A 55,037-nucleotide genomic window follows, 5' to 3' on the forward strand; every position below is an offset into this window, starting at 1 on the left:
TGAGGGCCTGGTACCGCAACTGCCCCCTCTGCTTAACCCACCCACACCGCTGGCGGGGGTGGAGCCGATAGTGAGTCTGGCGCCTGGGCTGATCGTGTTTTGCGCCAGGGTTGGCGACGCCCTACAGGAGGGGCAGCGGGTCGCCGAGATCATTGATCCGATCACCGACCGCTCGACACCGGTGGTCTGTGCTCATGGGGGGATGTTGTATGTGCGCTCGTTACGGCGGATGGCGACGGCGGGTATGACGATTGCCCATGTCGCGGGTGTCAGGGCCTATCGACAGGGCGACCTGTTATCGCCTTGACAGGTCAGGGCAGCGGCGAAAAGGGCGAACGCCCATCCGCACTCTGCAATTCCTGCAGGTAATTGCGGAAAATCTGCCCCAGCACCTGGGTCGCCACTTCCAGCTCGTCGCGCTGCATGTGCTCGGCCACTTCGTCAGCGGTGTCGAGCGCATCTTCGGCGCCGTTGACCGCCGCCATCTTCAGCACGATATACGCCTGCACGTTGTTGGCCGGCACGCCTTCGCCATGGAAGAACATGCTGCCCAGCTTGAACTGCGCCTGGGCATGGCCTTGCAGCGAGGCTTTTTCGAAGAAGCTCAAGGCTTTGTTCAGGTCGCGGGCAGGGTTTTTGTCGTCGTAGAAGAATTCGCCCAACTCGTATTGCGCCTGCGCATCCCCGCCATCGGCCAGGGTTTGGCAGGCGCTCAGCGCCTCGGCCTGGCTGTCGGACTGAGTATTGAGGGTGCAACGACCCATCGCTGGGATCAACAACGAGTTGCCGCCCGCTTGTGCATGTGCAAGCAGCGGTTGAAGGAGCAACAGGCAGCCCAGAACCAGGGTGCGGCCGGTGCGTTTCATGGGAATCGACTTACCTCTGACGGGGCGCGTGGAGCCACGTGGGGATCCAATAAGCGCGCATTATGAAATAAGCAGGCCTCTGCTTACAAAGTCTTTACTCGTTTTTCTGCTGCGTGGGCAAGTTATCTGCCGGATTGCAGGTATTTTCTCGAAAAAACGAGGAAATTTCTGTAAGCAAGGTAACAAATCTGACGCCGCCAGGGGCGACGTCAGGTTATGGCTGTCTTACTTCAGTGCGGCGAAGGCGCGCTCGGCAGCATCCAGGGTCAGTTTCAGCTCGGCGTCGCCATGGGCGATGGAGGTGAAGCCGGCTTCAAAGGCACTTGGTGCCAGGTACACGCCACCTTCGAGCATCAGGTGGAAGAAACGCTTGAATAGGTTGGCATCGCTGCCCATCACATCGTCAAAGGTCACGATGTCGTCGGCACCGCTGAAATACAGGCCGAACATGCCACCGGCCTGGGTCGTGACGAACGGGATACCCGCTGCATCGGCGCGTTGTTGCAGGCCGTCCAGCAAACGCGTGGTGTAGGCGCTCAGCTCGGCATGGAAGCCAGGGCGGCTGATCAGGCGCAGGGTGGTCAGGCCGGCGGCCATGGCCAGCGGGTTACCGGAGAGGGTGCCGGCCTGGTAGACCGGGCCCAGCGGCGCGATGTGCTGCATGATCTCGCGCTTGCCGCCGAAGCAGCCTACCGGCATGCCGCCGCCGATGATTTTGCCGAAGGTGCTCAGGTCCGGCGTTACGCCGTAGTGAGCCTGGGCGCCGCCGAGGGCAACGCGAAAGCCGGTCATCACTTCGTCGAAGATCAATACCACACCGTGTTTATCGCACTGCTCACGCAAGCCTTCGAGGAAACCCGGGGCCGGCGGTACACAGTTCATGTTGCCCGCCACCGGCTCGACGATGATGCACGCCACCTCCTGGCCGACTTCGCTGAGCATTTGCTCGACGGCGCCGATGTCGTTGAACGGCAAGGTCAGGGTGTGCTTGGCAAACGCAGCTGGCACGCCAGCCGAACTCGGAACGCCCTGGGTCAGCAGGCCGGAGCCGGCCTTGACCAGCAGGCTGTCGGAGTGGCCGTGGTAGCAGCCTTCGAACTTGATGATGCTGTCGCGGCCGGTGAACCCACGGGCCAGGCGAATCGCGCTCATGGTCGCTTCGGTGCCGGAGCTGACCATGCGCACCATCTCCATCGACGGTACGATCGAGCACACCAGGTCGGCCATTTCGGTTTCCATGGCGGTGGGCGCGCCGTAGGACAGGCCGTGTTCCAACTGCTTGCGTACTGCGTCCAGCACGTCGGGGTGGCTGTGGCCGAGGATCATCGGGCCCCACGAACCCACGTAGTCCACATAGCGCTTGTCATCTTCGTCGGTGACGTAGGCGCCTTCGGCGTGCTTGAAGAACAACGGCGTGCCGCCGACGCTCTTGAACGCACGCACGGGGGAGTTCACACCGCCGGGGATGTGTTTCTGGGCATTGGCAAACAACGTTTCGGAACGAGACATGGGCAGGCTCTCTGAATTCAGGATTTGAGGAGTTCGTTGAAGGCGCGGGCGCGGCGCGTCACGTCCTGGGGGCTGTCGGCACCGAACAGGCCGTGGACCACTGCCAGCAGGTCGGCACCGTGCTCCACCAGGGGCGCGGCGTTTTCCAGGGTGATGCCGCCGATCACGCAGATCGGCACCTGCAGGCGCGCGCGGGCCTGGGCCAGCATTTCAACGGTGGCTGCGGGTGCACCGGGTTTGGTCGTGGAGTTGAAGAAGCGGCCAAAGGCAACATAGCTGGCACCTTCGCGCGCAGCCTGTTCGGCCAGTTCGATCTGGCTGTGGCAGGTGGAGCCGATAATGGCATTGCGCCCGAGTAACGCCCGGGCCGGGGTCAGCGGGCCGTCGGTCTGTCCCAGGTGAACGCCGACGCCCAGGCGCGCGGCCAGTTCGGCATCGTCATTGATGATCAGGTGGGTCTTGTAGCGCGAGCACAGTTCACGCAGAGCCTCGGCTTCGCGCAGGCGACGGGCCTCGTCGCTGCTCTTGTCGCGGTATTGCAGCAAGGTCACGCCGCCTTCCAGCGCGGCCTCGACGTAGGACAGGAACTTACCGGCCAATAGTTGGCTGTCGGTAATGGCGTACAGGCCACGTAGTTTCATCGAGCAGGCCCCTTGATATTACGAACAGAAATCCAATGGCAGGCGACGCGGCACAAATTGCCCCTGGCCCAGTTGTTCGGCGTCCCGCAGGGTGCGCCAGGTGTAATTGAGTGCCGACTCCACGGCGCTGGCCAGGCTTTGACCCTGGGCCAGGCGGCCGGCCAGGGCGCTGGCCAGAGTGCAACCGGAGCCGTGATAGCTGCCGGGCAGGCGCTGGCAGGTAAACGTGTGGCGTGTGCCGTCGCGGCTGTAGAGGCGATTGTGCACCTCATGCTCGTCGCCATGGCCGCCGGTGATCAACAGGTGCTTGATAAACGGCAGCAGTTTCTCGGCGCATTCATCCGCCGTGCCGTTGGGCAGTTCGGCGAGGATGCGCGCCTCAGGCAGGTTGGGCGTGGCAATCAGCGACAAGGGCAACAGCCGCTCGCGCATCGCATAGCCGACCTCGTCCTTGCCCAGGCTACCGCCGCCGCCGGCGCGCAGCACCGGGTCGCAGACCACCGGCAGGTGCGGGTGCTGCTGGAGCAGTTCGACCACGGTATCGACCATCACCGTGGACCCGAGCATGCCCAGCTTGACCGCCGCGACTTCGGAGTCACCGAGCACGGCGTTGGCCTGGGCCAATACCCACTCGCGGTCGAGCACGCGGAAATCGCTGACATTCACGGTGTTCTGCACGGTCAGCGCGGTCACGGCCGGGGCCGCATGACAGCCTTGGGCGAGCAGGGCTTCGATATCTGCCTGCAAGCCGGCGCCACCACTGGGATCATGGCCGGAGAGACAGAGGACAACGGGGCGAGAGCTGTAGATATTCATGGTGCGCGAGCTTACCACCAAACGCTTTTTGCGTGGCTGTCGGGCAGTGCTGGTATTTGACGCCGAAACACACTGGTAAATGGCTATAAGCCATCATCCATTTCTAGCAATTAGTGCGCTGAAAGGCCCGGTCTAGAGCCTTTCAAAAAATTATTTCAATGGTGTCTTTTGGCCTTTACCGGCTATGCTAGAGTGGATCCAAACAACTTAAATGTATCGCCGGTGTACGTCATCTCAAAAGGAATGGGGGGCTTTTGACATAACCGGACAGGCCACGCTGGGGCTCTATGCGCTATTTGCTGATGTTTCTCTTGTGCGGGCTGCCCCTGTTGGCCGGCGCCGTCGAGTTCAATGAAACCACCCGAAGTCTTCCCCTGGGCCGGGTCATGCAAGTACTCGAAGATCCAAGCGGCAATCTCACCATCGCCGAGGCCCGTTCAGCGGCACTCGCCAGTCGCTACACCCCGCACGATAAAGACACCCTGAATGCCGGCTATTCGCGCTCGGCGTTCTGGCTCAAGGTCGATCTGCATTACCTGCCCAAGGATCCCGACGCCCTGCGCACCTGGCTGCTGGAGCTGGCCTATCCGCCCCTTGATCATCTTGAGTTGTACCTGCCCGAGGGTGACGGTGACTATCGCCTGGCCGGGCGCACCGGGGATGCATTGCCCTTTGCCAGCCGTGAGATTCGCCAGAACAATTACCTGTTCACCGTCGACTTCAGCGCGGGCGAGCAGAAAACCCTGTATCTGCGCCTGCAAAGCGAGGGTTCGATCCAGGCGCCGCTGACCCTGTGGTCGAGCACCGCCTACCTGGAAGATCAGCCGCTGCGCCTGTATGTGCTGGGCCTGATCTACGGTGTGCTGCTGGGCATGCTGGTGTACAACCTGTTTATCTACCTCAGCGTGCGCGATACCAGCTACCTCTATTACATCCTCTATATCGCCTCGTTCGGCATGTACCAGCTCTCGGTGAATGGCGCGGCCGTGGAGTATTTCTGGCCCGACAACCCCTGGTGGGCGAATGCGGCGACGCCGTTCCTGATCGGCGCCTCCGCGTTGTTCGGCAGCCTGTTTGCCCGCAGCTTCCTGCACACTGCCCTCTACAGCCGCTGGCTGGACCGGGTGCTGCTGGTGCTGGTGGGGACGGGGGCGGTGGTGATGGTGTTGTCGCTGATGACCAGCTACGCCCTGGCCCTGCGCCTGGCGACCGCGCTGGCCCTGGTTTTCACCGTGACCATCTTTGTCGCCGGGATCAAGGCCTGGTGCTGTGGCCAGCGTGTGGCGCGGTATTTCATCATCGCCTGGTCGGCGTTCCTGATCGGCGGGGTGATCAACACGCTGATGGTGCTGGGCTACCTGCCCAATGTGTTTCTCACCATGTACTCCAGTCAGATTGGCTCGGCCATTGAAGTCGCCTTGTTGTCCCTGGCCCTGGCCGACCGGATCAACGCGATGCGCGAACAGCAGGCGCAAATCCTGTTTGATGCCAGCCAGAAACTGGAAGTGCTCAACCAGCAACTGGCCCACAGCAACCAGTTGAAAGACGAATTCCTCGCGACCCTGACCCATGAACTGCGCACCCCGATGAACGGGGTGATTGGGTCGTTGGAACTGATGCAGACCGAGCCTCTGGCCGGCGACCTGGCGCAGTACCAGCAAACCGCCGCCGGCTCTGCGCGGGACATGATGCGCATGGTCAATGGCATCCTCACCCTCACCGAGCTGCAAGCCGGTCGCCTCAGTGTGCAACCGCAGGTGTTCAGCCTGCGCGGGGTACTTGATACCTTGCGTCAGCAGTTCCTGGGCAATGCCCAGAGCAAGGGGTTGGCGTTCTCCATCGACGTGGCGAGTGAGTTGCCGGATCGCCTGGACGGCGATGCAGGCAAACTGATGCAGTGCCTGGAATGCCTGCTGGATAACGCCTTCAAGTTCACCCACGACGGTGCGGTGCGCGTGCGCGTAGTGGGCCTGCCCCAGGCGGATGGCCATTTGCATCTGACGTTTATTGTTAGCGACTCCGGGATTGGCTTTGCGCAACTGGATGAGGCGACCCTGTATCAGCGCTTCTTCCAGGTGGACGGCTCGACCACCCGCGAATATGGCGGCCTGGGCATTGGCCTGGCGATCTGCCGGCAGTTGATCGAGTTGCTCGGCGGGCGCCTGACCCATCATTCCGAACCGCGCAAGGGCAGCCGATTCCAGCTGGAGGTGGCCGTTATCGCGGTGCCGCCGGAGCCGGCCCGGGCCGTGGACCTGCACCGCGCGCCACAAGACTGCACGGTATTGCTGGTGGAGGACAACTGCGTCACCCAGTTGGTCTTGCGTGGCATGTTGCTCAAGCTCGGTTACCGGGTGAAAGTCGCGGACAGTGGCCCCACGGCCCTGGCGATGCTGCAGGAGGGGGCGTTTGATGCGGTGTTGCTGGATGTGCCCGAAGATGGCTTCTCCCTGTGCTGCCAGATCCGGGCCTTGCCAGGGTGCGGCGAGCTGCCGGTGATCGCCCTGAGCGACGCCCTGCAAGGCAGCGCCCGCCAGCATTGTCACGGCGTCGGCCCGACCGAGCAGTTGCTCAAGCCGGTGCGTTTCGAGCTGTTGCAAGCCGTGTTGCAGCGCCGCCTGCTGTGCCCGCTAGAGGGTGAAAGCGCCGGCAGTTAGGCGCTTATGCCACTTTTTTAAGCGCAGTGACGATGCTTAACTGAATTCAAGGCCTCAATCAACGCGGCCTTTTATCAGGAGGCCCGTCATGAATCTGCACCAGTTCGCCGAAACCCACGACGTTACCAACCAGCCACCGTCACTCGATGGCGCCAATTTGTATCGCCTCGACCTGCCCTTGCAGGAGTGGTCGCGGCGCTTTGGGGCAGGCTGGGCAGAGGCTCGCATCGACGCCTACGGCGCCTTGGCGGGTGGACCGCTGATGGCGGCGGGGTTCCTGGCGAATCAGAACAAGCCGGTGTTCAACAGCCATGATCGCTATGGTCACCGCATTGATCTGGTGGAGTTTCATCCGGCCTATCACGAACTGATGCGCACCGCCGTCGAGCATGGCCTGCCTTCGCTGCCCTGGGCCCATCCCCAGGCGGGTGCCCATGTCGCCCGCGCGGCCATGACCTACCTGCATAGCCAGGCCGAAGCTGGCACGGGGTGCCCGCTGACCATGACCTTCGCCTGCGTGCCGGCCCTGCGCCTGCAGTCGGATCTGGCTGACACCTGGCTGCCGAAAATCCTCAACACTGAATACGACCCGCGCAATGTCGGCATCGCCCATAAAACCGGCGCAACCATCGGCATGGCCATGACCGAGAAACAGGGCGGCACCGATGTCCGGGCCAATACCACCCGCGCCTGCCCCTTGGGCGCCGGCGGCCCAGGCCAACCCTATGAGCTGGTGGGCCATAAGTGGTTCTGTTCGGCGCCGATGTGCGACGCCTTCCTGACCCTGGCCCAGACTGACAAGGGTTTGACCTGTTTCCTACTGCCCCGGCAGCGCCCGGACGATACGCGTAACCAGTTCTATATCCAGCGCCTGAAAAACAAGCTCGGCAACTGCTCCAACGCCTCCAGCGAAGTCGAATTCCGCGGCGCCCTGGCGTGGATGGTCGGCGAAGAAGGCCGTGGCGTACCGACCATTATCGAGATGGTGGCCATGACCCGTTTCGACTGCATGGTTGGCTCCAGTTCCTTGATGCGTCAGGCGCTGACCCAGGCCAGCCATCATTGCGCCCATCGTTTGGTTGGTGGCCGCGTGCTCAGTGAACAGCCGTTGATGCAGAACGTGCTGGCGGACCTGGCCCTGGAAAGCGAAGCGGCCCTGGCCTTGAGCCTGCGCATGGGCCGGGCGCTGGACCATCTGGCCGATGAGCAGGAAGCCAAGTTCGCGCGGCTGGTGACGGCGGTGGGCAAGTATTGGATCTGCAAGCGTGCGCCGGCGATGATCAACGAAGCCGCCGAATGCATGGGCGGCGCCGGCTATGTCGAGGACAGCATCCTGCCGCGCCTGTACCGTGAGGCGCCGGTCAATTCGACGTGGGAAGGTTCCGGCAACGTGCAATGCCTGGACGTGCTGCGGGCCTTGTCGAAAGAGCCCGGTGTGCTGGAGACATTGTTTGTCGAACTGGGCGATGGGCATGGCGATAAACGCCTGGCCCGACATATCGAGCAATTGAAGTCGGCGTTTACGGACACCCAGGATATCCAGTACCGGGCGCGGCAGTTGACCGAGGATATTGCTGTGGCCCTGCAGGCAAAATTGCTGCTGGAGGCGGGCAATGCCAGTGTCAGCGATGGGTTTATAGCCAGCCGCTTGGGCGAATCGTCGGGGCGGGTATATGGCACCTTGCCACGAGGTGTGGATGTGCAGGCCATCGTCGCCCGCTCAACTCCGTCTCTCTGAATAAACCCGGTAAAAAATGTGGGAGCTGGCTTGCCTGCGATAGCGGTGGGTCAGCTACCTCTATATTGGCTGATCCGCCGCCATCGCAGGCAAGCCAGCTCCCACAGCGGTTGCATTGATCTTCAGTGGGCATTCCAATTCAGAGTTTGCGTCTGGCAGCGATGCAGGCAAGATGACCTCCTGCATGTAAGAAAACAGGAAGCCTACCGTGACCGAAGCTTTTGTTGTCGTTCAAACCGCCGAAGAGGCCGTGGACCGGCTGGCGGCTCTGCATGAGCGTGCTACCGGCGCGCTCAACCAGGCCCTCAAGCAATACCTCAAGGATCGCGTCGAGCCCGACGCCGCACAGCGTGCTTTGTTTCGCTATCCGGAACTGCGCCTGACCTACCACTGCCACGGCGAAGTCCCACAGACCACCCGCGCGTATGCCAAGGTGCAGTTGCCGGGCACTTACAGCGTCACCGTCACCCATCCGTCAGCGTTTCGCAAATACCTGCTGGAACAACTGGTGCCGCTGATGCACGACTTCACCGTGACGGTGGAAGTGGGCGTCAGCCAGCAGAACATCCCTTATCCGTACGTGGTCGAGCAGGGTGATGAACTGGCCGGCTCCGGCGTAACGGCCGCGACCCTGGCACGGGTGTTCCCCAGCACCGACCTGTCTGCCGCCACCGATGGCATCGCCGATGGCCTTTATGACTGGGAAAACACCGACCCACTGCCCCTGGCACTGTTCGATGCGGCCCGCGTGGACTTTTCCCTGCGTCGCCTGGTGCACTACACCGGCAGCGACTGGCGCCATGTGCAGCCGTGGATTCTGCTGACCAACTACCACCGCTACGTCGACCAGTTCATCGTCCATGGCCTGGAACAGTTGCGCAGCGACCCACGCTTTATCCGCATGGTGTTGCCGGGCAATGTGATCATCGAAAAAGGCATGGACCATGGCGAAGCGTCTGCCATTGCCGCAGGCGTGGTCTGGCACCGTTATCAGATGCCGGCCTACCACTTGCAGGCCAGTGACGGCCACGGCGTGACCCTAGTCAACATCGGTGTCGGCCCGTCCAACGCCAAGAACATCACCGACCACCTGGCGGTGCTGCGTCCCCATTGCTGGCTGATGATTGGCCACTGTGGTGGCCTGCGCCAATCCCAGACCATCGGTGACTATGTGCTGGCCCACGCTTATATGCGGCGCGACGGCATTCTCGACCGCGTGGTGCCGCCGAACATTCCGATCCCAGCCCTGGCCGAAGTGCAGATGGCATTGCAACAAGCGGCGGCTAACGTCACGGGCGAGAAGGGCGAGCAACTGAAAAAGCGCCTGCGCACCGGTACCGTGTTGACCTACGACGATCGCAACTGGGAACTGCGCTGGGCCCAGGAGCGGCCGCTGATCAACCTATCCCGCGCCGTGGCCGTGGATATGGAGAGCGGCACCATCGCCGCGCAAGGCTACCGTTTGCGGGTGCCTTACGGCACATTGCTGTGCGTGTCGGATAAGCCGTTGCACAGTGAAATCAAGTTGCCAGGTTCGGCCAACGCGTTCTATGAACGGGCTGTGAGCCAGCACTTGAAGATCGGTATCGAGGCGGTGGACTTGTTGCGCACCGAGCTCAACTCGTTGCACTCGCGCAAACTGCGCAGCTTTGACGAGCCGCCGTTCCGCTAAATAGCGGGGTGGTTATTTAACGGTCAGGCCACTAGCATGGTCGGTCCTGACCGTTAGATGTTCCATTGCCATGTCCCGTCCTGCCCGCCCTGACTCGCGCCGCCCTGGCGTGAAACCTCCCCATGCCGCTGCTCGCCGTGTCGCCAAGGCACCGCCGGCCGAGCCGAAGCTGATCCTGTTCAATAAACCTTTTGATGTGCTGACCCAGTTCAGTGACGAAGGCGGTCGCGCCACGCTCAAGGATTTTATTGATATCCCGGGCATCTACCCGGCTGGGCGCCTGGACCGGGACAGTGAAGGCCTGCTGCTGCTGACTAACGATGGCCAGTTACAGGCGCGGATTGCCGACCCCAAGCACAAACTGGCGAAAACCTATTGGGTGCAGGTGGAGGGCGAGCCCACCGAGGAGCATCTGCAACGTCTGCGCGCCGGTGTGGAGTTGAACGATGGCATGACCTTGCCGGCTGAAGCCCGGCGACTGGACGAGCCGGTACTCTGGCCCCGCAACCCGCCGGTACGTTTTCGTAAAAACATCCCGACCTATTGGCTGGAGCTGGTGATTCGCGAGGGGCGCAACCGTCAGGTACGGCGCATGACCGCCGCCGTAGGCTTGCCGACCTTGCGTCTGGTGCGGGTGAAAATCGGCGACTGGTCGATTGAAGGCCTGGGCCAAGGCCAGTACCGCGAAGTGCCGGCGCGCTTATAAAGCCCCGGACTCAATCAGGCCGATCACCACGCTCTTGATGATAAACGCGGCCACGCCCAGGCCCAGCACGAAGAACAGAATCAGCGAGCCAAAGCGCCCGGCCTTGGATTTCTTCGCCAGGTCCCAGACGATAAAGCCCATGAAAATGATCAGGATGGTGACCAGGCCGGTCATCATCCATTCTTCAAACAGCACGGGGTCAATCGAATTCATTGGGCAGTTTCCGACAAAGGCAGGCGCGGAGTATAAGGCAAGGGGGCAGGTTCAAAGTTGACCTGCGTCGGTGCGTCGCACCCTGATGTCATTGCCTGAACATGGGCAAAAAGTGGCAGCTGGCTTGCCTGCGATAGCGGTGTGCCTGCAAGACCGCTATCGCGGGCAAGCCCGCTCCCACATGGGATGGGTGGGGCGTCTTAGGTACGCAGGTGAGTCAACGGCAACTCCGTGCTGTTGAGCACCTGGTTCAGCACAAAGCTGGAGCGCACGCTGGTCACGCCCTCAATCCGGGTCAGGTGCCCCAGCAGCAGTTTTTGGTAGTGGTCCATATCCGGCACCACCACCTTCAGCTGATAGTCGGCATCCATCCCGGTGACCAGGCTGCATTCCAGCACTTGCGGCAAGGTGCGGATCGCCGCTTCAAAGTTCTCGAAACGTTCGGGCGTGTGTCGGTCCATGCCGATCAACACGTAGGCCGTGAGGCTCAGGCCAAGCATCTTGCGGTCGAGCAGGGCGACCTGGCGTGAGATGTAGCCGTCGTCCTCCAATTGCTTGACCCGGCGTGAGCAGGGTGACGGTGACAGGCCGATCCGCTCGGCCAGCTCCTGGTTGGAGATCCTCGCGTCGCGCTGTAATTCCGCCAAAATACTCAGGTCGTATCGGTCAAGTTTGCTCATGGGGCTGGCCTTTGTCGTAACTATTGCTGCGAATTATCTATCCAGGGTTAAAAATTGCGCAAGCACTGTTTATTGACGCAATCTTCGCAATCATCTGTCGGGCCCTCACGCCTATGATTACCAACAGAATCACTGCCCGGACATAGAGTCCACAGCAGCCCGCCCAATCAGGCCGGCTGCGGCCCGCCAACCCCACCGGGTTGTGCCGGCCCCCGGGCTGCACACTGTCCACAAGACGGCGTGAGGTGAGCCAACGTCATAAGCGTTGAGCCAGGACGAAGTTCTCAAGGGGCGACCGACGGGTCGCCCCTTTTCTTTTGCCGGCGAAAATTGTGCTGGTGACTGATAACCTGTCGCAGAACCGGGCCCGGCTTTTCCAGTCTCATGCACAGGCCCTAATCCGCAGTGAGGAATAGCATGAAGCGCATCTGGCGTTTGGCAGGTGTAGGTGTGTTGATGGTCACCTTGGGCACGCAGGTGATGGCCGACGAACGAGACAACGCACCCCGCCAGGGGCAAGGCCCGCAGGGCGGTGGTGGACCGCGTGAGCGGGGGCCGGAACACAGCCAGCCGCGCCCGCAAAACCAACCGGTAGAGCGCGCCGGCCAGAACGGCCAGTGGCAGGCTCGCCCTCAAGGGAATGAAGCACCGCGCCCGGCACCGCAGGCGGGGAGCAATCTGCCGATCCAGGGCCGGCCCGATTCCGTGGGCCAGACCCAGGAGCCGCGCCAGGGCAACTACCGTGACATTCCCCGGCGCAATGATGGCAACCCGCATTGGCAAACCGGTGGCCCTGGCTCGCGGCCTGGCTACAACGGCCACCCCAATGATAACCGCTGGCCAGGCCGCCCCGACGGGCACGGCAATGGCTGGGGCCCGGGCCCGCAGTATCGGCCCGGCTACACGGTGGACCGCTTCCCCGACCGCAATTACCGTGTGCCCTATCGCGGCCAGGATTACTTTTTCTCGGGCGGCTATTGGTACCGGCCCCAGGGCCCGCGCTACGTTGTGGTCACGCCACCCTATGGGATCCGCGTGCATTACCTGCCGGACTATGCGCGGGAAGTGTGGGTCGGCAGTGCGCTGTTTTTCCTCGCCGCTGGCGCTTATTACAGCTACGAGACCAGCACCCAGCAGTACGTGGTGGTGCAACCGCCGGTGGCCATGCCCCCGCAGCCGACGCCCCAGGGCAACGGGTATGACGTAGTGGCCTATCCCGCCAATGGCCAATCTCCCGCCCAGGTGCAGCAGGACGGTTACGATTGCTATCGCTGGGCGGTGCAGCAAAGTGGCTTCGACCCCCAGACCGTCACCTACGCGCCTGCGCCGGCGGTGGTGCAAACCTACCGCCAGGCCCAGGGCAACTGCCTGAGCAGTCGCGGGTACCAGGTGACCTACTAGGCCTTGCTGCCCGTGACCACTTCCTGCGGGTCGGCGTGCACCAGCACCTCGGCCCGTGGGTAGGCCTGATGGATGGCATCGGCGGCCTGGTCGCTGATGCCATGGGCTACCGACAAGCTCAACTCCCCCGGCAACTCCAGATGCAACTGCACAAACCAGTGGTTGCCGGAAATCCGCGTGCGCAAATCATGGGCACCCAGTACGCCGGGCACGCTACAGGCCAGTTCCAGCATGTGCTGGCTGACGTCTGCCGGCAGTTCTTCGTCCATCAGCACGGCAAAGCTTTCCCGGGCGATCTGGATCGCGCTCCACAAAATGTACAGGGCGATCGCCAGGCCAAACCAGGCATCGACCTGATGCCAGCCGAAGGCCGCCAGCACCAGCGCCAATAGAATGCTGCCATTGAGCAGCAAGTCGGAACGGTAGTGCAGCGAGTCGGCGCGCACCGCGTTCGAGCCGGTTTCGCGGATCACCCGGTGTTGCACGGCCAGCAGCGCCACGGTCAGCACCAGCGACATCACAATCACTGCAATACTCAGCCAGGGCGCGCCCACGGGTTCCGGGTGCTGCAGGCGTTGGTACGCCTGGAAGGCGATCAATACCGCGCTGCCGGCGATAAACAGCGCCTGGGCCATGCCCGCCAGGGATTCCGCCTTGCCATGCCCGTAGCGGTGATCATCATCCGCCGGGCGCAGCGCGTAGTGCACCGCCAGCAGGTTGAGCAGTGACGTCACGCCGTCGAGCAGCGAATCGGTCAGCCCGGCCAACATGCTCACCGAACCACTGAACCACCAGGCGATGGCTTTGCCGATAATCAGAATACTGGCCACGCCGACCGAGGCGCGGGTGGCCAGGCGCAATAGCCGGGCGTGTTCGGTGCTGGTGTTCATGGGGCAATCAAGTCCTTACGCAGCAGGTTGCAGGCCCAGGGACGCGAGTTGTTGCACGCTGCCCTTGAACTGGATCAGGCGCGGGTCGTCCAGCGGCAGGTTGCGGCCGGTTTCGTGCTCGATGATGGTTTGCAGCTTGGTGTTATCCACCTTGCCGTCGGCGCCGATGGCTTCTTGCAGTTTTTCGGGGGCCACTTGTGCGGTTTTGCCGGGCTCGAAGTAAATCGCGCCGGTGGCGAAGTCCACGCCAAAGGCGATCAGGCCGGGGATCACATAAAACAGCAGGCCGACCGCGTCGAGCACGGCAATTGCCGGGTCGATCTTGCCGTCGATCTGGCCACGGCGATCAGGATAGAAAATCGAACCGCAGGCCGTCAGTTGGCTCAACAGGGTGACGGCCAGAACACCGCCGATGACACGGGAAGCAATACGCATGAGACTCTCCTGAACACTTGTAGGGTGTGACTATAAAGCAGATCTACCAGGTGCCCCCCTCTAATGTGGGAGCCTTTCCAAAGGGACATGGCGGCGCCTGAGAGAGCACCGATATCCAGCCGTTCGCCGTTATACTCGCCGCTCTGCTTTGGAGCCAGTATGAATTCGTTGCCAATCGATGATGTTTTACCCGCCTTGCGCGAAGCCTTGGCGACGCGCCATGAAGTCGTGCTCGAAGCACCGCCCGGCGCCGGTAAGACCACGCGGGTGCCGTTGGCGCTGTTGCACGAAACCTGGCTGGCCGGGCAAACCATCCTGATGCTTGAACCCCGCCGGCTCGCCGCCCGCGCCGCAGCCGAACGCCTGGCCAGTGAGCTGGGTGAAAAGGTCGGGGAAACCGTCGGCTACCGGATCCGCCTGGACAGCAAGGTCGGCCCCAACACCCGTATTGAAGTGGTCACCGAAGGCATCCTCACCCGGCGCCTGCAGGATGATCCGGCGCTGGATGGCGTGGGCCTGCTGATCTTCGACGAATTCCACGAGCGTAGCCTCGACGCCGACCTGGCGCTGGCCCTGAGCCTCAATGGCCGCGAGCTGTTTCGCGATGAACAACCGCTGAAAATCCTGCTGATGTCCGCCACCCTTGAAGGCGAACGCCTGTCGGGGCTGCTCGACGACGCGCCGATCCTGCGCAGTGAAGGGCGCATGTACCCGGTGCAGATGCGCTGGGGGCGGCCGTTCCAGCCTGGGGAATTTATCGAGCCGCGGTTGGTGCAGACCATTCTTGAAGCCCTGCACGACGAAACCGGCAGCGTGCTGGTGTTCCTGCCGGGGCAGGCGGAGATTCGCCGGGTCCATCAACAGTTGGCGGATGCTCTCGGTGAGCGCGGCGATGTGCTGCTGTGCCCGCTGCATGGCGAGCTTGACCTGGCAGCGCAGCGAGCGGCCATCGACCCGGCGCCGGCGGGCAAGCGCAAGGTGGTACTGGCCACTAACATCGCCGAGACCAGCCTGACCATCAATGGCGTGCGGGTGGTGATCGACGCCGGGCTGGCGCGGGTTCCGCGTTTCGACCCCGGCAGCGGCATGAGCCGTCTCGACACCCAGCGCATCTCCCGCGCCAGCGCCACCCAGCGTGCCGGCCGGGCCGGGCGGCTGGAGCCGGGCGTGTGCTATCGGTTGTGGTCCGAGGACCAGCATGAAGGGCTGGCGGCCTATGGCAGCGCGGAAATTCTCTCGGCAGACCTGGCCGGCCTGGCCCTGCAACTGGCGCGCTGGGGCGTGACGCCAACACAATTGGTGTGGCTCGATGTGCCATCCACTGCCGCTTATGCCCAGGCCCAGGACTTGCTCGAACGCCTGGGGGCGCTCAAGGACGCGACCTTGACCCCCCACGGACAGAAAATGGCCAGCCTGCCGGCGCACCCGCGTATCGCCCATTTGTTGTTGCGCGGCCAGGACCTGGGGCTGGCGAACATGGCGTGTGATGTCGCCGCGCTGCTGGGCGAGCGCGACATCTTGCGCGGTGCCGGTGCGGATGTGCACAGTCGCCTGGCCTTGTTGTCCGGCGAGGAACGCGCCCGTGGCACTCAAGGCGGCGTACAGCGGGCCCGGCAATTGGCCCGGCAATATCGCGGCTATCTAAGAGGCAAGGCCGAACAGCCGGTGGCTGATCCCGATCACCCGCGCTGGCTGGGGGCGCTGCTGGCGCTGGCCTACCCGGACCGGGTGGCCCAACAACGCCGTGCGGGCGGTGCCGAATATCGTCTGGCCAATGGGCGCGCCGCGCTGTTTGCCGAAGCCGACAGCCTGATGAAGCAGCCGTGGCTGGTCATCGCCGACCTGGGCAGCCGCCAGGGCCAGCGTGAAGAGCGGATTTACCTGGCTGCAGACTTCGACCCGACGCTGTTCGACTCGGTATTGGCCGAACAGGTGCGCTGTTTCGACCAGCTGGATTGGGACGAGCGCGAAGGCGTGTTGCGTGCCGAACGCCAGCGCAAGGTCGGTGAACTGGTACTCAGCCGCGAGCCGCTGACCGGCCTGGACGAGTCCGCCCGCAGCCAGGCGCTGGTCAACCTGGTGCGGCGCAAAGGCCTGGAACTGCTGCCCTGGACCCCGGAGCTGCGCCAGTGGCAGGCCCGTGTCATGCTGCTGCGCCAACTGGACTCCGGCAAGCCCGGCGAATGGCCCGACGTCAGCGACAGCGCGTTGCTCGCCAGCCTGGAACATTGGTTGATGCCGTACCTGGGCAAGGTCTCGCGCTTGAGCCATTTCGCCAACCTGGATCTTTTCAGCTTCCTGCATAACCTGCTGCCCTGGCCGCTGCCCCAGCGCCTGGATGAACTGGCGCCCCATCATTTGAAGGTGCCTTCGGGCTCATCGGTGCGCCTGGACTATAGCGAGCATCCGCCGATTCTCGCGGTGCGCCTGCAGGAACTGTTTGGCCTGGCCGATACCCCGCGCATCGCCGGTGGACGGCAGGTGGTGAAGTTGCACTTGTTATCGCCAGCGCGGCGTCCGGTGCAGGTGACCCAGGATCTGGCGAACTTCTGGCGCAGTACCTACGCCGAGGTGAAGAAGGATCTGAAGGGGCGGTATCCCAAGCATTACTGGCCCGATGACCCGTTGGTGGCAGAAGCGACCGCGCGGATCAAGCCGCGCAAGTAATCATGCTTAATATCTGAATGTAGGAGCTGGCCTGCGATAGCGATCTGTCCGCCAGAACCTGGCCAACTGACCCAGCGCTATCGCAGGCAAGCCAGCTCCTACACCAACCCTATTCCACATCGGGTTGTGTCCTGTGGGCTATTGCGCGGCGGGCAGCAGGAACCGTGCAATCACCGGCAAATGATTGGAAATACGCAATGTATCGTCCTGCCGCACCCGCGCTTCAACCTTCTTCAACCTCGGGCTATAGAACAGATAATCCACCGTACGGTCCGGCCCATCGAGGCCCGGGTCATTGGGGAAGTGGGTCAGCCACTGGGCGCGGTCGATCCCGCTGGATTGACTGTTGCTGGGGACCATCGGGTATTTATCCCACAACAGATGCAGCTCACTGTCCGGCGAATACTGCCCGCGTCTGTCGGCGTCCAGGCGCAGGAACTGCCCCAGGGGCAACAGATTGAAATCCCCGCCAATCAGCCACGGCGTGCCCCGGCTTTCGAACTTATCCAGCAGCTTGATGGTCGCCTCGACCTGCTCGCGCACCGCGCTGTGGCCGGGGGCGGCGTTGTCCAGGCGGGTGTTGAGCACCGCCAGTTGGCCCCCGTCGCTCAACGGCAGGTAACTGAGCAGCAGCGCGGGCTTGGGTTGAAACTGACGGCTGATCAGGTTGGCCGGGGCCACCGGCAGTTGCAGGCGTTCGGCATGTTCGATCTGGTAGCGGCTGAGGGTCACCAGCTTGCGGCCGACACTGCCGAAGATATGCCGGTCGGGCACAAAGTCGGCTTTCCAGTCGAAGGCCTCGACGCTGCACGGGTAGAGGTCCACCAGCCGCTCCTGAAGCAGCGCCAGTTGGTCCTGGTAGTGGGATGGCTTGGCGCCTTCGTCCAGTTCCTGCAGCAACAGTACGTCCGGTTGCTCGTCACGGATCACCCGCGCCACTTCGTCCAGGCTGGAGGCCATGTCTTCAGGGGTGGGGCGCTCGTCCGGGCCACTGCCGTCGGGGGTGTCGTACCAGAACACATAGTTCTTGCCCGCCAGGTATTGCACGTTCCAGGTCATCACCTTGAGTGCCTGGCCGGGCAGCAGCGTCGGCGCACGCGGGGCCACGCAGCTGACGGGTAGGGTCTGTTTGTCGGCGGGGCGCCAGGTCAGGCTGTAGATCAGGGCCGTCAGCAAGCCTGCGAGGATCAGCAGGCCTACCAGGGTTTTACGCAGTAAACGGGTCATCGGCTCGCCTTATGGCGCTGCGGGACAGGCCCCGAGCATACCCGACCGGTGGCCGGGAGCCCAGGGAGCACGTTAGCGAGCGTCGGCATCACCGGCGATCAGCATGAACAGGCGGAACAGCACTACGCTGGTAAACAGCTGCAAGAAGCTATGGGCACTGTCGATCAGCACCGCCAGCAGCGGGTTCTGCGGGTCGGGCCAGGCTGCGACGCTGGCACCCTTGAGCAGCCACAGTGGGGTCATCACGCACAACAGGCAGACCAGGATGCGCAGAAAATGCCCACGGGTCAGACGGAAACTTTCCTTCATCGCCGCCAGCGCGGGCATCCCGCGCAGCACCAGCAAGTACTCGGCGAAGGCCAGGGTGACCATCAGCCATAGCCCCGGCAGGAAATACAACGACAGCCCCAGCAGAATCAGCAGGGTGCTCATGGCCGTCAGCAACGCGTAGCGTGGCCACAAGGTCAGCGCCATGGCCAGCACGGCGGCGGTGCGCGGCGACTCGCCACGGCTGCGGGCGTCGAGAAACAGGATCAGGGCGGCGGTGTACAGCGGATACACCAGCAAACCCACGATCATGCTGTAGCCGGTAAACGCCTCCGGGCCCAGGGTGCGATCGAGCACTTGTTGCAGCACGGCCTCGAGGATCACCAAGGGCAGGCACAACTGCACGATGGCGCCCAGGTTGCGCTGGAAAAAGTAGAAAGAGTCGCGCAGAACGGTCAACGGATTCATCAAAGTCATCACAGGCGGAAAAAGCAGCGGACACTTTAACCGATCACCGACAAACGTAAACCTTGGGTAAAGATCATTGAAACGCCGCAGGCCAGCCCCATTACTGGTGGCGTACCTTGCCCATTGCGGGCGGGACGCAGATTTTTACCGGCAATCTAACGAGGTCGCCATGAACAGCGAAGAGCAAACCCTGATCGACGGACTGTTTTCACGGTTGCAGCAAGCCGAAACGGACTCAGCCCCCCGCGACGCCCAGGCAGAAGCGCGGATCAAGGAGCACATCACTCGCCAACCGGCCGCCGGGTATTTCATGACTCAGGCGATTCTGGTGCAGGAAGCCGCGATCAAAAGCCTGGATGCGCAGAACAAGCAGCAGGCGCAACAGATCCAGCAATTGCAGGATGAACTGCAACGGGCCAAGACAACGCAGCCGGCCACCAGCGGTGGTGGGTTCCTGTCGAGCATCTTTGGCGGCAGCTCCCGCGAGCCGCAGCCTGCGCCGAGCGCGCCGGCCTCTGGCGCGGGTGGTTGGCGCGAGCCGACTCGGCCCGGCTTCAACAGCGCGCCGACGCCGCAACAGAGCTTTGGCACCCCGCAACAGAACTATCAGCAACCCCAGCAGGCGGCGCCCGCAGGTGGTGGTTTTCTCGGTGGCGCCCTGAAAACCGCCGCCGGGGTGGCCGGGGGGGTGATGCTGGCCCAAGGCATCAGCAGCCTGTTCAGCCACAACCAGCAGCCGCAGGTGGTGGAAGAGATCGTTCGCGAAGAGCCGGCGCCTGCCAGTGACAACGGCGGCTGGGGCAATGACGAGCAGCGTTTCGCTGACAATGACAGCGCCGACAGCGGTTATGCCGACGATTCTTCCTTCTTTGGCGACGACGACTCCTTCGTCTGACACCCACTGAACCGGGGCGCGCTGTCGCCCCGGTCTGATTTTTCTCGGAAACTTCCTCTTGGCTGGCATACTGACGACCTTTGCGGGCCATCACGTCCGCCAGTGCGATGAGGATATACGGTGAAAAAAATTGCAGTGTTCGCCGATGTGCAGAACCTCTATTACACCGTGCGCCAGGCCTATGGTTGCCACTTCAACTACGCCGCCCTGTGGGCCGATATCAGCCAGCGCGGGCAGATCGTCGAGGCGTACGCCTATGCCATCGACCGTGGCGACAGCAAGCAGCAGCAATTCCAGCAGATCCTGCGCAACCTGGGCTTTACCGTGAAGCTCAAGCCGTACATCCAGCGCAGCGATGGCTCGGCCAAGGGCGACTGGGACGTGGGCATCACCATCGACATCATGGACGCCGCCGCCCATGTCGACGAAGTGGTGCTGGCCTCGGGTGATGGCGATTTCGATATGTTGCTCGACCGCATCATCCATAAACATGGCGTCGAAGCCGTGGCCTACGGCGTGCCGGGGCTGACGGCCAATTCGTTGATCCGCGCGGCCAGTCGCTACGTGCCTATCGAAGGCGCGTTGTTGCTCAAATAGATTTTCAGATGGGGTTGGAACAGGTTTGGAACGTATAGCGGTCATCGACTTTGAAACCACCGGCATCTCGCCGAGCAGCAGTTGCCGGGCCACGGAAATCGCCGTGGTCATCCTGGAGCAGGGCCAGATCGTGGACCGCTACCAGAGCCTGATGAACGCCGGTGTGCGCGTGCCGGGGTTTATCGAGCAGCTGACCGGCATCAGCAATGCCATGCTGCGCAGCGCGCCGCCGGCCGAGCGGGTGATGAACGAGGTCAATGAATTTGTTGGCACCACGCCGCTACTGGCGCACAACGCCGCGTTCGACCAGAAGTTCTGGGACTTCGAACTGGGCCTGATCCGCCGCACCCGCCTGCAAAAATTCGCCTGCTCGCTGCTCCTGGCCCGCCGGCTGATGCCCACGGCGCCCAACCACAAACTCGGCACCCTGACGTCCTATGCGCAATTGCCCCACACCGGCAAGGCTCACCGGGCGATGGCGGATGCGGAAATGGCGGCCAACCTCACCGCCCACCTGGCCCAGGAACTGCGCCGCACCCACGGCTTGCGCGAGTTGACCCATGATCTGCTGTGCAGCCTGCAAAAAGTGCCGGCAGCGAAGATCAATGACCATCTGAAGAAACATCGCGGGTTCTGATCCCGATTCTCAGAACGATAAAGAGCAAAATGTGGGCGTCGGGTGTGGGTAGGCCAGTTGGTGTATTCGTGGCTGATACACCGCTATCGCAGGCAAGCCAGCTCCCACATGGGATCGCATCCAGTCCGGGCAATCGGGTCAACTGTGGGAGCCGGGCTTGCCCGCGATAGCGCTCGCTCAGGCGCCGCCATTCTTTCCCTCCAAATACCCCAATGGCAACCGCCGCTCTACGGCGCTCGACAAGATGATCGAGGTTTTGCTGAACCCGAATTTCGCCACCCGGTTGATCAGGCTTTCCAGTTCCGGCATTGAACCCACCGCCGCCTGCATGATCACGCAGGGGTCGCCGGTGACTCGGTGGCATTCGGTCAGTTCGGGGATTTCTGCCAGCGCGTCGTAGACTTTCTGGCTGCCGTTTTTGGTCAAGCGCAGTTCAATCGTGCACTGGATCGGCAGGCCGATCTTGGACAGGTCGACCTTGGCCTGGTAACCGGTGATCACTCCGCAGGCCTCCAGCTTGGCCACGCGTTCAGCCACGGCGGGGGCGGAGAGGTTTACGGTGCGGGCCAGTTGCGCGTAAGTGGCGCGCCCATCCTTGAGCAGGGCGCTGAGAAGCATGCGATCGTATTTGTCCATGAATAAGGCTCTGGCAATGGCGGGCTTTCGAATACAAGGCTTATAGCTCTGATAACCATGATTTGAAAAGTGTATGGGCGCTTTAAACAGGTTTTGTAACTTATGTTTACTGGTGTGGATTTCTAAAATAGCGATCCCTTGTCCTGCTGCAGAGCTGCCCATGCCTGGCCCACGTCGTTTTCCCTTACCGTTGATCGCAGCTTTTTTTGCGCTGTATGTGATTTGGGGGTCTACCTACCTGGTGATCCGTATTGGCGTGGAGTACTGGCCGCCGCTGATGTTGGCGGGTATTCGCTTCTGTACTGCAGGGGCGCTGATGTATGGCTACCTGCGCTGGCGCGGGGTGCCGGCACCGACCTGGGCGCAGTGGAAAGCCGCGGGCATGATCGGCATCTTGCTGCTGACCTTCGGTAATGGCGCAGTGAGTGTGGCTGAACACAGCGGCGTGACTTCAGGTGTCGCTGCGCTGGCCGTGGCGACGGTGCCGTTGTTTACCTTGCTCTGTGGATATTTCTGGGGCGCGCGTAATACCCGTCTGGAGTGGGCCGGGGTGATTCTGGGGATGATCGGCATTGCCATGCTCAATATGGGCTCCAACCTGCAATCGAGCCCGTTGGGCGCTGGGCTGCTGTTGTTTGCCGCCGCTTCCTGGGCTTTTGGTTCGGTATGGAGCCGGCACTTGCCGTTGCCCCAGGGCGCCATGGCCAGCGCCGCCGAAATGCTGATCGCCGGGGTGGTGCTGTTGATCGGAAGTGCACTCAAGGGCGAGCACCTGCAAGCGATGCCCCCGGTGGAAGGCTGGCTGGCCCTGGCTTATCTGACCGTATTTGGCTCGATCATCGCCTTCAACGCTTATATGTACCTGCTCAAGCACGTGCGTCCGGCAGCGGCCACCAGCTATGCCTACGTCAACCCGGCGGTGGCGGTGTTGCTGGGCATCGTGTTTGTCGGCGAGACCATTGGCCTGGAAGAAGCCCTGGCGATGTTGGTGATTATCAGCGCCGTGTTGTTGATCAGCTTGCCCCAGTGGCGCAAGCCGAAGCCGGAAATAAGGTAAACTGCCGCGCATTACGCCCTTGCGCTGAATTTTTCCTACGGTAAACACATGACTTTCGCCACACTTGGCCTGATCGAACCCTTGCTGCGCGCCCTTGAGGCGCTTGGCTACCAGACCCCGACGCCGGTGCAGGCGCAAGCCATTCCTGCGGTGCTGGCCGGTCGCGACCTGATGGCTGCGGCCCAGACCGGCACCGGCAAGACTGCCGGCTTCGCCGTGCCGCTCCTGCAACTGTTGACCATGGAAGGGCCAAAAGTCACCGCCAACTCGGTGCGTGCGCTGATCCTGTGCCCGACCCGCGAGCTGGCCGAGCAGGTTCACGCCAGCGTCGCCCAGTACGCCGAGCACCTGCCGTTGACCACCTACGCGGTGTATGGCGGCGTCAGCATCAACCCGCAAATGATGAAGCTGCGCAAGGGGGTCGACGTGCTGGTGGCCACCCCTGGTCGCCTGATCGACCTGTTCCGCCAGAACGCGCTGAAACTCAATCAGCTGCAAACCCTGGTGCTGGATGAAGCCGACCGCATGCTCGACCTGGGTTTTTCCGAAGAGCTGGCGAACATTTACCGCATGCTGCCGAAAAAGCGTCAGACCCTGCTGTTTTCCGCGACCTTCTCCGATGACATCCGCCTGCTGGCCGGGCAGATGCTTATTGACCCGCTGAGCATCGAAGTCAGCCCGCGCAACGTCGCTGCCAACACCGTCAAGCAATGGGTGGTGCCGGTGGACAAGAAGCGCAAGGCGGAGCTGTTTGTGCATCTGATGCGCAAGGGTAAGTGGAAGCAGGTGCTGGTGTTCGCCAAGACCCGCAACGGTGTGGATGCATTGGTAGACAAGCTACAAGGCCTGGGGATCAATGCCGACGGCATCCACGGCGACAAGCCACAAGCCACGCGCCAGCGGGCACTGGACCGTTTCAAGGCCAGCGAGGTGCAGATCCTGGTGGCCACTGATGTGGCGGCCCGTGGCCTGGATATCGAAGATTTGCCGATGGTGGTCAACTTTGACCTGCCCATCGTTGCCGAGGACTACATCCACCGTATCGGCCGTACCGGCCGGGCCGGCAACACCGGCGAGGCGATTTCCCTGGTGTGTGCCGACGAAGTGAACATGCTCTCGGCCATCGAGATGCTGACCCGCCAGACCCTGACCCGCAAAATGGAACAGGATTTCGAACCGGAGCACCGCGTGCCCGACACTGATGCCAGCGGGCAGGTGGTGAAGAAGCCGAAAAAACCGAAGAAGCCTAAGACGTCTGGGGGTGGCGGTAAGCGCAACCTGGGCAAGTGGGTGGAAAGCGGGGAAGTGGCGGCGGAACCGTCGATCAAGCCGGTGCGCAAAGTGCCTGTGTTTAATACCGGGCCGCGTAAGAAGAAGTAACTTCTTTGGCGTCTGTCAGGGCCTCATCGTAGGCAAGCAGCTCCCACATTTGAATGTGTTCACAGACCAAAATGTGGGAGCTGGCTTGCCTGCGAAGGCGGACCTGAGCTGCCCGCAACTATCGGCGCTGGAGCCACTCCAGCATGCCACGCCCCGCCATCCGCCCACTGGCAAAACACCCCGTCAGTAAATACCCACCTGTCGGTGCCTCCCAGTCCAGCATCTCCCCGGCACAAAATACCCCCGGTAGCTGCGTGAGCATCAAGCGCTCATCCAGCGCTTCAAACGGTACGCCGCCGGCGGTGCTGATGGCTTCATCCATCGGCCGGGTTTTTACCAGCGTCAGTGGCAGTGCCTTGATATTCACAGCCAACTGCGCCGGATCATTGAAGTGACCTGTGGGCGCCAACTCGCGTAACAGCGCAGCCTTTACCCCATCCAGGCCCAACTGACTGTGCAAATGCTTGCTCATCGAGCGTGAGCCACGGGGCTTGGCCAATGCGGCCTGCACCTTGTCCAGCGGCTTGCCCGGCAGCAGGTCGATGTGCACGGTGGCTGAACCGTCGCGGTGGATCGCTTCGCGAATCGGCGCCGACAGTGCGTAGATCAGACTGCCTTCGATACCGGTCGCGGTGATCACGCATTCGCCCAGGCGGGGTTTGTCATCCGCCAACCCTATGGCGACGTTTTTCAGCGGCGCGCCGGCGAATTTGCTCACCATTAATTCGCTCCAGGCTGACACCTCGAAGCCGCAGTTGCTGGGCTGCAGCGGGGTGCAGGGCACGCCTTGGTGTTCCAGCAACTTGAGCCAGGCGCCGTCCGAGCCCAGGCGCGACCAACTGCCACCACCGAGGGCCAGCAGTACGGCATCGCTGTGGACAGTCTTGTCGCCCTCCGGGCTGTGGATAATTAAGCCGCCGTCGGCATTCCAGCCCTGCCAGCGATGCCGGGTGTGGATAACTACCCCCTGGTCGCGCAGGCGCTTGAGCCAGGCGCGCAGCAGGGGGGCGGCTTTCATGTCGGTAGGAAACACACGGCCGGAGCTGCCGACAAAGGTTTCGATGCCCAGGCCATGAATCCATTCGCACAACGCCTCGGCACCAAACTGGCGCAGCAAGGGGGCAATGTCCGACGCGCGTTCGGCGTAGCGTGAAAGAAATGCCGGGTAGGCTTCGGAGTGGGTGATATTCATGCCGCCCACGCCCGCCAGCAGGAACTTGCGCCCCACCGATGGCATGCCGTCATACAGGTCCACCCGGACCCCGGCCTGGCTCAGGACTTCGGCAGCCATCAGCCCGGCGGGGCCGCCGCCGATGATCGTGACGTGAAAAGGCTGGGCTGGGATCTGAGGCATGGGGGTGACTGCGGTTCGGCGAAGTAGGGCGAGCATTCTACCCGAGGACCGCGAAACTGCCTGATCAAAAAACGTACACCTTCCTACATGCTATGTGGTGCCTGCCTTACAGGCGGTTACGCTCAAGTTATCCACAGGCCGTTCCACAGGCATTGTGGGTAACGCCCAGGTTTCAATGACAACCTGATGACGTCCACACCCGCTGCGCACTGTGGTGCAGGATGCCGTGGCGCCGGGCCAGGGCGTGGCGGTCCTTGCTGTAGCCGCCACCGATCACGCCCACCACCGGGATATCGCGGCCCAGGCAATGGCGCATCACGCTTTCGTCACGGGCGGCGACGCCTGCGTCTGTCAGCTTGAGGTAGCCGAGGGCGTCGTCCTTATGCACATCGACGCCCGCGTCATACAGCACCAGGTCGGGCTGATACAGCGGCAGCAGGTAGTTGAGGGCATCGTCCACCACCGTGAGGTAGTCGGCGTCGCCCATGCCCATGGGCAGCGGGATATCCCAGTCGCTGGCGGCCTTGCGCGCCGGGAAGTTCTTTTCGCAGTGCAGAGACACGGTAATGGCGTCCGGTGTGTCATGGAGGATGCGCGCGGTACCGTCGCCTTGGTGCACGTCACAGTCGAAGATCAGCACCCGATTGACTCGCCCACTGGCCAGTAGGAAATGGCTGATCACCGCCAGGTCATTGAAGATGCAAAAGCCCGCCGGGTAATCGTAATGGGCGTGGTGGGTGCCGCCCGCCAGGTGGCAGGCCAGGCCATGTTCCAGGGCCTGCTCGGCCGCCAGCAACGAGCCACCGACCGCGCGCACGGTGCGTCGGGCCAGGGCTTCGCTCCATGGCAGGCCCAGGCGCCGCTGGTCTTCGCGGGACAACTCACCGCTCATATAGCGTTCGATATAGCCAGGGTCATGGGCCAGGGCGAGCACTTGGGCCGGGCACAATTCGGGGCGCAGCAGTTGGCTGTCCTGGGTCAGGCCGCTGTCGACCAGGTGATCGCGCAGCAGCCGGAATTTATCCATGGGGAAGCGATGATCCGCCGGGAACTCGGGGCTGTAGTCGTCGTGGTAGATCAATGGCAAAGGCATGGCAATTTCTGACAGGAACCAGCGACGGATCTTAACAGCGCTGTACACTCACGCACATGGCAAGGGAGGGGAACGATGGAGCCGATACTGCAGTTGGAAAGCGCGCGCCTGGTGTTGCGCCAATGGCGCGACAGCGATTTGCCGGAGTTTGCCCGGATGTGCGCCGACCCGCAGGTGATGCGCTATTTCCCGGCACCCCTGGACCGCCTGGAAAGCGCGGCATTGATCGGGCGAATACGTGGGCATTTTGCCGAGTATGGGTTTGGTGCGTGGGCCCTGGAGCGTAAGGACAGCGGCGAATTTATCGGCCTGACGGGGTTGATGAATGTCGGCTTTGAAGCCGACTTCACCCCGGCGGTGGAGATTGGCTGGCGCCTGGCCCGCGAGCACTGGGGCCTGGGTTTTGCCAGTGAAGCGGCCTGGACTGCATTGCGTTGTGGTTTTGACCGTTTGCAGTTGGAAGAAATAGTGGCCTTCACCACCGAGGCCAACCTGCCGTCGCAGAAAGTCATGCAGGCCATCGGCATGCATTACGATCCGGCGGCAGATTTTCAGCACCCCAGGCTCGCGGCGGACGATCCGCTGCGCCATCATGTGTTGTACCGCATCACCCGCGCCCAATGGTTGGATACGCTGCACGGATAGGCAGGCCGCCCGATGTTATTACCCGCCGCAGCCAAGACTGCGCGGTTTTGCTTTGTGTGAGGAGAGTTTGAATGAGCCAAGTGTTGGAAGATCTGGTCGACTTGCTGACCCTGGAACCGATTGAAGAAAACCTCTTCCGCGGCCGCAGCCAGGACTTGGGCTTTCGCCAACTGTTCGGCGGTCAGGTCTTGGGCCAGTCGCTGTCGGCAGCCAGCCAGACCGTCGAAGAAGCGCGGCATGTGCATTCGTTGCACGGCTATTTCCTGCGCCCTGGCGACGCTGGGCTGCCAGTGGTCTATCAAGTGGACCGGGTGCGCGATGGTGGCAGCTTCAGCACGCGCCGGGTGACGGCGATCCAGAAGGGCAACCCGATCTTCACCTGCAGCGCCTCGTTCCAGTACGACGAAGAAGGCTTCGAGCACCAGACCACCATGCCGGTGGTGGTGGGCCCGGAGAACCTGCCGTCGGAGCTGGAACTGACACGGCAGCGTGCGCACCTGATCCCCGAGACCATGCGCGAAAAACTGCTGTGCCCCAAGCCGATTGAAGTGCGCCCGGTGACCGAAAAAGATCCGTACAACCCGCAGCCGTCCGACCCGGTCAAGTATGTGTGGTTTCGCGCCGATGGCGCCCTGGCCGATTTGCCGGCGCTGCATAAATATCTGCTGGCCTACGCCTCGGACTTCGGCCTGCTGACCACCTCGTTGCTGCCCCATGGCAAGACCGTGTGGCAGAAGGACATGCAAGTGGCCAGTCTTGACCATGCGCTGTGGTTCCACGCCGACCTGCGGGCCGATGACTGGTTGCTGTACGCCATGGACAGCCCATGGGCCGGCAATTCCCGCGGGTTCTCCCGTGGCAGCGTGTACAACCGCGCGGGCCAACTGGTGGCCTCGGTGACCCAGGAAGGCCTGATTCGCCATCGCAAGGATTGGGCATGAGCCTCACGGACGTAAAACACTGGGTGTTCGACATGGACGGCACCCTCACGGTGGCCGTGCATGATTTTGCGGCGATCCGCGTGGCCCTGGATATTCCGCCTGCCGATGACATCCTCACCCACCTGGCTGCGTTGCCAGCAGCGGAGGCGGCGGCCAAGCATGCCTGGTTGCTGGAGCATGAGCGCGAACTGGCGCTGGGCTCGGTAGCAGCCACGGGCGCGGTGGAGTTGGTGCGCGACCTGGCAGCACGGGGCTGTCGCCTGGGGATCCTGACGCGCAACGCCCAGGAGCTGGCGCACATCACCTTGAAAGCCATCGGCCTGGCGGACTGTTTTGCCGTGGAAGATGTGCTGGGCCGCGACGACGCCCCGCCCAAGCCTGATCCCGGTGGCCTGTTGAAACTGGCCCAGGCCTGGGATGTGGCGCCGGCCGAGATGGTCATGGTGGGCGACTATCGCTTCGACCTGGATTGCGGCCGGGCGGCGGGGACGCGGACGGTGCTGGTCAACCTGCCCGAAAACCCATGGCCGGAACTGGCAGATTGGCATGCGCAAGACTGCGCGGCATTGCGCCAGATGATCTAGCCCAGGCACCACGCATCACCGGTAGGAGCTGGCTTGGGTTTCCCCTGGGGTATTAGTGGAACAAGGCCTTCTGCCCCAGCGGCGAGGTAAACATCTTGTCGCCGTCATGCCCAACCCCAGGCACTTCAACCAACCTCTGGCTCAACTGCGGATGCCGCTGCTTGAGGTAGTCAAAGTAGTTGTGCCCGCGAATCAGCCGATACGCGCCTTGGGTCTCGGCCGCGCAGCTCTTGTCCAGGGCCGGGTGGTTGGGGTCGGTGTCCTGCTGGCCCAGCAGGTAGGTGATATCCCGCGCGGCGTAGGCTTTTTCCAGTTGCTGGGGGCTTTGGCCGTTGGCGTAGGCCGGCAGTTTTTGCATGCCGTACTTCCAGTCATTGAACTGCGGGCAAGTGCCCGGCGCTAACTGCACCGGGCGCTGCGGGCTGAAGTAGGCGTAGGACGATGGGTTGGCGATCACATAGCGCAGGCTGATGCCGGCGGCTTGCAGGGCCGGGTGATCATGGCCGGTCAGGGCAAAGCGCTGTACCACCTGGCCGCCACCGGAATGCCCGGCGACCACTATTTCCTTGAGGGCCGGGAACAGTTGGCGGTTGCCCAGGTGCTTGATGATCTGGTCCAGGGCGCCGTAGGAACTGATCTGGCCATGACCGATTGACGAATCGCCCGCCATCCATCCATTGCCGTGCCAGCGCAGTACGCTGTCGCCCAGGTGATGGCGCTGGATATCGGCATCGTTGAGAAACTGCGGTGCGATCACCAGGGTGTTGGCAGCTTGCCCCGCGTGGGCGGCGGCATCTTCGGCGCTTTTGAGGTAGGTCTGGGCGTTGCGCAGGCGCCCATGCACGATGATCAGCGCCCGAGTGATCTGCGGTAGCGGCTGGCGCCAGTCCTGGCTAAGGCCCAGGCTCAGGTCGCCGGCTTGCAGGGAGAAACGCTCGGGGCTGACAACCTTGACCGCCTGCCCGGCGGCGAAGGGGGTGGTGGCGCAACCGATCATCAACCCCAGCAGCCATCCGGCTCGTTTACTCATTTACAGACTCTTGGCCGAAAAGGTGTCGCATTGGCTGATCTGGCCCTGGGCAAACCCGGTCTTGAACCAGCGAACCCGCTGTTGCGACGTGCCGTGGGTGAACGAGTCGGGAACCACACGGCCCTGGCCCTGTTGCTGCAAGCGGTCGTCGCCGATGGCGTTGGCGGCGTTCAGCGCTTCTTCGATATCGCCCGGTTCCAGCCAGTTCAGGCGCTTTTGCGCGCGGTTGGCCCAGACCCCGGCGAAACAGTCGGCTTGCAGTTCCTGGCGGACCAGCAGGCCGCCATCGCCCTGCATCTGCCGGCCTTGCTGGCGTGCGACCTGGATTTTCGAGGAAATGCCCAGCAGGGTTTGCACGTGGTGGCCGACTTCGTGGGCGATCACATAGGCCTGGGCAAAGTCGCCGGCCGCCTGGAAGCGCTGGGACATTTCGCGGAAGAAATCCAGGTCCAGGTAGACCTGCTGGTCGGCCGGGCAATAGAACGGGCCGCTGGCGGAGGTCGCGCCACCGCAGGCGGAATTCACCCGGCCACGGAACAGGATCAGCTTGGGGTTCTTGTAAGTCAGGCCGTTTTCCTGGAACACCTGGCCAAAGGTGTCTTCGGTGTCGCCCAGCACGGCGCGTACGAAATCCGCCTGCTCATCATTGGCGGGCGGCGCCTGGCGTGTTTGCGGGCTGACCGAAGGGGCCTGTTCGGTCATCTGGCCGCTCAGTTGCCCGAGGATCTGCATCGGGTCCTGGCCGGTGAGCAGGCCGATGCCGACGATCAGCACAATGGCGGTCAGGCTCAGGCCCTTGCCACCCCCAAAACGCATGCCGCCGCCACCGCCGCCGCCGTCATTGCGCGCGTCGACCACGTTGTCGCTGCGTCGACCCTTTTTCCATAGCATGGGGCAATCCTCTTGATAATCGTGTTGTTAGCGCCGTGATTGAGTATGGCCGTTATTCGCGGCAATACCCTTCGCCCGTATTGACCACCAGGCAATCTTTTTTATCAGCCAGCCATTTCAAACCGGTGGCGGCGCCGTCGCCGGCACGCAGCATTTGCGGGCCGTCCGGGCGGTTGAAGGTGATGCCGTCTTCGCTGGCCTGGCCCTTGAAGGTGCCGGAGGCGTCGGCATCGAGGCCGTACTGCATGCTCAGCAGGTAATGCCCACGGCCGATGCTGTCGTCCTTGCTGACGGTCAGGTGCAGGCCTTCGACGCCGATCCACTTGCCGACCCATTTGTCGGTGGGCAGGGTCTCCGGGACCAGGGTCGCTTGTACGGAAGGCGGCGCCGGCTTGGGCGGCTCGGGCGTTTTATCGCAGGCACTGAGCAGGGCAAGGGTCGAGAGAATAAACAGTGTTTTTTTCATAATGGATTGGCCTTGATTAAAAAAAGCGCAATGGCTGGCTGGCGTGCAGCGTTGGACTGGGTTTAGGCGATTTAGTGCGCTGATCGCCCGCTGTTTGGTTATGCTCTTGAGACCGATGCACCACCCGCTCTAGATTAGCGCGTTGAGTGCCACTGCTTGCGGCGGTCATTTCAGCCTGTCACGCACGAGAATTCAATGACCCTCAGCACTCCTCTTTCCGGCGTCAACCATCCCTTCAAGGGCATCGTGCTGATTGTGCTGGCGACGTTTCTGTTTTCCAGCCATGACGCGTTGTCCAAGTACCTCGCCGGCTTTTACCCCATCGTGATGGTGGTATGGGCCCGGTACATGGTGCATACGCTGCTGATGGCGGGGATTTTCCTGCCGCAATCGGGCTTGCGTGTACTGCGCAGCAAGCGCCCGTTGTTGCAGGTGGCCAGGGCGTTGTGCCTGCTGGGCACCAGCCTGTTCTTTACCGCTGCCCTGCATTACATCCCGCTGGCCGAAGCCACCGCAGTGAACTTCCTCGCGCCGATCCTGGTGACGGCCCTGTCGGTGCCGCTGCTGGGCGAGCATGTGACGCGGGGCCAGTGGCTGGCGGTGATCTGCGGGTTTGTCGGGGTGATCATCATTGTGCACCCGGGCGGTGAGCTGTTCACCCCGGCGGTGTTGTTGCCATTGGTCTCGGCGTTGTTCTTCTGTTTCTACCAACTGCTGACCCGCATCCTCAGCCAGTACGACAGCCCGACCACCAGCAACTTCTTCGCCGGCCTGTGCAACACCCTGGTGATGAGCGCGCTGGTGCCGTTCTTCTGGCAGGTACCGACCCTGGGCCATGGCCTGTTGATGCTGGCACTGGGCACCTGTGGGATGACCGCGCACTTGATGCTGACCCAGGCCTTCCGCTTCGCTGCACCGGCGTTACTGGCACCGTTCGGCTATTGCCAGATCGTGTTTGCGGGGCTGTTGGGCTGGCTGGTGTTCAATCACACCCCGGACCTGACCACGGTGGTCGGGATCGGGGTGATCTGCCTGAGTGGCTTGGCCGCTGCCTGGCAGCAGCGGCGGCGTTGAGTCACACCGCGACGGTGGGGATCTTGCGCGGCGCCATGAAGTACATCCAGGTCAGGGCGATGAAGTACATCGCCGGGATCAGGGTGAACAGCACGGTGTAGTTGTTATTGGTCGCGGTCAGGATATGGCCGACGATCTGCGTCATAAACATCCCGCCGATAGCCGCGCACATCCCGCCAAAGCCAAATACCGTGCTCATCATGTGCTTGGGGGTGTAGTCCATCACCAGGCTCCAGATATTGGCGGTCCAGGCCTGGTGCGCGCCGATGGCCAGGGAGATGGCAAACACTGCGACCCACAGCTGGCTGGAGCCGGCGGCCATGATCACACCGACGATGCAGCAGGCAAACAGCAGCATCGACAGCAGGCGCGCCTTGATCGGTTGCATGCCGCGTCCGATCAGGAACGAGGACAGAATCCCGCCGCCCACACTGCCGAAGTCTGCCGTCAGGTAAATGATGATCAACGGGATGCCCATCTGGGTCACGTTGATCCCCAGGCTGTATTGCTGGTTGAGGAACGGCGGCAGCCAGTAGAGGTAGAACCAGAACACCGGGGCGGTCAGGGCGTAGGCAATGGCGAAGGCCCAGGTGCCACGCATGCGCAGGATACGGCTGAAGGGCACGCGGGGCTGTTCGGGCTCGACTTCCTGTTGCACGTAGTCCAGTTCCGACTGTTTTACGCTCGGATGGTCTTCGGGGTTGTAGTACTTCAGGCCCCAGAACACCAGCCAGATCCCACCCAGGGCGGCCATGCATAAAAATGCAGCCTGCCAGCCCCACACATGCAGCACCAGTGGCAACAGCATTGGCGTGAGCATGGCGCCGACGTTGGTGCCGGCGTTGAAGATCCCGGTAGCTACGGCGCGCTCGCCGGCGGGGAACCACAGGCGGGTGGTCTTGACGCAGGCGGGGTAGTTGGCCGCTTCGGTCAGGCCAAGGATAAAGCGGCAGACCATAAAGCCCACCGCCGAAGTCGCCAGGCCGTGGGCGCCGGTGGCGATGCTCCACAGCAGCACCGCGCAGAAGAACACACGCTTGACGCCGACGCGGTCGATCAGCCGGCCTTGCAGCACAAAACCAATGGCATAACCGACCTGGAACCAGAAGTTGATGTTGGCGTAGTCCATCGCCGTCCAGCTCATCTCTTTGGCCAGGATCGGCTGCATCACGCCCAGAGCGGCGCGGTCGATGTAGTTCAAGGTGGTGGCGAAAAACACCAGGGCCAGCATGCCCCAGCGGGTTTTGCCGACGGCGAGGGCGCCGCGAATCTTGTCGCCAATGGCCGCTTGCGGGTTGCCGGGGCGCGGGGCCACGGCGGAATTTTGCGAAGGCATGAGAGGTACCCGTTTTTTGAAATTTTTATGGTGTGTTCTGGGTCTTGATCACAGGTTTGCGCCTTAAAAAAAGCGGCCCTGGATGCGCATTCGATGGTGCGCAGTGGCTAAAAAATCGTCAATTCGCCAATCGCCATTGTGTTCGATAATCGCCCGAAAAACTAACTGATTGGTACATTTTGAATTGCTGCTTTATCGCGCGCGGCCAATAATTTGCCGCAAACAAGACCACCCTTCATTGCCGGGAGTCACCCCATGCAACGTTCCATCGCCACTGTTTCCCTGAGCGGCACCCTGCCGGAAAAGCTCGAAGCCATTGCTGCGGCCGGGTTCGATGGGGTGGAAATCTTCGAGAACGACTTGCTGTATTACGACGGCAGCCCGCGTGAAGTGCGGCAGATGTGTGCCGATCTGGGCATTGCCATCACGTTGTTCCAGCCGTTTCGTGATTTTGAAGGATGTCGCCGCGACCGCCTGGCGCGCAACCTGGAACGGGCCGAACGCAAATTCGACCTGATGCAGGAATTGGGCACCGACCTGGTGCTGGTGTGCAGCAATGCTTCTGCCGACTCCACGGGTGAACATTCGATCCTGCGCGATGACCTCAGCCTGCTGGCCGAACACGCTGGGCGCCGTGGCTTGCGCATTGGTTATGAAGCCCTGGCCTGGGGCCGGCACGTCAACACCTGGCAACAGGTCTGGCAACTGGTGCGCGAGATTGACCACCCCAGCCTCGGGGTGTTGTTGGACAGTTTTCATACCTTGTCGCTCAAGGGTGATCCGACGGCTATCGCCCAGATCCCTGGCGACAAGATCTTCTTTGTGCAAATGGCCGACGCGCCGCTGCTGGCCATGGACGTGCTGGAGTGGAGCCGGCACTTTCGCTGCTTCCCCGGCCAGGGCGAGTTCGACCTGCCGGGTTTTCTCGCGCCGATCATCCAGAGTGGCTACACCGGGCCGCTGTCCCTGGAGATTTTCAACGATGGCTTTCGCGCCGCGCCCACCCGGGCCAACGCGGCGGATGGTTTGCGCTCGTTGCTGTACCTGGAAGAGAAGACCCGCCAACGCCTGCAGCAACAGGCCGCGCCGCTGGATATCCTGTTTGAGACCCCGGCTGCCAGTGAGTACGATGGCATCGAATTCCTCGAGTTTGCGGTGGATGAAAACCTCGGCGCCCGCCTGACCCAATGGCTGCAACGCCTTGGCTTCGTCAAGGCCGGGCAGCACCGTTCCAAGAGCGTGAGCCTGCTGCGCCAGGGCGATATCAACCTGATCCTCAACTGCGAGCCGTACTCCTTTGCCCACAATTTTTTCGAGGCCCATGGCCCGTCGTTGTGCGCCACGGCGATTCGCGTCAAGGACAGCGCCAAGGCCCTGGAACGGGCGGTGGCCTACAAGGGCCAACCCTATCGCGGGCTGGTCGGGCCCAATGAGCTGGAGCTGGCGGCGGTACGCGCGCCGGATGGCAGCCTGATCTACCTGGTGGACCAGCACGCCGGCGGGATCTACCACACTGATTTCAACCTGCAGGCCGCCAGCACCGGTGGCGGCGGGCTGCTGCGCATCGACCATATGGCCATGGCCCTGCCGGCCGACAGCCTCGACAGTTGGGTGCTGTTCTACAAGAGCCTGCTGGATTTCGAGGCCGACGATGAGGTGGTGTTGCCGGACCCCTACGGCCTGGTCAAGAGCCGGGCGCTGCGCAGCCGTTGCAGTTCGATCCGCTTGCCGCTGAATATTTCCGAGAACCGCAACACGGCGATTTCCCACGCGTTATCCAGCTACCGTGGCTCCGGCGTGCATCACATTGCCTTTGATTGCGCGGATATTTTCGCCGAGGTCAGCCGGGCCAAGGAGGCGGGCGTGCCGCTGCTGGATATCCCGCTCAATTACTACGATGACCTGGCGGCGCGTTTTGATTTCGACGATCAGTTCCTCAGCGAGCTGGCGTACTACAACGTGTTGTACGACCGTGATGCCCAGGGCGGTGAGCTGTTTCACGTGTACACCGAACCCTTTGAAGGGCGGTTTTTCTTCGAGATTATCCAGCGCAAGAACGGTTACGCCGGCTATGGCGCCGCGAATGTGGCGGTACGCCTGGCGGCGATGGCCAAGTCGCGCAGTGGGGCAGTGCGCCAGGCCAGGCTGTAGGGCGTTGACGCTTCCTTCGTACAGCGTGGCAGCCCATAATCACGGCCTGCATAAATGGCCGTGAGCGCACCATGACCCCGACCTCCGAACTGCCCGACGCCCCCCTGGCGCCGCGCAAGAGCCGCAAGAACAACCCGGAAAAGACCCGCGAGAACATTCTGCAAGAAGCCATTGTCGAGTTCGTGCAGCAGGGGCTTTCGGGGGCGCGGGTGGATGCCATCGCTGAGCGCATCCACACCTCCAAGCGCATGATCTATTACTACTTCGGCAGTAAGGAGCAGCTGTACGTCGAGGTCCTGGAAAAGCTCTACGGGGATATCCGCAACACCGAAACCCGGATGAACCTCACTGAACTGGAACCCCGTGAAGCAATCCGGCGCCTGGTGGAATTCACCTTCGACCACCACGACCAGAATGTGGATTTTGTGCGGATTGTCAGCATCGAGAACATTCACAACGCCGAGTATGTGAAACAGTCGGACGCGATCAAGGCGATGAACAGCAATATCCTTGAAGCACTGGGCGCGACCTTGCGCCGGGGCGCTGAGCTGGGGGTGTTCCGCGCTGGGCTGGAGCCGCTGGATGTGCATTTGCTGATCAACTCATTCAGCTTTTACCGGGTATCCAACCGGCATACCTTCAGTGAGATTTTTCAGATCGAATTGTCGGATGAAGCAATCAAGCAGCGGCATCGGGCGATGATCTGCGAGTCGGTGCTGCGTTACCTGCAGGCCTGATCCACCGCCGAATTCAATTGTGTGGGAGCAGGCAAGCCAGCTCCCACATTAGGATCCGGTTTCTACAGTGAAGTATTCATGCTCTGGAAATGAGCGAGCATCCTTTGTGCATCTGCTTTCTCACCACTGAACAACTCAAACGCCTTCACCGCCTGGAACACCGCCATATTCCCCCCATCCAGGGTGCGGCAACCCAGCGCCCGGGCGTTGCGTAGCAGCTCGGTTTCCAGCGGGAAATAGACGATCTCCGCGACCCACAAATCCGCGCGCAACAATGCTGCTGGCACGGGCATGCCCGGTAGCTTGGCCATGCCCATGGGCGTGGTGTTGACCAGGCCATCAGCCGCCGCCATCGCGTGACCCAGGTCGCTGCCGGCACACGCTCGGTCAGGGCCAAAGTGTTGGTTGAGGTTGGCGGCCAGGCTTTGGGCGCGGTCGTGATCCACATCGAAAATACTCAACTGGCCGACACCTTCGGCCAACAGCGCGTGGGCCACCGCCGCGCCTGCGCCACCGGCGCCCATCTGCACCACGCGTTGGCGCGCAGCGTCATGCAGGCCACGGCGAAACCCTTCGGCAAAACCCAGGCAGTCGGTGTTGTGACCGATGCGCTTGCCATCGCGCCAGACCACGGTGTTGACCGCGCCGATGCCCCGGGCTTCGGGCGACAGCTCATCGAGCAACGGCAGGATCGCTTGCTTGCATGGGTAGGTGATGTTCAATCCGGTGAAGTTCATCTGTTCGGCGGCCTTGAGCAGATCGGGCAGGGCGCTGCTGTCCAGTTGCAGCGGGTCCAGGTCGATCAGGCGATACAAGTAGCGCAGACCCTGGGCATCGCCTTCCTGCTCATGCAGGGCCGGCGTGCGGGACGCCTGGATGCCGGCGCCGATCAGCCCGGCAAGAATGCGCGGTTTCATTTGAGCTCCCGGCTGAAATGCTCGAGGGCCAGGTGATAACCGTGGCTGCCAAACCCGGCGAGCACGGCCTTGGCAATGGGCGAGACGAAAGAGTGATGACGGAACGGTTCGCGGGCATGCACGTTGGACAAATGCACTTCGATCACCGGCAGCTCACTGGCCACCAGGGCGTCGCGAATGGCCACCGAGGTATGGGTCCAGGCCGCCGGGTTGATCACAATGCCCGCACAACGAGCGCGGGCGCCATGGATCCAGTCCAGCAACTCGCCTTCGTGGTTGGTCTGGCGAAACTCCAGTTTCAGCCCGAACTGTTCGGCGCTACGCCCGCATAGGGCGGCGACGTCAGCCAGGGTCTCGTGGCCATAGGTGGCCGGTTCGCGGGTGCCGAGCAGGTTCAGGTTGGGGCCGTTGAGGACCAGCACAATAGGCGGCATGGGGGTGTCTCCACTGTTGTTTTTATGGATGGAGACAAAATGTACTGAATGGTTAATTTGGTCAATTGGCCAAGCGCTGTGCTGCAGATAACCGTTCGATTATCGAACGGTGAATGCAGTCTGTCGGGACTGACCAAGAGTTGATGTCAATTGGAAACCATTCTCGACAAAACTTAAGATGCCCGCCTGTTTGCTTTACATCCCCCGGGATCCGCAGCACCGCGCTCAAGGGCCAGGTCACTGACCGGTCGCCCCCATGGCGGCAACTCGACAGAGCGGGTGTTTCCCAGCCCGTATCTCAAGGCTGAAGAGTCGTGGGATTGGGAGATGGGCGTCAATGTGTTCAAGGAGGGGCTGTTTTTCAACGACGACCGCCTGGGTATCTGCGGTTACAACCCGGCATTTGAAGCGGTGCCAATCGTTACTAGCCTGTGAGGCAGCTCTGGCAATTTGAAGAGGCCGGCTGTCGGCTGGGGCTGGATAAAGCATTGGTCGGCGACAAATAACCTAACGGATGGGTTACGATGAAAGTAGGCACTTACAAGGGATATGTGATTGCAGTGTTGCTCAGGGATGAGCATTGCCCGCCGCACGTACATGTCATGGGCAAGGACTGGGATGCGCGTTTTCGCTTCAGTTTCCTGGATGGGGACGTGGCGTTGTGGGATGTGGATCCCGAGCGGCTGCGACCACCCACTCGCATTCTGGAAGGCATTCGTCAGACCTTGATGCAGCCGCATTATCTGGCGCGGGCACAAAGGATCTGGTGGGTGAAGCTGCAAACGGTCTGCCTGGAGAACCATTCCTGGGATTGGGAGGCCGACGAGGTCGTGCCGGGGTTGGTCATCCGGCGAGGTGTCTACGTGATCGCCAGGGCCCGGCACGATGTGGCGGGGCGGCGAACCATCTTGAACCTGGTGAGGGCGCCAGGATCCGTGGAGATTGAGTTATGAAAACGGTAAAAGCCAAAGTCCGGCCTGATGCACCGATCACTGAGGCCGATGTTGATAAGGCCGTGGCCCGTGGGCGCAAGCTCAAGCGGGTGTACGCCAATGCCAGCTCCGTGCGCTACCAGGACGACTGCATTTCCATCGGCTTCGGCGACGGCAGCCGCATCCTGTTGCCGGTGGCCGGTCTCTCTGAATTCGAAGGTTTTTCTGCGCAGGACTTCCAGGCGCTGGAGGTCGGTTTTGGCGGCAAGGCACTGTGCTGTGAAGCTCGTGATCTGCATGTTTCCATCACTGGCCTGGTCGCTACGAGTCAGCCCCTGATGGACCTGGCGGCGAGCATGGTGGCATCGCGCAACGGCCGTAAAACCAGCGCCGCCAAGTCCGCAGCCGCCCGTGCTAATGGCAAGAAGGGCGGGCGGCCACGCAAGGAGGAATGATGCACAGCCGGGGGAGTGGGCTTATGTGGGAGCGGGCAAGCCCACTCCCACATTTTTCTAGGTGTGCCGGGGCCGAGGGTTAGCGCCGGGTCAGCAGCACGCCTGATTCCATATGGTGGGTCCACGGGAACTGGTCAAACATTGCACACTGGGTAATGCGGTGCGTGTCGTGCAGTTGCGCGATGTTCGCCGCCAGCGTCTCCGGGTTGCAGGAGATGTACAGGATGTTCTCGAAGCGCCGGGTCAATTCGCAGGTGTCCGGGTCCATGCCTGCGCGGGGCGGGTCGACGAAGACGCTGCCGAACGCGTAGCTCTTGAGGTCGATACCGTGCAGGCGTCGGAACGGCCGCACTTCGTTCAGGGCTTGGGTCAGTTCTTCAGCGGACAGGCGCACCAGGGTGACGTTATTCACCGCGTTTTCATCGAGGTTGCTCAGGGCGGCGTTGACCGAGGTCTTGCTGATCTCGGTGGCCAGCACTTTGCGCACGCGGGTGGCCAGGGGCAGGGTGAAGTTGCCGTTGCCGCAATACAGCTCCAGCAGGTCATCGCTGCGATCGCCGAGGGCCCCATAGGCCCAGTTGAGCATCTTCTGGTTCACCGTGCCGTTGGGCTGGGTGAAGGCACCTTCGGGCTGGCGATAGCTGAAGGTGCGACCGCCGACATCGAGTTTCTCGACCACGTAGTCGTGGCCGATCACATCGCGCTTGCCCTTGGAGCGGCCGATGATGCTGACGTTCAGGTCGGCAGCCAGTTTGTTGGCCGCCGTGTGCCAATGCTCGTCCAGCGGGCGGTGATAGCACAGCGTGATCATCGCGTCGCCGGCCAGGGTGGTGAGGAACTCCACCTGGAACAGTTTGTGGCTCAGGGCAGCGCTGGCTTGCCAGGCGGCCTTGAGTTGCGGCATCAACTGGTTGATGCGCAGGCTGGCGATGGGGAATTCTTCGATCAGGATCGGCGTGCGCTTGTCATCCTGGGAGAACATCGCGTAATGGCGCTGACCCCCTTCGCGCCACAGGCGAAACTCGGCGCGCAGGCGGAAGTTCTGCAGGGGCGAATCGAACACCTGCGGCTCGGGCGCGTCGAACGGCGCGAGCAGGTCACGCAAGCGCGTGACCTTTTCTTGCAGTTGCAGGGCGTAACTTGCTGCGTCAAAAGTCATGCGGGGAACCAGCCTAGCTTGATCACGAACAGAATCGACAGGATCACCAGCGCTGGGTTGAGTTCACGGTAGCGGCCCGTAAGCAGCTTGATACCGGTCCAGGCGATGAAGCCGAAGGCGATGCCGTTGGCGATGGAGTAAGTGAAGGGCATCGCCAGGGCGGTGATTACCACGGGCGCTGCAACGGTGATGTCGTCCCAGTCGATTTCCGCCAGGCCCGAGGTCATCAGCACCGCGACAAACAGCAGCGCGGGGGCGGTGGCAAACGCCGGGACGCTGGCCGCCAGCGGCGAGAAGAACAGTGCCAGCAGGAACAGGATTGCCACGACGATGGCGGTCAGCCCGGTGCGGCCACCGGCACTCACGCCAGCAGCCGACTCGATGTAGCTGGTGGTGGTCGAGGTACCCAGCAGCGAGCCGGCCATGGCCGCGGTACTGTCGGCGATCAGGGCGCGGCCCATTTTCGGCATGTGACCGTCCTTGCCCATCAGCCCGGCGCGCTTGGCGACGCCGATCAGGGTGCCGGAGTTGTCGAACAGGTCCACGAACAGGAAGGCGAAGATCACGCTGATCAAGCCCACGTCCAGGGCGCCGGCGATATCCAGTTGCAGGAAGGTCGGGGCCAGGGAAGGTGGCATTGATACCACGCCGCCAAAGGGGGTGACGCCCAGCGCGATGGCGGCGATGGTCACCGCGAGGATGCCGATCAGCACTGCACCGCGCACTTTTAGCGCTTCCAGGGCCACGATCAGGAAGAAACCCAGGGTAGCGAGGATCGGTGCCGGCTTCGCCAGGTCGCCCATGCCCAGCATGGTCGCCGGGTTGCTGACCACGATCCCGGCGTTATGCAGGGCGATCAGCGCCAGGAACAGGCCGATACCGGCAGCAATCGCCGAACGCAGGGGCAGGGGGATGGCATTGATGATCCATTCGCGGATGCGGAAGATCGACAGCAGGAAAAACAGCACGGCAGAGATAAATACCGCACCCAGCGCCACTTGCCAGGTATGGCCCAGGTGCAGGACCACGGTGTAGGTAAAGAAGGCGTTCAGGCCCATGCCCGGTGCCAGGGCAATCGGGTAGTTGGCGATCAGACCCATGATCGTCGAGCCGATGGCCGCTGCCAGACAGGTGGCGACAAACAGCGCGCCCTTGTCCATGCCGGTCTCGCCGAGAATGCTCGGGTTGACGAACAGGATGTAGGCCATGGCCAGGAATGTCGTGATACCGGCCAGAATCTCGGTACGCACGTTAGTGTTGTGTGCCTTGAGTTGAAACAGCTTTTCCAGCATGCCTGCTCCCTGTGGCGCATTCGGCGCCGTGATTTGTTGACCTCAAAGTCAAAGCACAAACTGCGCCAAGCGCCGCGTGTTTTCTACAGAGGATCGGAAAAAGCGGCGCATCATACCAGCAGGTCGACGACCTGTGGCGCCCGGCCTCGGTTTTGTTGAGTGTGGCCTTGAGGCATACTCCGTCGACGTTCAGTCCAGGGTCATCCAGAGCATGAAAAAAGCCATCGCGTGGAGTCTAGCTCCGTTCGCCTGTCTCGGCCTGTGGCTGGCGGCGGCACCGGCGTGGGGCGCGCCTGCACCGGCCTTGAGCGAAGTGCGGGTGTTCCAGGTGCAGTCCCAGGGCTGCAGCGAGTCCATCGCCGAGGGCGCCGACCGTACCCGGCAGTGCCAGCACCGGGGGGCGACGCGGGTCTCGGTGATGGAAGTGGGGCTGGGCAATAATTCCATCGCGACCTTTGATGGGGCGCGGCTTGCGGGACAAAAGACGGCGATTTGCCAGGTCGGCTCCGTCAGCCAGGCCTGCAATGGCGCTGGTACATTGATGGGCTACATCTATGTATTTGACGTGGATATCCGCGCCGCAGGCTGGTTCGAGTACAGCAACACGTCGATCAACGCGCCCCGCAATACCCTGGTGACTCAGTTACGCATCCAGTGATGGCTCCTGCAGGTTCAGGGCGCTTCGGCCGGCACATGCATGCGGTCCCGATTGGCCAGGGTCGGGAACAGCTTGATCCACACCCCGGTCACCACCAGCGTCCCGACCCCGCCCAGCACCACGGCGGGTACCGTGCCCAGCCAGTGGGCCGTGACGCCGGACTCAAATTCGCCCAACTGATTGGACGCGCCAATAAACAGCCCATTGACCGCGCTGACCCGCCCGCGCATTTCATCGGGGGTTTCCAGCTGTACGAATGAGGCACGGATCACCATGCTGATCATGTCCGCCGCCCCCAGCACCACCAGCACCGCCAGGGAGAACCAGAACGAGGTGGACAGGCCAAAGGCAATGGTCGCCACGCCAAACACGCCGACCGCGGTAAACATCACCCGGCCCACACGCCGGTCCACGGCAAACCGTGCCAGCCACAATGACATCAACAGCGCGCCGACTGCCGGCGCCGAGCGCAGCAGCCCCAGGCCCCAGGGGCCGGTCAACAGGATGTCCTTGGCAAACACCGGCAGCAACGCCGTGGCGCCGCCCAACAACACGGCAAACAGGTCCAGGGAAATTGCCCCGAGGATGTCCGGCCGGCTGCGGATAAAACGAATCCCGGCGAGCAGCGAGTCGAGGGTGGCCTTGCCCTTGTTCAGCGGGGTCTGCCGCGCGGGGAGGTTGAGGGTCAGCATGCAGGCAATCAGGTACAGCAGCACCGTCGGGCCATACACCCAGGCGCTGCCGAAGGCATAAAGCAGGCCGCCCAGAGCCGGCGCGACGATGGTTGCCGATTGCTGGGCCGACTGCGCCGCCGCCACTGCCCGAGGGAACAGGGCGCTGGGCACGATGCTCGGCAGCAGGGCCTGGGTAGTGGGCATTTCGAAGGAGCGGGCCGAGCCCAGCAGGAAGGCGAGGATAAAAATCATCTCGCGGGTGACATTGTCCGTCAGGCTGCCAATCACCAGCGCCAGAGCAATCAATGCTTGCAACGTCTGGCAAATGGCAGCGACTTTGCGCCGTTCATAACGGTCCGCCACATGCCCGGTGTGCAGCATAAACAGCACCCGCGGCACAAATTCCACCAGACCCACCAGCCCCAGGTCCAGCACATTGCCAGTCAGTTGGTAGAGGTTCCAGCCGATGGCCACGGTGAGCATCTGGAAGCCACTGGCGGTAAAAATCCGCGCCAGCCAGAACGCGATGAAAGGGCGGTGATGACGTAACAGCAGCGGGGTTTCACTGGGCATCGGCAAGGACTGGACTGAACCTGGGAAGCGCCGAGATTAGCATCAAGCTGTAACAAATAGTTGCTGGAAAAGAAATATCCTTAGCAAGACATCTATTTCGCTGAGTCAACCTGTCACGCGGCAAAAGACCACACAGTCCAACCTGGAAAATGGGACTACTCTTTCATCGATGCTTGATCCAGATCAATGCTGATTGCAGCGCTGGTGTGGCGGCCGACAGGCCAGAATCCCTACGTGGTTGGTAAAAAAAGAACGAATTGCAATTCGCCACACTCCATATCCGTGGGGGCAGTGGGTGCAGGCCCCCAGCCAGCAGCCGGTATTACCTGACAGAGGAAGACTTATGTTCGGTTTGGAGGCGCTAGATCTCGCCCGAATTCAATTCGCGTTCACCATCTCGTTCCATATCCTGTTCCCGGCCATCACCATTGGCCTGGCCAGTTACCTTGCGGTGCTGGAAGGTCTGTGGCTCAAGACCCACAACGATACCTACCGTGACCTCTACCATTTCTGGTCGAAGATCTTTGCCGTCAACTTCGGCATGGGGGTGGTCTCGGGCCTGGTCATGGCCTATCAGTTCGGTACCAACTGGAGTCGTTTCTCGGACTTCGCCGGCTCCGTCACGGGGCCCTTGCTGACCTATGAAGTACTCACCGCGTTCTTCCTCGAAGCCGGCTTTCTTGGGGTGATGCTGTTCGGCTGGAACAAGGTCGGGCGCAAGCTTCACTTCTTTGCCACGGTGATGGTGGCCGTCGGTACGTTGATCTCGACCTTCTGGATCCTCGCCTCCAACAGTTGGATGCAGACCCCCCAAGGTTTTGAAATCGTCAATGGTCAGGTGATTCCAACCGACTGGATGGCGGTGATTTTCAACCCTTCGTTCCCCTATCGCCTGGCCCACATGGCCACGGCAGCGTTTGTCGCCACCGCGTTCTTCGTCGGCTCCTCGGCGGCCTGGCACCTGCTGCGGGGCAAGGACAACCCGGCGATCCGCACCATGTTGTCGATGGCGATGTGGATGGCCTTGATCGTTGCGCCGATCCAGGCGGTGATCGGTGACTTCCACGGCCTCAACACCCTCAAGCACCAGCCGGCGAAAATTGCGGCGATTGAAGGGCACTGGGAAAACGTCGGTAACGAGCCGACCCCGCTGATCCTGTTCGGCTGGCCGGACATGAAGGAAGAGCGCACCAAGTACAAAGTGGAAATCCCCTACCTGGGCAGCCTGATCCTTACCCACTCCCTGGACAAGCAAGTGCCGGCCCTCAAGGAGTTCCCGCCTGAGGATCGCGCCAACTCGACCATCGTGTTCTGGTCGTTCCGCATCATGGTCGGCCTGGGCCTGTTGATGATCTTCACCGGCCTGTTCAGCCTCTGGCTGCGCAAGGGCGATAGGCTGTACACCAACAAACCGTTCCTGTACCTGGCGCTGTGGATGGGCCCGTCGGGGTTGATTGCGATCCTGGCCGGCTGGTTCACCACCGAAATCGGGCGCCAGCCCTGGGTGGTCTACGGCTTGATGCGCACGGCGGACGCCTCTTCCAACCACAGCTTTGTGCAGATGAGCATCACCCTGGCCCTGTTTGTGGTGGTGTATTTCGCTCTGTTCGGTGCTGGCCTGGGCTACATGATGCGCCTGGTGCGCAAAGGCCCGGTCACCCACGAAAGCACCGAACCTGCCCACGGCGGCCCCGGGCAGCAACGCACCCCGGCGCGCCCATTGTCGGCGGCCGATGACAGCGGCGACGCCGATCACGGCGACACTCTGAACAAGGGGAATTGAGTCATGGGTATTGATCTTCCGCTGATCTGGGCCGTGATCATCATCTTCGGCATCATGATGTACGTGGTCATGGACGGTTTTGACCTGGGGATCGGCATTCTCTTCCCGTTTATCCCGGGCAAGACCGACCGTGACGTAATGATGAACACCGTCGCCCCGGTGTGGGACGGCAACGAGACCTGGCTGGTGCTGGGGGGCGCGGCGTTGTTCGGCGCGTTCCCGCTGGCCTACTCGGTGGTGCTCTCGGCGCTGTACCTGCCGCTGATCCTGATGCTGATCGGGCTGATCTTCCGTGGTGTGGCTTTTGAGTTCCGTTTCAAGGCCAAGGATGACAAACGCCACCTGTGGGACAAGGCGTTTATCGGCGGCTCGCTGGCGGCGACTTTCTTTCAGGGCGTGGCGCTGGGGGCATTCATTGAAGGCATTCCGGTGGTTGACCGCCAGTTCGCCGGCGGCTCATTGGACTGGCTCTCGCCGTTTGCCCTGTTCTGCGGCGTGGCCCTGATCGTGGCGTATGCGCTGCTGGGCTGCACCTGGCTGATCATGAAGACCGAAGGCAAGTTGCAGGAGCAGATGCACAACCTGGCGCGGCCCCTGGCGTTCGTGGTGTTGGCGGTGATTGGCATTGTCAGCATCTGGACGCCCCTGGCCCACCCGGACATCGCCTCGCGCTGGTTCACCCTGCCGAACCTGTTCTGGTTCCTGCCGGTGCCGATCCTGGTGTTGGTGACCATGTATGCGCTGGTGCGTGCCGTGGCCCGCAACGCCCATTACGCGCCGTTCCTGTTGACGCTGGTGTTGATCTTCCTGGGCTACAGCGGCCTGGGCATCAGCCTGTGGCCGAACATCATCCCGCCGTCGGTCTCGATCTGGGAGGCTGCCGCGCCGCCACAGAGCCAGGGCTTTATGCTGGTGGGCACGCTGTTCATCATCCCGTTCATCCTGGGTTACACCTTCTGGAGCTACTACGTGTTCCGCGGCAAGGTGACCCATGAAGACGGCTATCACTAGGAGGCTTGGACCATGACCGGTAAACCTTCACTGGACGAGATCGAACAGGCCGAGAAAAAGCCGCTGTGGCAGCGCCTGGGCTGGCTGGCGATGATCTGGACCGGCAGCGTCCTGGCCCTGTTCGTGGTGGCCAGCCTGATGCGCATGTTCATGAACGCCGCGGGCCTGAGCACCCACTGACATCCCGCACCTTTATGACCCTCCTCACGGAGGGTTTTTTTTGCCTGGGTTTACTTGCGTGCCTTGAGGATCACGAACTTGGGCGTCGCCGCGACCTGCTCCACACCACGGAACAGCCGCGCCAGCTTGCTGTGATAACCCAGGTGACGGTTGCCGACGATATACAAGGCGCCGCCCACCACCAGTGCCTCGCGGGCCTGCTGGAACATGCGCCAGGCGAGGAAGTCCCCCACCACCTGTTGCTGGTGGAACGGTGGGTTGCACAGCACCACGTCCAACGATTGCGGCTCCTGGTCCGCCAGGCCGTCGCCGGGGCGAATCGTCACTGGCCGCTCACCCAGCGCCGCGCGCCAGTTCTCGGTGGCCGATTGCACAGCCATATAGGATTCGTCCACCAAGGTGTACTGCGCCTCGGGGTTTTGCAGGGCACTGGCGATGGCCAGGACCCCATTGCCGCAACCCAGGTCCGCCACGCGGGCGCTGCCCAGGTTGGAGGGCAGGTGCGGCAGAAAGGCGCGGGTGCCGATGTCCAGGCCTTCACGGCAGAACACATTGGCGTGGTTGAGCAGCTCGATGGCCGGCGCGTCGAGGCGATAACGCGTGGGGTAGGGCGAGACCACCCGGGGCCGATCAGCCAGGGTGGCAATCAGCAACCGGGCTTTTTTCACTGCCAGCGACGCGTGCATCGGCCCGATGTAGCGCTCCAGCAGTTCACCGGCGGCGCGGGGCAGATGCTTGACCATGGCGCCTGCGATCACTTCGGCGCCGGGCGCCAGTTGGCCTTGCAGGCGGATCAGTTGTTCTTCCAGTAGGGCCAGGGTTTTCGGCACCCGGATCAGCACGCGGTCGAAGGGCCCGCTCGGCACTTGGCTGGCAGGCACGAACGACACGGCATCGAAGGTTTTGTGGTTGCGCACCAGGTTTTTTTGCAACGCCTGGGTGCCTAGAAACGAATCACCACTGGTGGTGACACGCATCTGCCCTTCAAGGCTGGCCGCCAGCGCGCCAAAGCTGTCATTGAGCACCAGCACGCGGGTGCTGCTGGCCGGTTGCTGCTCCGCCAGGTAGGCGAGCAGATACTCGTCAGCCGCATCGAAGGCTTGCAGCGGTTCGTTTGGCTGCTCGGGCTGGCGGATCAGGTCGAGTTGGGCGAAGGGGCTATCGAGCAGGGGCATGGCGGGGGAAACTCTGGATAATCGACGGGTGTTCCAGGCTAGGCGAGGAACCTTCTGAGTGGACTGCGACGCGGGCTTTGACGAGCGGCGTCATCACTCAGAACTGGCCGTAAATGTTACGTTTTTTTCTCCGGGATTACATTCGGTGTTTTCAAGAGGATTTGAGCCGGTTGCGCTTAAAAAAGACCGTTTCTCACGGCGCTGATCACGGCGGCGATTTTATTGCTGACCCCCAGCTTCCTCATCGCACTGCTGATGTGAAAACCGACGGTACGTTCCGATAGGCAGAGAATTGTGGCGATATCAGCCGCAGTTTTGCCCAGTGCCGACCATTGCAGGATCTCTGTCTCGCGGCTGGTGAGTTTGGTGGGGCACTGGAAAGTCGGCCCCAGGCTGTAGGTTTGCGCCGCCACGGCATGCAAGGCATGGCATATCCACAGAACCTGGCCCGCTTTTTCATAGAGCTCATGGGCCTGCACCGGCCCCTTGCGTCGTCCCAGGTTGATCATACTGAAGAAGCCCCGGAAATCGTGCACCGACTGGGCCCAGCCGAAATTCAGGCCTTGGGCTTGTACGTGAGCCCACATGTCAGGTACTGCGGAAAAGGTTTTCTCTTCCCATACAAGCGGCAGCACATCGCGCTTACAGTGAACAACCAAAGGGTCGATTTCAAAGTAGTTTTCTGTTTTGTAGATTTTGTTCCATTCATCCGGATAGTTGTTGAGATGGATACTTCTGTTAGGGCGGTAGAGAGCATTGGAGCCCTTGATAAAACCGCAATATTCAAAACCTAGCTCATAGGTAATGTTCAGAGCGGCTTCAAACATCGTCGTTACCTCATCTTCACCTTCAAGTTTGGGTAATCGTGTGTTTCGCCAGTTGACCATCGGTAACACTCCCTGAGTTTCACGCTGATTGTTTGCGACGCACGTCCTCATAGCGTCACCGAATCGAGTGTAGGACAGCATGCAAAACTGGGGTGGGAATTTTCGCACTTAGCAGGGCGTTTCTTATTGTTAATAATCTTCCTCGCGCCTTGTAAGACGTGGCGGGTGGTGGCCGTGATTCAGATTTAATACATATTTTTCATTAGCTTGCCGAAAAGCCTGGCGGCGTGGCACCGATGGTTGTTAGTGGGAAGCAGCGCCTGTGGGGAGAAGGTAATAGCTAAATGTTTTTAGTTGAAGTCATATTGCTATCGCTCTGTTTTTTCATATTTAAGCGTAGGGCGTTCCGCTTTTCTGCGCGGATAAATCACCTGGATGGATGTCACTACAAACCAGCGGTGTTTCCAGGCTCCGCTTTGGGCCACACTAGGGGTTACCTGTAGACCGGAGCCCCCCATGACGGCCAGTGCGGAAAAATTCACACGCCAGACCTTGCTTGATGTGCAGTCGTTGACCCCCAGCCTGTTTACCCTGCGGACCACTCGCGACGCGGGTTTTCGCTTTGTCGCCGGGCAGTTTGTGCGCCTGGGTGTGACCAAGCCCGATGGAAGCCTGGTGTGGCGTGCCTATTCGGTGGTGTCGTCGCCCTTCGACGAGTTCCTCGAGTTTTTCTCGATTGTGGTGCCGGGCGGTGAGTTCACCAGTGAGTTGAGCCGCCTGCGGGTGGGTGATGAGCTGCTGGTGGAGCGACAGGCCACGGGTTTCTTGACCCTGAACCGCTTTGTCGATGGCCGCGACTTGTGGCTGCTGGGCACGGGCACCGGGATTGCGCCGTTTCTGTCGATCCTGCAGGACTTTGAAGTCTGGGAAAAATTCGAGCGCATCATCCTGGTCTATAGCGCCAGGGAAGCCAGGGAGCTGGCTTACCAGACCCTTATCAAGGAACTGGCTGAGCGTGAGTACCTGAGCGAACACGCCCATAAACTCACCTACCTGCCCATCGTCACCCGGGAGCAGCACCCAGGGGCATTGAATGGGCGTATCACCACCCTGATCGAAAATGGCGAATTGGAACGCGCGGCAGGCGTGGCGCTGACACCGGAACATTCGCGGGTGATGATTTGCGGCAACCCGCAGATGATTGATGACACCCGGCAATTGCTCAAGCAACGCGATATGCAGTTAAGCCTGACGCGTCGGCCAGGGCAGGTGGCGGTAGAAAACTACTGGTAAAAAAAGGCGCCCGGTGAGAGGCGCCTTTTTAGTAGCTGACAGGTATTGCGGATCGGCTACAGCGGCTTGTTGTTCTGGGCCTTGAGCAGATCGCGGATCTCCCCCAGCAATTCCTCTTCCTTGGTGGGCACCGGTGGCAGGCTTGGCGCAGCCGCTTCTTCACGCTTGAGGCGGTTGATGGCCTTGACGCCCATGAAGATCGCGAACGCGACGATCACGAAGTCGATGATGCTCTGGATGAATTTGCCGTAGGCCAGGACCACCGCCGGAATATCGCCCTGGGCCGCCTTGAGCGTTACTGCCAGATCACCGAAGTCCACACCGCCGATCAGCAGACCGATAGGCGGCATCACCACGTCGCCTACAAAGGACGAAACAATTTTGCCGAAGGCGGCGCCGATGATAATACCGACCGCCATGTCGACCACATTACCTTTGACCGCGAAGGCCTTGAACTCACTGATCACGCCCATAGGTTATTCCTTGTTACAGTTGAGAGGAGAGGAACTCAGTGTAAATCAGTCTGCAAGAGCTTGCTCGACACAACGGTTAACACTGTTCGTTGTAATCGACACATTAAAACGCAAATAGTTTGCAAAGTGCCATCAGTCGCGCGCGAAATACCCGTTATTTCAGGGCCTTACCACACTATTTTTTTAATCGTGATGGTGTGGGTTTTCTATTTATCTTCTGGCGTCAGCATCACTAGCCTCTGGCAAGCACCCATAAAAGTGCATTAAAAAAACCAGAGGATTGCATGATGAAAAACCTTATTAGTCGCAGGTCTATTGCTGCGCGCAATGTGCTTTTGATTGCCAGTACCAGCCTGTTGTCGTTAGCCGTCAGTGCCGCCAACCTGACCCGCGATAATGGTGCAGCGGTGGGCGATAACCAGAACTCGCAGACCGCCGGCGCAAACGGCCCGGTCTTGCTGCAGGATGTGCAACTGATCCAGAAACTGCAGCGTTTTGATCGTGAGCGTATCCCCGAGCGCGTGGTGCATGCCCGCGGCACCGGCGCCCACGGCACCTTCACCGTCACCGACAACCTCAGCGACCTGACCAAGGCCAAAGTGTTTGCCGCCGGTGAGGCCACGCCGGTGTTTGTGCGTTTCTCTGCCGTCGTCCACGGCAACCACTCCCCGGAAACCCTGCGCGACCCGCGCGGCTTCGCCACCAAGTTCTATACCGCCGAAGGTAACTGGGACCTGGTCGGCAACAACTTCCCGACGTTCTTTATCCGCGATGCCATCAAGTTCCCGGACATGGTGCATGCCTTCAAGCCCGACCCGCGCACTAACCTGGATGACGACTCCCGTCGTTTCGACTTCTTCTCCCATGTTCCAGAGTCCACCCGCACGCTCACCGAGTTGTACTCGGACTCCGGTACACCGGCCAGTTACCGGGAGATGGACGGCAATGGCGTACATGCCTACAAGTTGATCAATGCCAAGGGTGAAGTGCACTACGTCAAGTTTCACTGGAAGAGCTTGCAAGGCATCAAGAACCTGGACCCCAAGGAGGTCGTGCAAGTGCAAGGGCGTGATTACAGCCATATGACCAACGACTTGGTTACTCACATCAACAAGGGCGACTTCCCCAAGTGGGACCTGTATGTGCAAGTGCTCAAGCCTGAAGAACTGGCCAAGTTTGATTTCGACCCCCTGGATGCCACCAAGATCTGGCCCGATGTTCCCGAGCGCAAAGTCGGGCAAATGGTGCTGAACCGCAATCCGGCCAATGTCTTCCAGGAAACCGAGCAAGTGGCCATGGCCCCGGCCAACCTGGTACCAGGTATCGAACCGTCGGAGGACCGCTTGTTACAAGGTCGGGTGTTCTCCTATGCCGATACGCAAATGTACCGTCTGGGCGCCAATGCCCTGCAACTGCCGATCAACGCTCCACGGGTCACCGTCAATAACGGCAACCAGGATGGTGCGATGAACTTTGGCAAGACCAGCACGGGCGTGAACTACCAGCCAAGCCGCCTGATGCCGCGGGAAGAGCCGCAAAGTGCGCGTTACAGCCAGATGCCCCTGGCCGGCAGCACCCAGCAGGTGAAAATCCAGCGCGAGCAGAACTTCAAGCAGGCGGGCGACTTGTATCGTTCCTACAGCAAGAAAGAGCGCCAGGACTTGATCGAAAACTTCGGTGGCTCCCTGGCAACCACGGATGACGTCAGCAAGCACATCATCCTGTCATTCCTCTACAAGGCCGACCCGGAGTACGGCACGGGCGTGGCCAAAGTGGCCAAGGGCGATCTGGCGCGGGTCAAGGCACTGGCTGAAAAGCTGACCGACTAATCCACCCCTCCTGTAGGAACGAGCTTGTCGCCGCCAGTTCAAGCTCGCTCCTACGGGACCTGCAGAGGATGTTGATGATGCGTAGCTTTATAGGGGCGCTACTGGCCTGCTGGTCCTTGAGTGTGTTCGCCGACCCGCAGGCCCTCAAGGCGCAGTTACAGGATTACTACTTCGACGCTGCCCGACGTGGCGACGTGGAAATGCTCAAGACTTTTATCGAATCCGGCTATTCCCTGAATACCGTCGATGACAAGGGCTACACCGCGCTGATCCTCAGCGCCTATCACGGGCACGAACCGGCCGTGGAGCAACTGATGGCAGCCGGTGCCGATGCCTGTGTGCAGGATAAACGCGGCAATACGGCGCTGATGGGCGCGATCTTCAAGGGCGAGTTGCGCATTGCCCGGCGTTTGCTGGGCACCGCCTGCAACCCCGACCAACGCAACGGCGCCGGACAGACGGCGGCCATGTATGCCGGGCTGTTCAAGCGCGTCGAACTGCTCGATGCGCTCAAGGCCCAGGGCGCCGACCTGAATGCCGAAGACCCGCTGGGCAATAGCGCTACACGATTGGCCAACGGTGAAATCCGTACCGCAGCGCCACGCTGAGCTATCATCGCGGTTTTTCGGTTGGAGGTTCTCAGATGGCAAAGGCCAAGCGCATGTACGGCTGCACAGAGTGCGGCGCGACCTTTCCCAAATGGGCGGGCCAGTGTGGCGAGTGTGGGGCGTGGAATACCCTCACGGAAACCATGATTGAAAGCGGTGGCGCCGCAGCTCCCAGCGGGCGCTCCGGCTGGACCGGGCAACAAGCCCAGATCAAGACCCTGGCGGAAGTCAGCGTCGAGGAAATCCCGCGCTTTTCCACGGCGTCCGGCGAGCTCGACCGGGTACTCGGTGGTGGCCTGGTGGACGGCTCGGTGGTGCTGATCGGCGGCGATCCGGGCATCGGCAAGTCGACCATCCTCTTGCAGACCCTGTGCAGCATCGCCAGCCGCATGCCAGCCCTGTACGTCACCGGCGAAGAATCCCAGCAACAGGTGGCCATGCGCGCCCGCCGCCTGGGCTTGCCCCAGGACCAATTGCGGGTCATGACCGAGACCTGTATCGAAAGCATTATCGCCACCGCCCGCGTGGAAAAACCCAAGGTGATGGTGATCGACTCGATCCAGACGATCTTCACCGAGCAACTGCAATCGGCGCCGGGAGGGGTGTCCCAGGTGCGGGAAAGTGCGGCGTTGCTGGTGCGTTACGCGAAACAGAGCGGCACGGCGATTTTCCTGGTGGGCCATGTCACCAAGGAAGGCGCACTGGCCGGCCCGCGCGTGCTGGAGCATATGGTGGATACGGTGCTGTATTTCGAGGGCGAGTCCGATGGGCGCCTGCGCCTGTTGCGGGCGGTGAAGAACCGTTTTGGCGCGGTCAACGAGCTGGGGGTGTTCGCCATGACGGACCGGGGGCTGAAAGAAGTCTCCAACCCTTCGGCGATCTTTCTGACCCGCGCCCAGGAAGAAGTACCGGGCAGCGTGGTGATGGCAACGTGGGAAGGTACCCGGCCAATGCTGGTGGAAGTCCAGGCTCTGGTGGACGACAGCCATCTGGCCAACCCGCGCCGCGTGACCCTGGGCCTGGATCAGAACCGCCTGGCGATGCTGCTGGCGGTGCTGCATCGCCATGGCGGGATTCCGACCCATGACCAGGACGTGTTCCTCAACGTGGTCGGCGGCGTCAAGGTGCTGGAAACCGCATCTGACCTGGCCTTGATGGCGGCGGTCATGTCGAGCCTGCGCAATCGGCCGTTGCCCCATGACCTGTTGGTATTTGGTGAAGTGGGCCTGTCGGGCGAGGTACGCCCGGTGCCCAGCGGCCAGGAGCGCCTCAAGGAAGCCGCCAAGCATGGTTTCAAGCGTGCCATCGTGCCCAAGGGCAACGCGCCGAAGGAGGCGCCGCCCGGGTTGCAGGTGATTGCGGTGACGCGGCTGGAACAGGCACTGGATGCCTTGTTCGAATAACCCGCACCACCACCGACCCCTGTGGGAGCAGGCAAGCTACACACATTGATGTGTGCACATCGTCAGATGTTCAGCAGCTCGCCCAGCTCCCGATGCAGCTCCTCTTCATCCCCCAGGTTCAGCTCGATCAGCCTGCGCAAATGGCTGATCGAGTCCAGGTCGATATATTCGCAGACGAACCCCAGTTGCCCCTTTTCGTCATGGCTCAGCCGCACTTGCATGCTCACGTCCGTGTCGGCGTCCAGGTGAATGTCCACATCAAAGGGCTCGCCACCCTTGCCCAGCCATGGCGCAGGCTTTTGCACCAGCAACCCTTTGAGCGATAAATCCACCAGTTGCACCGGCCATTGCTGGCCGTTTTGCTTAAGTTCGGTCTTGGCATTGAAGGCAATCCGCCGAAAACGGCGTCGATCTGACGGCTGGTCGCTCATGGTGAAACCCTCTGTTGGTCCAGGGATTGTAGCCTTGCGCCATTATCGGGCGTTTATTTCTGTTTTTTTCGCCCCGGCAAGGCTCTAGACCAACGTAGGGGGCTGGTCTTTAGGGCACAGCGCGCTAAACTCGGACTGGCTGTCTTTCTGTCCACCCTGGCTGGAATATAAAAATGAAAAATAATAATAGCCTGCTCCGCCATCTACCCTGGCTGTTGCTGGCAATCGTAGGAGCGTGCGCCCTGGGCGTAGTGGCTTTGCGGCGCGGCGAGGCAATCAACGCCTTGTGGATTGTAGTCGCGGCAGTCGCCATTTATCTGGTGGCTTATCGTTACTACAGCCTGTTCATCGCAAATAACGTGATGCAACTCGATCCACGGCGGGCCACCCCCGCAGTGATCAACAACGACGGTCTGGACTATGTGCCGACCAACAAACATATTCTCTTCGGTCACCACTTTGCCGCCATTGCCGGCGCGGGGCCTCTGGTCGGCCCGGTACTGGCTGCACAGATGGGCTACCTGCCCGGTACCCTGTGGCTGATTGCCGGCGTGGTGCTGGCGGGTGCGGTGC

Annotated in this window: 56 protein-coding genes (2 of these 56 only partly in view); 30 read left to right on the forward strand and 26 right to left on the reverse strand. The window is 61.7% G+C overall.

Going from position 1 to position 55,037, the window contains the following annotated elements:
* Positions 1–307 carry the final stretch of a succinylglutamate desuccinylase/aspartoacylase family protein gene (locus HBR94_RS00845; RefSeq protein ID WP_170044016.1) on the forward strand. 806 nt of this gene lie to the left of the window's left edge, so the window shows 307 of its 1,113 coding nt (coding positions 807–1,113); its start codon lies beyond the left edge, outside the window; its stop codon occupies positions 305–307.
* Between the two features lie 4 nt (positions 308–311).
* On the opposite strand, the gene HBR94_RS00850 is transcribed toward HBR94_RS00845, so the two are convergent.
* From HBR94_RS00850 to HBR94_RS00865, 4 genes are all read right to left on the reverse strand, one after another.
* The gene (locus HBR94_RS00850) at positions 312–866 is read right to left on the reverse strand and encodes a tetratricopeptide repeat protein (protein WP_057439017.1); all 555 of its coding nucleotides are present in this window, start codon (positions 864–866) and stop codon (positions 312–314) included.
* A 225-nt stretch (positions 867–1,091) separates the two neighbouring features.
* The gene (hemL, locus tag HBR94_RS00855; protein ID WP_057439018.1) at positions 1,092–2,375 is read right to left on the reverse strand and encodes a glutamate-1-semialdehyde 2,1-aminomutase; all 1,284 of its coding nucleotides are present in this window, start codon (positions 2,373–2,375) and stop codon (positions 1,092–1,094) included.
* A gap of 17 nt (positions 2,376–2,392) precedes the next feature.
* Positions 2,393–3,016 carry a thiamine phosphate synthase gene (gene thiE, locus HBR94_RS00860; protein ID WP_057439019.1) on the reverse strand — a complete coding sequence of 208 codons (624 nt, stop codon included), beginning with the start codon at positions 3,014–3,016 and terminating at the stop codon, positions 2,393–2,395.
* Between the two features lie 18 nt (positions 3,017–3,034).
* On the reverse strand, positions 3,035–3,832 hold the full coding sequence (locus HBR94_RS00865; protein ID WP_120734190.1) for a hydroxymethylpyrimidine/phosphomethylpyrimidine kinase: 798 nt from the start codon (positions 3,830–3,832) through the stop codon (positions 3,035–3,037).
* A gap of 287 nt (positions 3,833–4,119) precedes the next feature.
* On the opposite strand from HBR94_RS00865, the gene HBR94_RS00870 reads away from it, so the two are divergent.
* The 4 genes from HBR94_RS00870 to HBR94_RS00885 all read left to right on the forward strand — a co-directional run bounded on the left by HBR94_RS00870 (position 4,120) and on the right by HBR94_RS00885 (position 10,605).
* On the forward strand, positions 4,120–6,489 hold the full coding sequence (locus tag HBR94_RS00870) for a 7TM diverse intracellular signaling domain-containing protein (RefSeq protein WP_170044017.1): 2,370 nt from the start codon (positions 4,120–4,122) through the stop codon (positions 6,487–6,489).
* 88 nt (positions 6,490–6,577) lie between these two features.
* Positions 6,578–8,227, forward strand: coding sequence for an acyl-CoA dehydrogenase family protein (locus HBR94_RS00875; protein WP_170044018.1), 1,650 nt, complete (start codon positions 6,578–6,580; stop codon positions 8,225–8,227).
* 208 nt (positions 8,228–8,435) lie between these two features.
* On the forward strand, positions 8,436–9,899 hold the full coding sequence (amn, locus tag HBR94_RS00880; protein ID WP_057960680.1) for an AMP nucleosidase: 1,464 nt from the start codon (positions 8,436–8,438) through the stop codon (positions 9,897–9,899).
* Positions 9,900–9,969: 70 nt separating this feature from the next.
* Entirely contained in the window at positions 9,970–10,605 is a 636-nt protein-coding gene (locus HBR94_RS00885; RefSeq protein WP_057960679.1) for a pseudouridine synthase, read from the forward strand.
* On the opposite strand, the gene HBR94_RS00890 is transcribed toward HBR94_RS00885, so the two are convergent.
* Positions 10,600–10,809 carry a DUF2788 domain-containing protein gene (locus tag HBR94_RS00890; RefSeq protein ID WP_057439039.1) on the reverse strand — a complete coding sequence of 70 codons (210 nt, stop codon included), beginning with the start codon at positions 10,807–10,809 and terminating at the stop codon, positions 10,600–10,602. The genes HBR94_RS00885 and HBR94_RS00890 overlap by 6 nt on opposite strands.
* 209 nt (positions 10,810–11,018) lie before the next feature.
* Positions 11,019–11,498 carry an Lrp/AsnC family transcriptional regulator gene (locus HBR94_RS00895; protein WP_003176264.1) on the reverse strand — a complete coding sequence of 160 codons (480 nt, stop codon included), beginning with the start codon at positions 11,496–11,498 and terminating at the stop codon, positions 11,019–11,021.
* Positions 11,499–11,915: 417 nt separating this feature from the next.
* On the opposite strand from HBR94_RS00895, the gene HBR94_RS00900 reads away from it, so the two are divergent.
* Positions 11,916–12,899 (forward strand): DUF6515 family protein, encoded by a 984-nt coding sequence (locus HBR94_RS00900; protein ID WP_170044019.1) that lies wholly within the window; start codon positions 11,916–11,918, stop codon positions 12,897–12,899.
* Here the strand turns inward: HBR94_RS00900 and HBR94_RS00905 are convergent.
* Together HBR94_RS00905 and HBR94_RS00910 are read right to left on the reverse strand one after the other, a co-directional pair.
* On the reverse strand, positions 12,896–13,789 hold the full coding sequence (locus HBR94_RS00905) for a cation diffusion facilitator family transporter (RefSeq protein ID WP_057439024.1): 894 nt from the start codon (positions 13,787–13,789) through the stop codon (positions 12,896–12,898). The genes HBR94_RS00900 and HBR94_RS00905 overlap by 4 nt on opposite strands.
* Positions 13,790–13,804: 15 nt before the next feature.
* Positions 13,805–14,224: a hypothetical protein gene (locus tag HBR94_RS00910; protein WP_057439025.1), complete on the reverse strand. Its 420-nt coding sequence runs from the start codon at positions 14,222–14,224 to the stop codon at positions 13,805–13,807.
* A 159-nt stretch (positions 14,225–14,383) separates the two neighbouring features.
* Between HBR94_RS00910 and hrpB the strand changes: the two genes are divergently transcribed.
* Positions 14,384–16,891 (forward strand): ATP-dependent helicase HrpB, encoded by a 2,508-nt coding sequence (gene hrpB / locus HBR94_RS00915; RefSeq protein ID WP_170044020.1) that lies wholly within the window; start codon positions 14,384–14,386, stop codon positions 16,889–16,891.
* Between the two features lie 138 nt (positions 16,892–17,029).
* Here hrpB and HBR94_RS00920 read toward each other — a convergent pair whose 3' ends face one another.
* The gene (locus HBR94_RS00920; RefSeq protein ID WP_115129061.1) at positions 17,030–18,118 is read right to left on the reverse strand and encodes an endonuclease/exonuclease/phosphatase family protein; all 1,089 of its coding nucleotides are present in this window, start codon (positions 18,116–18,118) and stop codon (positions 17,030–17,032) included.
* Positions 18,119–18,190: 72 nt separating this feature from the next.
* Positions 18,191–18,853, reverse strand: a complete 663-nt coding sequence (locus tag HBR94_RS00925; RefSeq protein ID WP_057441178.1) for a YciC family protein — start codon at positions 18,851–18,853, stop codon at positions 18,191–18,193.
* Positions 18,854–19,022: 169 nt separating this feature from the next.
* Between HBR94_RS00925 and HBR94_RS00930 the strand changes: the two genes are divergently transcribed.
* The 3 genes from HBR94_RS00930 (at position 19,023) to HBR94_RS00940 (ending at position 20,982) form a co-directional block, all read left to right on the forward strand.
* Entirely contained in the window at positions 19,023–19,748 is a 726-nt protein-coding gene (locus HBR94_RS00930) for a DUF2076 domain-containing protein (protein WP_170044021.1), read from the forward strand.
* A 120-nt stretch (positions 19,749–19,868) separates the two neighbouring features.
* A complete protein-coding gene (locus HBR94_RS00935; protein ID WP_032861784.1) occupies positions 19,869–20,345 on the forward strand; it encodes an NYN domain-containing protein in 477 nt (158 codons plus the stop codon).
* A gap of 25 nt (positions 20,346–20,370) precedes the next feature.
* On the forward strand, positions 20,371–20,982 hold the full coding sequence (locus HBR94_RS00940; protein ID WP_057441176.1) for a 3'-5' exonuclease: 612 nt from the start codon (positions 20,371–20,373) through the stop codon (positions 20,980–20,982).
* A 177-nt stretch (positions 20,983–21,159) separates the two neighbouring features.
* Here HBR94_RS00940 and HBR94_RS00945 read toward each other — a convergent pair whose 3' ends face one another.
* Positions 21,160–21,618 (reverse strand): Lrp/AsnC family transcriptional regulator, encoded by a 459-nt coding sequence (locus tag HBR94_RS00945; RefSeq protein ID WP_057441175.1) that lies wholly within the window; start codon positions 21,616–21,618, stop codon positions 21,160–21,162.
* Between the two features lie 160 nt (positions 21,619–21,778).
* Between HBR94_RS00945 and yedA the strand changes: the two genes are divergently transcribed.
* Positions 21,779–22,675 (forward strand): drug/metabolite exporter YedA, encoded by an 897-nt coding sequence (gene yedA / locus HBR94_RS00950; RefSeq protein WP_057958360.1) that lies wholly within the window; start codon positions 21,779–21,781, stop codon positions 22,673–22,675.
* 48 nt (positions 22,676–22,723) lie between these two features.
* Complete coding sequence (locus tag HBR94_RS00955) at positions 22,724–24,055, forward strand: DEAD/DEAH box helicase (RefSeq protein WP_115129057.1); 1,332 nt, start codon at positions 22,724–22,726, stop codon at positions 24,053–24,055.
* A 118-nt stretch (positions 24,056–24,173) separates the two neighbouring features.
* On the opposite strand, the gene HBR94_RS00960 is transcribed toward HBR94_RS00955, so the two are convergent.
* Both HBR94_RS00960 and HBR94_RS00965 read right to left on the reverse strand, forming a co-directional pair.
* Positions 24,174–25,409 (reverse strand): TIGR03862 family flavoprotein, encoded by a 1,236-nt coding sequence (locus tag HBR94_RS00960; RefSeq protein WP_170044022.1) that lies wholly within the window; start codon positions 25,407–25,409, stop codon positions 24,174–24,176.
* A 172-nt stretch (positions 25,410–25,581) separates the two neighbouring features.
* Positions 25,582–26,502 carry a histone deacetylase gene (locus HBR94_RS00965; protein ID WP_057444410.1) on the reverse strand — a complete coding sequence of 307 codons (921 nt, stop codon included), beginning with the start codon at positions 26,500–26,502 and terminating at the stop codon, positions 25,582–25,584.
* Between the two features lie 75 nt (positions 26,503–26,577).
* Here HBR94_RS00965 and HBR94_RS00970 point away from each other — a divergent pair, with 75 nt between their 5' ends.
* The 3 genes from HBR94_RS00970 to HBR94_RS00980 all read left to right on the forward strand — a co-directional run bounded on the left by HBR94_RS00970 (position 26,578) and on the right by HBR94_RS00980 (position 28,672).
* On the forward strand, positions 26,578–27,147 hold the full coding sequence (locus tag HBR94_RS00970; protein WP_169959803.1) for a GNAT family N-acetyltransferase: 570 nt from the start codon (positions 26,578–26,580) through the stop codon (positions 27,145–27,147).
* A gap of 71 nt (positions 27,148–27,218) precedes the next feature.
* Positions 27,219–28,088, forward strand: a complete 870-nt coding sequence (gene tesB / locus HBR94_RS00975) for an acyl-CoA thioesterase II (protein ID WP_057441166.1) — start codon at positions 27,219–27,221, stop codon at positions 28,086–28,088.
* Complete coding sequence (locus HBR94_RS00980; RefSeq protein ID WP_057958364.1) at positions 28,085–28,672, forward strand: HAD family hydrolase; 588 nt, start codon at positions 28,085–28,087, stop codon at positions 28,670–28,672. The genes tesB and HBR94_RS00980 overlap by 4 nt, the downstream gene beginning before the upstream one ends.
* A 52-nt stretch (positions 28,673–28,724) precedes the next feature.
* On the opposite strand, the gene HBR94_RS00985 is transcribed toward HBR94_RS00980, so the two are convergent.
* Genes HBR94_RS00985 through HBR94_RS00995 form a run of 3 tightly spaced genes read right to left on the reverse strand, consistent with a single transcriptional unit; the run spans position 28,725 to position 31,059 of the window.
* On the reverse strand, positions 28,725–29,702 hold the full coding sequence (locus HBR94_RS00985) for an alpha/beta hydrolase (protein WP_170044023.1): 978 nt from the start codon (positions 29,700–29,702) through the stop codon (positions 28,725–28,727).
* Entirely contained in the window at positions 29,703–30,593 is an 891-nt protein-coding gene (locus tag HBR94_RS00990; protein ID WP_057441162.1) for a neutral zinc metallopeptidase, read from the reverse strand. It lies immediately after the preceding gene.
* Positions 30,594–30,645: 52 nt separating this feature from the next.
* A complete protein-coding gene (locus tag HBR94_RS00995) occupies positions 30,646–31,059 on the reverse strand; it encodes a hypothetical protein (protein WP_057441161.1) in 414 nt (137 codons plus the stop codon).
* A 195-nt stretch (positions 31,060–31,254) separates the two neighbouring features.
* Here HBR94_RS00995 and HBR94_RS01000 point away from each other — a divergent pair, with 195 nt between their 5' ends.
* The gene (locus tag HBR94_RS01000; protein ID WP_057441158.1) at positions 31,255–32,133 is read left to right on the forward strand and encodes a DMT family transporter; all 879 of its coding nucleotides are present in this window, start codon (positions 31,255–31,257) and stop codon (positions 32,131–32,133) included.
* Position 32,134: 1 nt separating this feature from the next.
* Here HBR94_RS01000 and HBR94_RS01005 read toward each other — a convergent pair whose 3' ends face one another.
* Positions 32,135–33,469: an MFS transporter gene (locus HBR94_RS01005; RefSeq protein WP_170044024.1), complete on the reverse strand. Its 1,335-nt coding sequence runs from the start codon at positions 33,467–33,469 to the stop codon at positions 32,135–32,137.
* A 255-nt stretch (positions 33,470–33,724) separates the two neighbouring features.
* Here HBR94_RS01005 and quiC point away from each other — a divergent pair, with 255 nt between their 5' ends.
* Positions 33,725–35,620 (forward strand): 3-dehydroshikimate dehydratase QuiC, encoded by a 1,896-nt coding sequence (quiC, locus tag HBR94_RS01010; protein ID WP_115129053.1) that lies wholly within the window; start codon positions 33,725–33,727, stop codon positions 35,618–35,620.
* 71 nt (positions 35,621–35,691) lie between these two features.
* Positions 35,692–36,357 (forward strand): TetR/AcrR family transcriptional regulator, encoded by a 666-nt coding sequence (locus HBR94_RS01015; RefSeq protein WP_057958369.1) that lies wholly within the window; start codon positions 35,692–35,694, stop codon positions 36,355–36,357.
* 62 nt (positions 36,358–36,419) lie between these two features.
* On the opposite strand, the gene HBR94_RS01020 is transcribed toward HBR94_RS01015, so the two are convergent.
* Together HBR94_RS01020 and aroQ are read right to left on the reverse strand one after the other, a co-directional pair.
* A complete protein-coding gene (locus tag HBR94_RS01020; protein ID WP_057441152.1) occupies positions 36,420–37,274 on the reverse strand; it encodes a shikimate dehydrogenase in 855 nt (284 codons plus the stop codon).
* Positions 37,271–37,708 (reverse strand): type II 3-dehydroquinate dehydratase, encoded by a 438-nt coding sequence (gene aroQ, locus HBR94_RS01025; protein ID WP_032861827.1) that lies wholly within the window; start codon positions 37,706–37,708, stop codon positions 37,271–37,273. The genes HBR94_RS01020 and aroQ overlap by 4 nt, the downstream gene beginning before the upstream one ends.
* Positions 37,709–37,987: 279 nt before the next feature.
* On the opposite strand from aroQ, the gene HBR94_RS01030 reads away from it, so the two are divergent.
* From HBR94_RS01030 to HBR94_RS01040, 3 genes are all read left to right on the forward strand, one after another.
* Positions 37,988–38,143 carry a hypothetical protein gene (locus tag HBR94_RS01030; protein WP_170044025.1) on the forward strand — a complete coding sequence of 52 codons (156 nt, stop codon included), beginning with the start codon at positions 37,988–37,990 and terminating at the stop codon, positions 38,141–38,143.
* A gap of 89 nt (positions 38,144–38,232) precedes the next feature.
* On the forward strand, positions 38,233–38,661 hold the full coding sequence (locus HBR94_RS01035; RefSeq protein ID WP_170044026.1) for a DUF4160 domain-containing protein: 429 nt from the start codon (positions 38,233–38,235) through the stop codon (positions 38,659–38,661).
* Positions 38,658–39,095 carry a DUF2442 domain-containing protein gene (locus HBR94_RS01040; RefSeq protein ID WP_057441148.1) on the forward strand — a complete coding sequence of 146 codons (438 nt, stop codon included), beginning with the start codon at positions 38,658–38,660 and terminating at the stop codon, positions 39,093–39,095. The genes HBR94_RS01035 and HBR94_RS01040 overlap by 4 nt, the downstream gene beginning before the upstream one ends.
* 79 nt (positions 39,096–39,174) lie before the next feature.
* Here the strand turns inward: HBR94_RS01040 and trmA are convergent, their stop codons facing one another.
* A complete protein-coding gene (gene trmA, locus HBR94_RS01045; RefSeq protein WP_170044027.1) occupies positions 39,175–40,254 on the reverse strand; it encodes a tRNA (uridine(54)-C5)-methyltransferase TrmA in 1,080 nt (359 codons plus the stop codon).
* Positions 40,251–41,546: an NCS2 family permease gene (locus HBR94_RS01050; RefSeq protein WP_032861840.1), complete on the reverse strand. Its 1,296-nt coding sequence runs from the start codon at positions 41,544–41,546 to the stop codon at positions 40,251–40,253. Before HBR94_RS01050 ends, trmA begins: the two co-directional genes overlap by 4 nt.
* 211 nt (positions 41,547–41,757) lie before the next feature.
* On the opposite strand from HBR94_RS01050, the gene HBR94_RS01055 reads away from it, so the two are divergent.
* The gene (locus HBR94_RS01055; protein WP_057441146.1) at positions 41,758–42,204 is read left to right on the forward strand and encodes a DUF4879 domain-containing protein; all 447 of its coding nucleotides are present in this window, start codon (positions 41,758–41,760) and stop codon (positions 42,202–42,204) included.
* Positions 42,205–42,218: 14 nt separating this feature from the next.
* On the opposite strand, the gene HBR94_RS01060 is transcribed toward HBR94_RS01055, so the two are convergent.
* Complete coding sequence (locus HBR94_RS01060) at positions 42,219–43,451, reverse strand: MFS transporter (protein WP_170044028.1); 1,233 nt, start codon at positions 43,449–43,451, stop codon at positions 42,219–42,221.
* 343 nt (positions 43,452–43,794) lie between these two features.
* On the opposite strand from HBR94_RS01060, the gene HBR94_RS01065 reads away from it, so the two are divergent.
* From HBR94_RS01065 to HBR94_RS01075, 3 genes are read left to right on the forward strand one after another with little or no spacing between them, the layout of a single operon-like run.
* Complete coding sequence (locus tag HBR94_RS01065) at positions 43,795–45,234, forward strand: cytochrome ubiquinol oxidase subunit I (protein ID WP_057444394.1); 1,440 nt, start codon at positions 43,795–43,797, stop codon at positions 45,232–45,234.
* A gap of 3 nt (positions 45,235–45,237) precedes the next feature.
* The gene (gene cydB / locus HBR94_RS01070; RefSeq protein ID WP_057958376.1) at positions 45,238–46,245 is read left to right on the forward strand and encodes a cytochrome d ubiquinol oxidase subunit II; all 1,008 of its coding nucleotides are present in this window, start codon (positions 45,238–45,240) and stop codon (positions 46,243–46,245) included.
* A gap of 12 nt (positions 46,246–46,257) precedes the next feature.
* Positions 46,258–46,425, forward strand: coding sequence for a DUF2474 domain-containing protein (locus tag HBR94_RS01075; RefSeq protein WP_081044180.1), 168 nt, complete (start codon positions 46,258–46,260; stop codon positions 46,423–46,425).
* A 50-nt stretch (positions 46,426–46,475) separates the two neighbouring features.
* Here the strand turns inward: HBR94_RS01075 and HBR94_RS01080 are convergent, their stop codons facing one another.
* Positions 46,476–47,600 carry a class I SAM-dependent methyltransferase gene (locus tag HBR94_RS01080; RefSeq protein ID WP_115129048.1) on the reverse strand — a complete coding sequence of 375 codons (1,125 nt, stop codon included), beginning with the start codon at positions 47,598–47,600 and terminating at the stop codon, positions 46,476–46,478.
* 176 nt (positions 47,601–47,776) lie between these two features.
* The gene (locus HBR94_RS01085) at positions 47,777–48,487 is read right to left on the reverse strand and encodes a LuxR family transcriptional regulator (RefSeq protein ID WP_170044029.1); all 711 of its coding nucleotides are present in this window, start codon (positions 48,485–48,487) and stop codon (positions 47,777–47,779) included.
* Between the two features lie 456 nt (positions 48,488–48,943).
* Here HBR94_RS01085 and HBR94_RS01090 point away from each other — a divergent pair, with 456 nt between their 5' ends.
* Positions 48,944–49,720: a ferredoxin--NADP reductase gene (locus HBR94_RS01090; RefSeq protein WP_057441142.1), complete on the forward strand. Its 777-nt coding sequence runs from the start codon at positions 48,944–48,946 to the stop codon at positions 49,718–49,720.
* Between the two features lie 56 nt (positions 49,721–49,776).
* Here HBR94_RS01090 and mscL read toward each other — a convergent pair whose 3' ends face one another.
* Positions 49,777–50,193: a large-conductance mechanosensitive channel protein MscL gene (mscL, locus tag HBR94_RS01095; protein ID WP_057441140.1), complete on the reverse strand. Its 417-nt coding sequence runs from the start codon at positions 50,191–50,193 to the stop codon at positions 49,777–49,779.
* 287 nt (positions 50,194–50,480) lie between these two features.
* Between mscL and HBR94_RS01100 the strand changes: the two genes are divergently transcribed.
* From HBR94_RS01100 to radA, 3 genes are all read left to right on the forward strand, one after another.
* Entirely contained in the window at positions 50,481–52,022 is a 1,542-nt protein-coding gene (locus HBR94_RS01100; RefSeq protein ID WP_115129047.1) for a catalase, read from the forward strand.
* Between the two features lie 77 nt (positions 52,023–52,099).
* Positions 52,100–52,630 carry an ankyrin repeat domain-containing protein gene (locus HBR94_RS01105; protein WP_170044030.1) on the forward strand — a complete coding sequence of 177 codons (531 nt, stop codon included), beginning with the start codon at positions 52,100–52,102 and terminating at the stop codon, positions 52,628–52,630.
* Between the two features lie 35 nt (positions 52,631–52,665).
* The gene (gene radA, locus HBR94_RS01110) at positions 52,666–54,033 is read left to right on the forward strand and encodes a DNA repair protein RadA (RefSeq protein ID WP_057441136.1); all 1,368 of its coding nucleotides are present in this window, start codon (positions 52,666–52,668) and stop codon (positions 54,031–54,033) included.
* Between the two features lie 62 nt (positions 54,034–54,095).
* Here the strand turns inward: radA and HBR94_RS01115 are convergent, their stop codons facing one another.
* Entirely contained in the window at positions 54,096–54,464 is a 369-nt protein-coding gene (locus tag HBR94_RS01115; protein ID WP_170044031.1) for a PilZ domain-containing protein, read from the reverse strand.
* A gap of 173 nt (positions 54,465–54,637) precedes the next feature.
* Here HBR94_RS01115 and HBR94_RS01120 point away from each other — a divergent pair, with 173 nt between their 5' ends.
* Positions 54,638–55,037, forward strand: partial view of a carbon starvation CstA family protein gene (locus HBR94_RS01120; protein ID WP_115129043.1) — the 5' end (the start) only. Its footprint extends 1,667 nt past the window's final position; the window shows 400 of its 2,067 coding nt (coding positions 1–400); it begins with the start codon at positions 54,638–54,640; its stop codon lies beyond the right edge, outside the window.

Source organism: Pseudomonas sp. WS 5412, assembly GCF_012985615.1.
GTDB lineage: Bacteria > Pseudomonadota > Gammaproteobacteria > Pseudomonadales > Pseudomonadaceae > Aquipseudomonas > Aquipseudomonas shahriarae.

Excerpts from the sequence above, each read along its gene's own strand:
- HBR94_RS00850 (WP_057439017.1), bottom strand. The coding sequence starts at position 866 with ATGAAACGCACCGGCCGCACCCTGGTTCTGGGCTGCCTGTTGCTCCTT.
- hemL (WP_057439018.1), bottom strand. The coding sequence starts at position 2,375 with ATGTCTCGTTCCGAAACGTTGTTTGCCAATGCCCAGAAACACATCCCC.
- thiE (WP_057439019.1), bottom strand. The coding sequence starts at position 3,016 with ATGAAACTACGTGGCCTGTACGCCATTACCGACAGCCAACTATTGGCC.
- HBR94_RS00865 (WP_120734190.1), bottom strand. The coding sequence starts at position 3,832 with ATGAATATCTACAGCTCTCGCCCCGTTGTCCTCTGTCTCTCCGGCCAT.
- HBR94_RS00870 (WP_170044017.1), top strand. The coding sequence starts at position 4,120 with ATGCGCTATTTGCTGATGTTTCTCTTGTGCGGGCTGCCCCTGTTGGCC.
- HBR94_RS00875 (WP_170044018.1), top strand. The coding sequence starts at position 6,578 with ATGAATCTGCACCAGTTCGCCGAAACCCACGACGTTACCAACCAGCCA.
- HBR94_RS00885 (WP_057960679.1), top strand. The coding sequence starts at position 9,970 with ATGTCCCGTCCTGCCCGCCCTGACTCGCGCCGCCCTGGCGTGAAACCT.
- HBR94_RS00895 (WP_003176264.1), bottom strand. The coding sequence starts at position 11,498 with ATGAGCAAACTTGACCGATACGACCTGAGTATTTTGGCGGAATTACAG.
- HBR94_RS00900 (WP_170044019.1), top strand. The coding sequence starts at position 11,916 with ATGAAGCGCATCTGGCGTTTGGCAGGTGTAGGTGTGTTGATGGTCACC.
- HBR94_RS00905 (WP_057439024.1), bottom strand. The coding sequence starts at position 13,789 with ATGAACACCAGCACCGAACACGCCCGGCTATTGCGCCTGGCCACCCGC.
- HBR94_RS00910 (WP_057439025.1), bottom strand. The coding sequence starts at position 14,224 with ATGCGTATTGCTTCCCGTGTCATCGGCGGTGTTCTGGCCGTCACCCTG.
- hrpB (WP_170044020.1), top strand. The coding sequence starts at position 14,384 with ATGAATTCGTTGCCAATCGATGATGTTTTACCCGCCTTGCGCGAAGCC.
- HBR94_RS00920 (WP_115129061.1), bottom strand. The coding sequence starts at position 18,118 with ATGACCCGTTTACTGCGTAAAACCCTGGTAGGCCTGCTGATCCTCGCA.
- HBR94_RS00925 (WP_057441178.1), bottom strand. The coding sequence starts at position 18,853 with ATGAATCCGTTGACCGTTCTGCGCGACTCTTTCTACTTTTTCCAGCGC.
- HBR94_RS00930 (WP_170044021.1), top strand. The coding sequence starts at position 19,023 with ATGAACAGCGAAGAGCAAACCCTGATCGACGGACTGTTTTCACGGTTG.
- HBR94_RS00945 (WP_057441175.1), bottom strand. The coding sequence starts at position 21,618 with ATGGACAAATACGATCGCATGCTTCTCAGCGCCCTGCTCAAGGATGGG.
- yedA (WP_057958360.1), top strand. The coding sequence starts at position 21,779 with ATGCCTGGCCCACGTCGTTTTCCCTTACCGTTGATCGCAGCTTTTTTT.
- HBR94_RS00955 (WP_115129057.1), top strand. The coding sequence starts at position 22,724 with ATGACTTTCGCCACACTTGGCCTGATCGAACCCTTGCTGCGCGCCCTT.
- HBR94_RS00960 (WP_170044022.1), bottom strand. The coding sequence starts at position 25,409 with ATGCCTCAGATCCCAGCCCAGCCTTTTCACGTCACGATCATCGGCGGC.
- HBR94_RS00965 (WP_057444410.1), bottom strand. The coding sequence starts at position 26,502 with ATGCCTTTGCCATTGATCTACCACGACGACTACAGCCCCGAGTTCCCG.
- HBR94_RS00970 (WP_169959803.1), top strand. The coding sequence starts at position 26,578 with ATGGAGCCGATACTGCAGTTGGAAAGCGCGCGCCTGGTGTTGCGCCAA.
- tesB (WP_057441166.1), top strand. The coding sequence starts at position 27,219 with ATGAGCCAAGTGTTGGAAGATCTGGTCGACTTGCTGACCCTGGAACCG.
- HBR94_RS00980 (WP_057958364.1), top strand. The coding sequence starts at position 28,085 with ATGAGCCTCACGGACGTAAAACACTGGGTGTTCGACATGGACGGCACC.
- HBR94_RS00985 (WP_170044023.1), bottom strand. The coding sequence starts at position 29,702 with ATGAGTAAACGAGCCGGATGGCTGCTGGGGTTGATGATCGGTTGCGCC.
- HBR94_RS00990 (WP_057441162.1), bottom strand. The coding sequence starts at position 30,593 with ATGCTATGGAAAAAGGGTCGACGCAGCGACAACGTGGTCGACGCGCGC.
- HBR94_RS00995 (WP_057441161.1), bottom strand. The coding sequence starts at position 31,059 with ATGAAAAAAACACTGTTTATTCTCTCGACCCTTGCCCTGCTCAGTGCC.
- HBR94_RS01000 (WP_057441158.1), top strand. The coding sequence starts at position 31,255 with ATGACCCTCAGCACTCCTCTTTCCGGCGTCAACCATCCCTTCAAGGGC.
- HBR94_RS01005 (WP_170044024.1), bottom strand. The coding sequence starts at position 33,469 with ATGCCTTCGCAAAATTCCGCCGTGGCCCCGCGCCCCGGCAACCCGCAA.
- quiC (WP_115129053.1), top strand. The coding sequence starts at position 33,725 with ATGCAACGTTCCATCGCCACTGTTTCCCTGAGCGGCACCCTGCCGGAA.
- HBR94_RS01015 (WP_057958369.1), top strand. The coding sequence starts at position 35,692 with ATGACCCCGACCTCCGAACTGCCCGACGCCCCCCTGGCGCCGCGCAAG.
- HBR94_RS01020 (WP_057441152.1), bottom strand. The coding sequence starts at position 37,274 with ATGAAACCGCGCATTCTTGCCGGGCTGATCGGCGCCGGCATCCAGGCG.
- aroQ (WP_032861827.1), bottom strand. The coding sequence starts at position 37,708 with ATGCCGCCTATTGTGCTGGTCCTCAACGGCCCCAACCTGAACCTGCTC.
- HBR94_RS01035 (WP_170044026.1), top strand. The coding sequence starts at position 38,233 with ATGAAAGTAGGCACTTACAAGGGATATGTGATTGCAGTGTTGCTCAGG.
- HBR94_RS01040 (WP_057441148.1), top strand. The coding sequence starts at position 38,658 with ATGAAAACGGTAAAAGCCAAAGTCCGGCCTGATGCACCGATCACTGAG.
- trmA (WP_170044027.1), bottom strand. The coding sequence starts at position 40,254 with ATGACTTTTGACGCAGCAAGTTACGCCCTGCAACTGCAAGAAAAGGTC.
- HBR94_RS01050 (WP_032861840.1), bottom strand. The coding sequence starts at position 41,546 with ATGCTGGAAAAGCTGTTTCAACTCAAGGCACACAACACTAACGTGCGT.
- HBR94_RS01055 (WP_057441146.1), top strand. The coding sequence starts at position 41,758 with ATGAAAAAAGCCATCGCGTGGAGTCTAGCTCCGTTCGCCTGTCTCGGC.
- HBR94_RS01060 (WP_170044028.1), bottom strand. The coding sequence starts at position 43,451 with ATGCCCAGTGAAACCCCGCTGCTGTTACGTCATCACCGCCCTTTCATC.
- HBR94_RS01065 (WP_057444394.1), top strand. The coding sequence starts at position 43,795 with ATGTTCGGTTTGGAGGCGCTAGATCTCGCCCGAATTCAATTCGCGTTC.
- cydB (WP_057958376.1), top strand. The coding sequence starts at position 45,238 with ATGGGTATTGATCTTCCGCTGATCTGGGCCGTGATCATCATCTTCGGC.
- HBR94_RS01075 (WP_081044180.1), top strand. The coding sequence starts at position 46,258 with ATGACCGGTAAACCTTCACTGGACGAGATCGAACAGGCCGAGAAAAAG.
- HBR94_RS01080 (WP_115129048.1), bottom strand. The coding sequence starts at position 47,600 with ATGCCCCTGCTCGATAGCCCCTTCGCCCAACTCGACCTGATCCGCCAG.
- HBR94_RS01085 (WP_170044029.1), bottom strand. The coding sequence starts at position 48,487 with ATGGTCAACTGGCGAAACACACGATTACCCAAACTTGAAGGTGAAGAT.
- HBR94_RS01090 (WP_057441142.1), top strand. The coding sequence starts at position 48,944 with ATGACGGCCAGTGCGGAAAAATTCACACGCCAGACCTTGCTTGATGTG.
- mscL (WP_057441140.1), bottom strand. The coding sequence starts at position 50,193 with ATGGGCGTGATCAGTGAGTTCAAGGCCTTCGCGGTCAAAGGTAATGTG.
- HBR94_RS01100 (WP_115129047.1), top strand. The coding sequence starts at position 50,481 with ATGAAAAACCTTATTAGTCGCAGGTCTATTGCTGCGCGCAATGTGCTT.
- HBR94_RS01105 (WP_170044030.1), top strand. The coding sequence starts at position 52,100 with ATGCGTAGCTTTATAGGGGCGCTACTGGCCTGCTGGTCCTTGAGTGTG.
- radA (WP_057441136.1), top strand. The coding sequence starts at position 52,666 with ATGGCAAAGGCCAAGCGCATGTACGGCTGCACAGAGTGCGGCGCGACC.
- HBR94_RS01115 (WP_170044031.1), bottom strand. The coding sequence starts at position 54,464 with ATGAGCGACCAGCCGTCAGATCGACGCCGTTTTCGGCGGATTGCCTTC.